The sequence below is a fragment of the Stenotrophomonas geniculata genome, assembly GCF_034508895.1.
Lineage (GTDB): Bacteria > Pseudomonadota > Gammaproteobacteria > Xanthomonadales > Xanthomonadaceae > Stenotrophomonas > Stenotrophomonas geniculata.
The window spans coordinates 2,990,916-3,046,840 of sequence record NZ_CP140571.1 but is presented as its reverse complement, the minus strand read 5'-3'; the positions used below and the strand labels follow the sequence as shown (position 1 = coordinate 3,046,840).

The following is a 55,925-nucleotide window of genomic DNA, read 5'->3' as shown; positions in this document are numbered from 1 at the left end:
AAGAACGTAAAGGCCAGGGCACGGAGGTGTTAGCATCAGAGATGCATGAATCCTGCTCCGAACCTGATCCTGATCGGCCCGATGGGCGCCGGCAAAACCTGCATCGGCCGCCGCCTGGCCGAGCGCTTCACGCTGGACTTCGTCGACGTCGACCAGGCCATCGTCGATGCCGCCGGCGCCAGCATCCCGACCATCTTCGAGCACTCCGGCGAAGCCGGCTTCCGCAACCATGAACGCGAGGCGCTTGCGCGCGTGCTGGAAGGCCGCGGCCAGCTGGTCTCCACCGGTGGCGGCGCGGTGCTGGATCCTGGCAATCGTGCACTGATCGCCCAGCGCGGCTTCGTGGTCTACCTGAGGGTCAGCGTGGCCGCGCAGCTGGAACGCCTGGCCCGCGACAAGGGCCGGCCGCTGCTGCAGCGCCCGGACCGCGAGCAGGTGCTGCACGATCTGGCCGCACACCGCGACCCGCTGTACCGCGAACTGGCCGACCTCACCCTCGATACCGACCCGTATACCGCTGCCGACGCGACCGCCCACCTGGTGGTCAAGCTGGCCACGCAATGGCAGCGCCAGGACCTGACCGCATGACTTCCCCCGCCCTGCTGCAGGTCGCCGTTGGCGGCGACCGCCCTTACACCATCACCATCGGCGCCGGTGCCCAGGCCGACGGCGCTGCGCTGGCCTCGCATGTTCGCGGCCGCCACGTGCTGCTGCTCAGTGACAGCGAAGTGGCCCCACGCTATCTGGACGCCGTGAAGCAGACGCTGTTGGCCGCACGCCCCGACCTGATCGTCGGCGAGCACGTGCTGGCCGCAGGCGAAGCCTCCAAGACCCTGGCCGAGTTCGGCCGTGCGATCGAAGCACTGGCCGCGCTTGGCGCCACCCGCGACGCCTGCGTGTTCGCCCTCGGCGGTGGCGTGGTCGGTGATCTCGCCGGTTTTGCAGCCGCCTGCTGGATGCGCGGCGTGGACTGCGTGCAGCTGCCGACCACCCTGTTGGCGATGGTCGATTCGTCGGTGGGCGGCAAGACCGCGGTCGACATTCCGGCCGGCAAGAACCTGGTCGGCGCCTTCCATCCGCCGCGCGCGGTCATTGCCGATACCCGCGTGCTGGCTACGCTGCCGCCGCGCGAACTGCGTGCCGGCCTGGCCGAAGTGGTGAAGTACGGCGCGCTGGGCGATGCCGTGTTCTTCGAATGGCTGCAGCAGCATGCCGATGCGCTGATCGCCGGTGAAGACAACGTGCTTTCCGAAGCCATCGCGCGCAGCTGCCGGCACAAGGCCGCCATCGTCGAGCGCGATCCGTTTGAGAAGGGCGAGCGTGCCCTGCTCAACCTGGGCCACACCTTCGGCCATGCCATCGAGACCGAACAGGGCTACTCGGCCCCGGGCCGCGATGCGCTGAACCACGGCGAGGCCGTGGCGGTGGGCATGGTGCTGGCGGCGAAGCTGTCCACCCACCTGGGCCTGGCCGAGGATGCCGACCGCGCGCGCCTGCAATCGCTTCTGGAACGCCTTGGCCTGCCGGTGGCGATTCCGGCCGGGCTGGACCCACAGGCCCTGCTGGGCCGCATGCGGCTGGACAAGAAGAACGTGGCCGGCCGCCTGCGCCTGGTGCTGTGGCGCGGCATGGGCCGTGCCGAGGTGGTGCCGGACGTGGATGAGGCGGCGGTGCTGAAGGTGCTGGGCGCGGGCTGACCTTTCCGCGTTCGCCGGGCATGGCCCGGCGCTGACGGATTGTGCTGCGGCATGAAGCGCAGCCGAGCGTGGGCTCGGCTCTACAGGTCCGTGCCGCCCCGGGGCGATACAATCGGCGCCATGCACGTCTACCTGCAACATCCCGACGCCGGTGCGCAGGCACCGCGCTTCCTGCGCCTGAGCCTGCAGCCGGATCTGTTCGGCGGCTGGGAACTGCTGCGCGAAAGCGGCCGCGTCGGTGCCCGCTCGCAGCTGCGGCGCGAGCTGTTCCTGCAGGCCGACGAAGCCCGCCATGCTTTCGAGAAGGCCCGCGATGCCGAACTGCATCGCGGCTTCCAGATCCTTTCGCACGGCGACTGACGCCGCTGCCAACTTTCGTCCAAGGAATGCCCATCGTGACCAGCCCTCTCCGCAATGATCGCCTGCTGCGCGCCCTGCGCCGCGAACCGGTGGACTGCACCCCCGTCTGGCTGATGCGCCAGGCCGGCCGCTACCTGCCGGAGTACCGCGCGACCCGGGCCAAGGCCGGCAGCTTCCTGGCCATGGCCAAGAATCCGGAGATCGCCTGCGAGGTCACCCTGCAGCCGCTGCGCCGCTTCCCCTTGGACGCGGCCATCCTGTTCTCGGACATCCTCACCATTCCCGACGCGATGGGCCTGGAGCTGTACTTCGTCGAAGGCGAAGGCCCGAAGTTCCGCCACCCGGTGCGTGATGAAGCGGCCATCGCCAGGCTGGCCGTGCCGGACATGGAACAGGACCTGAGCTATGTGATGGACGCGGTGCGCCTGATCCGCCGCGAACTGGATGGCCAGGTGCCGTTGATCGGCTTCTCCGGCAGCCCGTGGACGCTGGCCTGCTACATGGTGGAAGGCGGTGGCAGCAAGGACTTTGCGCGCATCAAGGCGATGGCGCTGAACCACCCCCAGGCCCTGCACCGCCTGCTGGAGGTCACCACTGAAGCGGTGATCGCCTACCTCGGCGCGCAGCGTGCGGCTGGTGCGCAGGCGCTGCAGGTGTTCGACACCTGGGGTGGCGTGCTGTCGCCGTCGATGTACCGCGAGTTCTCGCTGCGTTACCTGCAGCGCATTGCCGAGGGCCTGGAGCGTGGCGAAGGCAGCGAGCGCACGCCGCTGATCCTGTTCGGCAAGGGCACCGGCCTGCATCTGGAAGCGCTGTCGCAGACCGGCGCCGATGCGCTGGGCCTGGACTGGACGCTGGACCTGGACGAGGCCATGCGCCGCACCGGTGGCCGCGTTGCCCTGCAGGGCAACCTCGACCCGACCACGCTGTACGCCTCGCCGGATGCGATCGCCGCCGCTGCCGCACGCGTGCTCGACACCTATGCCGCGGGCAACGATGGTTCGCGCGAGGGCCATGTGTTCAATCTTGGCCACGGCATGTCGCCGGACATGGACCCGGCGCACGTGCAGGTACTGGTCGACGCGGTGCACGCGCACAGCCAGCGCTGAACCTTGCGCATGCGGTTGCGGCGCGATGTTGATCGCGCCGTGACCCGCAGTGCGCGATCATGGTCTCCCCAACGCTGCACCGGCCGCGCCCCATGTCCACATCGCCATCGACCTACAACCGCCAGCGCCCCCTGCTGTGGTTGGTTTCGTTGGCGATCTTCATGCAGATGCTGGACTCGACCATCGTCAACACGGCGTTGCCGGCGATGGCCGCCAGCCTGGGCGAAAGCCCGCTGCAGATGCAATCGGTGGTGTTCAGCTATGCGCTGGCGGTGGCTACCTTCATTCCCGCCTCCGGCTGGATCGCTGACCGCTACGGCACCCGCCGCACCTTCCTGGTGGCGATCATCCTGTTCACCCTCGGCTCGCTGGCCTGCGCGCTGGCCCAGCACCTGCACCAGCTGGTCGGTGCGCGCGTGCTGCAGGGCATCGGCGGTGCGATGCTGCTGCCGGTCGGTCGCCTGGCGGTGATGCGTTCGGTGCCGCGCGAGGATTTCCTGCGTGCGATGAGCTTCATCGCCATCCCCGCGCTGGTCGGCCCGTTGATCGGTCCCACGCTGGGTGGCTGGCTGGTCGAGATCGCCTCGTGGCACTGGGTGTTCCTGATCAACCTGCCGATCGGCGTGATCGGTTTCATCGCCGCGATGAAGATCATGCCCGACCACTACGCCAGCCATCGCACCCGCTTCGACCTGCGTGGCTACATCATGCTGGCCTTCGCGATGGTGGTGCTGTCACTGGCGCTGGACGGCATCTCTGGACTCGGCACGCCACATGCGCTGGTGATGCTGATGACCGTGGCCGGCCTGGCTGCGCTGGTGGGCTACTGGCTGCACGCCGCCAACTCCACCGCTCCCTTGTTCTCGCTGGCCCTGTTCCGCGTGCCCAGCTATCGCATCGGTATCCTCGGCAACCTGTTCTCGCGCATCGGCAGCAGCGCCATGCCGATGCTGATCCCGCTGCTGCTGCAGGTCGGCCTGGGCCTGGGCCCGATGAACGCCGGCCTGATGATGGTGCCGGTGGCAGCGGCCGGCATGGTGTCGAAGAAGCTGGCGGTAAAGCTGGTCGAGCGCTACGGCTACCGCCGCGTGCTGATGGTCAACACCGTGCTGGTCGGCCTGGCGATGGCCAGCTTCATCCTGATGACACCGGGCCAACACCTGGCGTGGCGCCTGCTGCAGCTGGCGTTCTTCGGTGCGGTCAATTCGCTGCAGTTCACCGTGATGAACACCGTGACCCTGCGCGACCTGGACCGCGAATTCGCCAGTTCCGGCAACAGCCTGCTGTCGATGGTGATGATGCTCGCCGCTGGTTTCGGTGCCGCCGCTGCGGGCAGCCTGCTGGCCGCGTTCGGCAACCACCTGGACAGCAACAGCGCGACCGCGGCGCTGCATGCGACGTTCCTGTGCGTGGGCGCGATCACGCTGACTTCGACGATGATCTTCTGGCAGCTGCCCGATACCAAGCCGGAGCCACGGCAGGTCGAGCACGTCGCGGAGTGAGGGTGGTTCGGCAGGGCCTGCGGCCCTGCACCTGCAGAGGCTTCAAGCCAAGGCAACAGCAACAGCAAAAGCAGGCATTCCGTGGGATGGCGGGGCGGTGTGGGCTTGCAGGACACGCCGTAAACCCGTCCATGGGGGCTCGATGGCGCCATCCATGGCGCCAACGGTCCTGCAAGCCCACACCGCCCCACCTCTGACAGATTTTCGCGATCGGGTAGATCCACGCCATGCGTGGATGAACGTCCATTGAAATCGAACATTTCGATATCTGTGAGATTTGAGCCGAGCATGGCTCGGCTCCACACAGGGCGCCGGCAGCTCGCGAGAATCTGTCAAAGGCGGGGTGGGTCCGGTTGCGGGGGCGTGAGCCGCATGGATGCGGCGACCGAGCTTACATGGACGTACTTGCAGCGTCCCCCGTAACCGGACCCACCCCGCCATCCCACGGAATACCTGCTTTTGACGTTGACGTTGATCCGCCAGGTGCAGGGCCGCAGACCCTGCCGAACCCCCTACCGCCCCATGACCCTGGCGATCGCTTCCACCAGCAGCTCACCGGTCACCGGCTTGCGCAGGAAACCGCCGATGCCGGCCGCTTCCACCTGCTGCTGCAGGTCCGGATCGGTCCGCGCGGTCACGGCAAGCAGCGGCAGCATGTAGCCCTGGTTGCGCAGGTGCTGGGCCAGCTCGAAGCCGCTCAGGCCCGGCAGGTCAAGATCCAGCAGGCCGACGTCGAAATCACCGGCGCTGATCTCGCGCAGTGCCGCCAGCGCATGCCCCGCATGCACGACCTCGTGCCCGCGCGCACTCAGCAACCCGCGCACCACGTCGGCCACGGTCGCATCGTCCTCCACCAGCAGTACCCGCAATGGCGGCATGTTCGCCGCGTCCTCGCGGTGCGTTTCACCATCTGCTTCGGCATTGGCATCGACCACCATCGGCAACGGCAACGTCACGCCGAAGCAGGTGCCGCGACCGAGTTGGCTCTCCACCTGGATGCGCCCCTGCATCGCATGCGCCAGTTCGCGGCAGATCGCCAGGCCCAGGCCACTGCCACCGTACTGGGCTGCGGTACGTGCACCATCGGCCTGCTCGAAGCGGCGGAACAGGCGTTGCTGCTGCTCCTGGCTGATGCCGGGGCCGGTGTCGCGCACCTCGAAATGCAGCGATCGCAGCTCGGCGTCGCCGCGCGCGTGCAGGGTGATGGTGCCGCGGCTGGTGAACTTGACCGCATTCGAGAGCAGATTCAGCAGAATCTGACGGACCCGCATTGCATCGCCGGTGGCCTGCAGGCCGGGGGGCAGCTGGTTGTCGAGGGTGAAACGCAGGCCCTTCTGCGCCGCCAACGGCCCCATCAGCGCGGCCAGGTCCTGCAGCAGGCTGCACAGTGCGAACGGCTTGTGCTGCAATTCCAGACGACCTGATTCGATCCGCGCAAGGTCCAGCGCATCGTTGACCAGGTGCAGCAGGTGCTCGCCGGCATGGCGGATCGATTGCGTATAGCCGCGCTGCTGCGGATCCAGAGGCGAGGACAGCAGCAGCTCGCTCATGCCCAGCACACCGGTCATCGGCGTGCGGATCTCATGGCCAAGGTTGGCCAGGAAGCGGGTCTTGGCGGCCGATGCCTGTTCGGCCAGCTCCTGCTTGTGCAGCGCCAGCTGATAGGCGTGGCGGCGCTGCAGGCGACGACGGTACAGCCAAGCGAACCAGCTGGTCAGCAGCAGCGCGAACGAGGCCAGCACCAGCAGGCCGGACAAGCTGCGCCACCACGGTGGCTGCACGCGGAATTCCAGGCTCTGCACCCGTGACCAGACATGGTCGGCCGACCGCGCCTGCACTTCCAGCCGATAGCTGCCCGGTGCCAGCCGCGAGAACAGGCGCTCACCGGCCGGTCCCACTTCCACCCAGTCCGGGTCGTAGCCGGCCAACCGGTAACGATAGGTATTGGACACCGAATCGGCGAATGACAGCAGGCGCGCGACGATGCGCAGATCGCGGTCGCCATCGGCGATCTGCAACGGCGTGTCGTGGGTGAGGTCCAGCACCTGCTCGTTGCGGCGCACCTCCACCCGCTCGATCACCAGCGGCGCACGCCGCATCGAGGGCCGCACCTGCTCCGGGTCGAACACCACCACACCGGCCGGCGTACCCGCCACCAGATGGCCGTCTCCCGACATCACCAGCGTGTGCTCACGGAATTCCTGGCTCGGCAGGCCGTCGTGCACGCCATACAGGCGCACGCTCTGGCCATCGGCACCGATGCGCACCAGGCCACGCGCACTGGTTGCCCACGCTACCCCCTGGGCATCGACCACCAGTCCCGAGGCGGAGATCGCCGGGTAGCCCTGCTCGGCACCAATCACGGCCTGCCGCTCCAGCCGGCCCTGGCTCCAGCGGTAGCGCGACAGGCGGCCATCCTCGGACAGCCAGACCTGGCCATCGCTTCCCACGTGCAGAGCATGGATCGCGGTCGCCGGTGCACCCGGCACCGGCTGGAAACGCTCGCTTTCCGGCAGCCACTGCAGCAGGCCACGGCTGCTGGCCAGCCAGATATGGTCCTGAGGCCCGCATTCCACGTCGAGATTGAGCTGGCCCTGCTGCAATCCGCGCTGGCCATTGTCCAGCTGGCGCCGCAGGCGCCCATCCAGATCGCGCTGCTGAAGACCCGCCGACAGCATCAGCCAGAGACTGTCACCATCACAGGTCATCATCGATTCGATGACCCCTTCCATGGTCGCGTCGGCGCCGGCATCCCGGCCCCAGCGGCGCAGATCACGCCGCTTCGGGTCATAGCGCAGCAGTGCGTCGTTGGAACCGATCCAGACCTGGCCGCGGCGATCCTCGCGCACCGAGGTCAGCCAGTGCATGCCGTTGACCCAGGTGCGATGCTGTTCGATGCTGCCGGTCTTCGGATCGAAGCGGTCCAGCGCGCCGTGGCTGCCGACCGTCCAGATGCCGCCGTTGCTGGACGGGCTGGTACCCAGCACGAAAGCGTTGCGCAGCGAGCGGGGGTCGTCCTCCAGCCGCGACAGCACCGAGAACTGCCACCAACGCGGCAGCAGGTGCCAGAGGCCGGCGTTGGTGCTGGCCAGCCAGATACCACCCTCGCGATCCTCGTAGGCGCCGGTCCAGTTCGGGCGCACCGGACCACGCGCCACGGCGCTGTACAGGGGCACGGCCTGGTACTGCCCATCGACCGCCCGGCCAAGGCCGGTGCGGGTGTCCAGCCAGTGCCCGCCCTGCTCGTCGCGCAGCATCATGCCCAGCACCTGTTCGCCTTCGGGCAGCTTCCAGGACGGCGCCTCGAAACGACCGTCGGGGCGACGCACGACGGCACCGGCCATCGTGCTGATCCAGAGGCTGCCATCGGGCTCGGCCGTCAGGCCATTGATCAGCTGGCTGGGAACGATGCCGGCACCGACCCGTTCAAAGTCCGTGCCGGTCCAGCGCGCGACGCCATGCTTGGTGCCGATCCACAGGCTGCCATCGGCCAGGGGTGCCAGGTACGGCACCGATGCGGCCGGCAGGCTGCGTGGGTTGTTCGCTTCGGGCAGGAAGCGCTGCAGCCGGTCCTGGTTGTCCAGGCGGTACAGACCACCTTCGTGGGTGCCGAACCAGACCGAACCATCCGGCGTGGTGGCCAGGCTCCAGACCGTGTTGGTGCCCATCAACGGCTGGCTGCTGCGGTCGTAGAAATGCAGCTGGCGGCGATCGGCCGACATCCGTACAAGACCGGCGTTCTCGGTGCCGATCCAGAGCTGGTTGCGGGCATCGACCAGCACCGTCCAGATGCGGTTGTCGCGCAGGCCGTCTTCCGAACGCCAGATCCGGTAGTTGCGCCCATCGTAGCGGGCCAGGCCGTCGTTGGTGGCGATCCACAGGTAACCGTAACGGTCCTCGGCCATGCGGTTCACGGTATTGGACGGCAAGCCGTCGAACACCGTCACCTGGCGCGGGCTCGGTGGCACCGGCTGCGCCGCAGCGGGCGACAGGCAGCACAGGAGGACCAGCAGCAGCATCGCCGCCCGCAGATACACCACCGATTGCCTCCTCACGCTGCTTCTGATGATTCCCGCACTACGGGCGTCGGCATGGTAAACCGAAAGTCGCGCCGTTCACGCCCGGCACTGGCGCATTCAAAGGGTGGTCTGTCGTTTTGCGCGCGCCTGGGCAATGGCAGTCGCCAGCATGTCACCGGTCACCGGCTTGCGCAGGAAGCCATCGAACCCGGCCGCCAGGACCTGGGTCTCAGCGTAGGCATCGGAGCGTGCGGTGACCGCCACCAGGGGTAGTTCATAGCCCATGGTGCGCAGCTGGCGGGCGATGGCAGTGCCGTCCAGCCCCGGCAGATCGAGATCGAGCAGGCCCACGTCAAAGCCATCGGTGGCGATCTCCGAAAGCGCGCCCAGGCCATGCAGCACGTGCACCACATCGTGCCCACGGCCACGCAGCAGGCCGGCGATGACCTCCGCCACGGTCGCGTCATCCTCCACCAGCAGGATGCGCAGTGGCGGCAGCATCGGCAGCACCGGCGATTCGCCCGGCGCATTGGTGGCCTGCCGGATCCAGGGCAGCGGCAGCCACACACGGAAACGCGCGCCCTTGCCCGGCTGACTGTCCACTTCGATGCGTCCGTTCATGGCCACGGCCAGCTCCTGGCAGATCGCCAGGCCCAGCCCGCTGCCGCCATAGCGCGACGCAGTGCGCGGGCCGTCCGCCTGTTCAAAGCGATGGAACAGGCGGTCCTGCTGCTCGGCGTTGATGCCCGGGCCGGTGTCATGCACTTCGAAGCAGAGGCCGCCGCCATTCTCCTCCAGTCGCACGGCCAGGCCGACGTGCCCACGCTCGGTGAACTTGATTGCGTTGCCCAGAAGATTCAGCAGGATCTGCCGCACGCGCATCTCGTCGCCGCTGACGCTGACCGGCCCCGGCGGATCGCTTCCACGCTGGAACTCCAGGTTGCGCTGCTTCGCCATCGGCTGCATCAGCGCCTGCACCTGGTCGAGCAGGCCGGCCAGATCGAACGGGCGCAGGTCCAGCTCCAGCCGGCCGGCCTCGATGCGGGCCAGATCCAGCGCGTCGTTGACCAGCCGCAGCAGGTGGCTGCCAGCCTGCTGGATCGAGCCTGCATAGCTGCGCTGCACCGCATCCAGCGGGGTGGCCAGCAGCAGTTCGCTCATGCCGAGCACACCGGTCATCGGCGTGCGCACCTCATGGCCCAGCGTGGCCAGGAACCGGCTCTTGGCCTGTGAGGCCTGCTCCGCCAGCTGCTGCTTGTGCACGGTCAACTGCCATTGCTGGCGGCGGCGCAGGCGCGCACGGATCGACCACACCAGGATAAGCAGCAGCAGCGAGCCGATCAGCAGGTAGCCGAAGATCGCCATGCCGCTGCGCCACCAGGGTGGCAGCACCTTCACCTGCAACTGCTGCGAAGGCGTCCACGCGCCACTGGCCGTGGCTGCCTGGACTTCAATGACGTAGCTGCCGGTCGGCAGCCGCGACAACGTGCGCTGGCCGTCACCGCCCTGCTCCACCCAGTTCTGGTCGTAGCCCTGCACCCGGAAGCGGTAACGATTGCCCTGCGGATTGGCATAGGAAAGCAGTCGTGCATCGATCTGCAGATCACGATCATCCGGCCCCAGCAACAGCGTGCCGGTGGTCGGCAGTGGTTGCCAGCCACGGGCATCATCGCGCCGCACGCGGACCTCGGCGATCACCAGCGACGACGGCGGCAACACGGCATCGGCAGCATTCACATCGAACACCACCAGGCCGGTCTGGGCCACCGCAAGCACGCGACCATCGGCATTCACCGCTGGCGGCCGGCTGGTGAACTCGGCATCGGGCAGGCCATCGCGTTCGTTGAACTGCTGCAGGCGGCGCGCCTTCGGGTCCCACCGCAGCAGGCCACGTGGCGTGGTCGCCCACAGGCGGCCATCTTCGGCCAACGCCAGTCCCCCCATGCTCACCGACGGCACGCCCGCACTGCCATCGATGCGCTGGATCAGGCGCAGGCTCATGCCATCCCACTGGTAGCGCTCGAGCGCGCCCTGGCGGGCCAGCCACAGCTGCTGTGGATCCACCCACACCAGATCGTAGATCAGCCCACGCGAAACGCCCGGCACCGCTTCGAAACGCCCGGCCTGTTCACGCCAGATCCCCATGTCGCCCATCACCCAGGCCTTGCCCTGGGCATCAAAGCGGATCTGCTCAACCGGTGAATCGGCCGTCTTGCGGAGATCCTCCAGCGGGAAACTACGCAGCACGCGGCCATCGGCGCTGCGCTGCTGCAGGCCCAGGTTCATCACCGACAGCCAGACCGTGCCATCGGGGGCCTGCCGCATCAGATCGATGCGCTGGCGCAGGTCGGCCCCTCCATCGATATGCCAATCGTGCAGCGCGCGGGTGGCCGGGTCGTACACGCTGATGCGGCCGGCACGCCCCAGCCACAGGCGCCCGTCCGGACGCGGCAGCACCGACCACACCGCCCCGCTGCCGATCTCGCGATCGCTGGCCAACAACTTCAGCACTCCCTGCGCGTCCAGCTGGTACACGCCATGCGCTGAGCCGACGTAGTAATTCCGGCCATCACTGGCTGCACTCAACAGGTACTGGCTGTCCAGCGGCTTGCCGTCAAGCTGGTTCCAGATCGAAAACCGGCGCCAGTCCGGCGGCAGGTAGGCCAGGCCCTGGGTCAGCAGCGCCACCCACAATCCGCCCTCATGGTCCTGCATCAGATCAAGCACACCGCTCTGGGCAGTGAGGAAACCACTGCCACGGTCGCCGTCGAGCCGCCGCAGCATGCTGGCATCTCCGCGCAACAGGCCATCGGAGGTGCCCGCCCAGTAACCCCCCTGGCGATCGGCCAGCACCAGTGCCGAACGCAGGCGTGCACTGTCGGTCCAGCGCGGACGACTGACCCGGTCCTGCGCGTCGATACGGTAGAGGCCGTCGTTCTGGCTGCCGGCCCAGATCGAGCCATCGGGGTCGCGGCTCAGGCGCAACACACTCAGCGCCCCCAGTTCGCGCGGCGCGACAGCCTCGAACCCAGTTCCGTTCCAGCGCGCAATGCCCGCCTCGGTGCCGATCCACAGGCGCCCCTGCGCATCGACCAGGCTGCTGTAGATGGTATTGCTGGGCAACCCGCCAGGACGGGCCGGATCATGCTCGAAGAAGCGCAGGCTGCCGTCTTCACCGAAACGGCAGACGCCATGGCCACTGGTGCCGATCCACAGTGCATCCTCGGCGTAGGCCAACGTCCAGAACTGGCTCATGCAGGGGCCGTTGACCGCATCGAAGGTCTTGAAGTGCTCGCGGTCAGCATCCAGCCGGGCCACGCCCTTGCCATTGATGCCGACCCAGACGCGATCCAGGGGATCGACCAGCAGGGTCTCGATCTCGTTGCCGGGCAGCGATCCCGGCTGCTCCGGATCATGTTCCCAGACCCGCAGGCTGCCGCCGTCATAGCGCACCAGGCCACCATCGGTGGCAGCCCAGATATGGCCCTGGCGGTCCTCGGCCAACGCCAGCACCATGCGCGAGGGCATGCCTTCGGCGGCACCGAAACGGCGCAGGCGCGGTGTTTCCGCCATGTCCAGGGCCGTGGCCGCCGTGGCGAACGCCATCAGCAGCAGCCCCATTCCCGCGATGCCTCGGCACCACCGGCGCCAACCGCTCGTCATCCTGAACCCCCTGTCCTGTCCCGATTGTCACACAGGGCCGGCTTCATGGCTGCAACAGCCTGTTTCCACCGGTGGACCCACCACGAACTGTTGCAGCCATGCACGCAACGTTGGCAGGGGGCTGTGCGTATGATCGCAACGTCCCCCTTTCCGGAGCCCGCCATCGATGCGTCCCTGCCTGGCCCTGCTGCCGATGCTGCTCGCCACCGCCCCCGCCTGGGCGGATGCAGATACCTATCGCCTCGATCCGGTGCATACGCGTGTGCTGTTCACCATCGACCACGCGGGTTACTCGCAGGCGATGGGCACGGTCTCCGGCAGTGAGGGCCGCCTGCAGTTCGATCCCGACAACTGGCGCGAGGCCACACTGGATGTCGAGGTCCCCGTGTCGCGACTGGACCTGGGTGATGCCAAATGGAACCAGGCCACGCTGGCCCGCAGCCTTCTGGATGGCGAGCGTTTCCCGAAGGCACATTTCGTCTCCAGCCGGGTCGAACCGATCGATGCCAGGCGCGCCCACGTGATCGGCACCCTGACCCTGCGCGGGGTCAGCCAGGAGATCACGCTGGACGTGACCCTCAACGCCATCAAGCGCTATCCCCTGCCCCCGTTCCGACGCACCGCCGGTTTTTCCGCCAGCACCACGCTGAGCCGGCGCGCGTTCGGCATCACCGCCTGGCCGGGCGTCATCGGTGATGCAGTACAGCTGAGGATCGAGGCTGAAGCCACACTCGACCGCAGCGACGCCCCGGGAACTCCCGCTCCCGTTCCACACTCCGACCCCAAGACGGCCCCCTAGAGGACCCTTCATGACCGCCAAGAACACCCCCGCCGCCTGGGGGAGTGTCAGCCAGATCCTGCATTGGTTGATCGCATTGCTGATCCTCGCCCTCGGCGTGGTCGGCCTGACCATGGGCGAACTGCCCAAGACCCCCAAGTATTTCTGGGTCTATACCGCGCACAAGTCGATCGGCATCACCGTGCTGGCGCTCGTACTCTTCCGCCTCGGCTGGCGCCTGTATGCCGGTGCCCCCAAGCCGGTGCCGGGCGTGCCCAGCTGGCAGGAACGCATCGCCAGTGCCACCCATGTGCTGCTGTATGTGCTGATGTTTGCCATCCCGCTATCGGGCTGGCTGTACGACTCGGCCAGCGGCCTGCGCCCGTTCCGCTGGTTCGGCCTGGTCGACGTGCCCAAGCTGAGCGGCCCGGACCCGCAGGTCGTTGCGGTGTCCCATGCCATCCACGAATACGGCTTCTGGCTGTTGATCGCGGTGGTGCTGGCCCATGCCGGCGCTGCCTTCTACCACCACCTGTTCCAGCGCGATGCGACCTTGTCCCGCATGTTGCCGCGTGGCTGGCTCACCTCCCCTCAGAAGGACTGACCGATGAACCTGAAACTGACCACTCCGGCCGCCGTGGCCGCCGCCCTGGCCGGCATGCTGGCCACCGCCCCGGTGCTCGCCGCCGACTACGCGCAGGCCCCCGGTGCCGGTTCGATCCTGGTGTTCGCGACCAAGTACGACGGCGAAGTGTTCACCGGCAGCTTCCCGGGCTTTGCCACCAAGCTCAGCTTCGACCCGGCCAACCCGGCCGCCGGTTCGCTGGACGTGGTGATCCCGCTGGCCGGCGCCAAGAGCGGCAACAGCGACCGCGACTCGACCCTGCAGACCGCCGACTTCTTCAACGTCGGCAAGTTCGCCACCGCGCGCTACACCGCCAAGGGCTTCCGAGCGGTGGGCAACGACCAGTTCGCCGCCGACGGCACCCTGGAACTGCGCGGGGTCAGCAAGCCAGTCACGCTGACCTTCACCTGGAAGCCGGGCACCCAGCCGGTGCTGACCGGCAAGGCCACCGTCAAGCGCCTGGACTTCGGCGTCGGCAGCGGTGACTGGGCCGACACCAAGACCATCCCGGACGAAACCGCGATCAGCACGATCGTGAAGTTCGACGCGAAATGAGCGATGGGCCGGGGCACGGCCCCGGCCGCATCCTGTAGAGCCGAGCCATGCTCGGCTGCCGTCCAGGTCGCGCTGCGCGCGTCAGCCGAGCATGGCTCGGCTCTACAATGAGCTTTCAGCAAGCCAAGCCTTAACCGTGGCCGCGTCGAACGGCCAGTCCAGCTCACGGTCACCGCGCTCGTCGCGCAGCACCGGCACCCGCGCGCCGTAGCGCGGCTCCAGCGCCGGCTGGTCATCCAGGAACACCGATTCGAACTCCGGCGCCCTGGCCTTGGCCAGCTCGGCCAGGGCCATGTCGCACAGGTGGCAGTCGTCACGCTGGAACAGAGTCAACACCGGATGGGACCCCTTGGCGGAAATGCTGCGCCGCAGCCATGGAAGTGCGGCATGAACCGCTAGAATAGCGGTCTCTTCCGGTACCCGCAGTACGGCAACCATGGCTGTCAGCACGTTCGACGTTTTCAAGATCGGCATTGGCCCGAGCTCCTCGCACACCGTCGGGCCAATGAAGGCCGCCGAGCGATTCATCCACCGCTGGCTGCTCGATCCGGGCCGCCTGCACGAAGTCGCGCGCATCCGCGCCGATGTCTACGGCTCGCTGGCGCTGACCGGCCGCGGCCACGGCACCGACAAGGCGATCCTGCTGGGCCTGGAAGGGCAGCGGCCAAACCTGATCGACCCGGACATCATTCCGGCCACCCTGGAGCGCATCCGCAGCAGCAAGCGCATCCAGCTGATGGGCCAGCACGAGATCGCCTTCGACGAAAAGCGCGATCTCGGCATGAACAAGCGCCAGAAGCTGCCGTACCACACCAACGGCATGCGTTTCACTGCGTACAACGCCGAGGACGAAGTGATCGCCACCCGCGATTACTACTCCGTCGGCGGTGGCTTCGTGGTCAACCAGGACGACGCGGCCGATGACCGCATCGTGCCCGACGAGACCCCACTGCCCTACCCGTTCAAGAGCGGCGACGAGCTGCTGGCGCAGACCGCGCGCAGCGGCCTGAGCATTGCCCAGCTGATGTTCGAGAACGAGAAGTGCTGGCGCAGCGAGGACGAGATCCGCGCGCAGCTGCGCGAGATCTGGAGTGCGATGCAGTCGTGCGTGACGCGCGGCATCCGTGAGGAAGGCGTGCTGCCGGGTGGCCTGAAGGTGGGCCGCCGTGCACCGGCGCTGTACCGCGAGCTGTCGTCGAAGCCGGAAGCGGCGATGCGCGATCCGCTGACCACGCTGGACTGGGTCAACCTGTACGCACTGGCGGTGAACGAGGAAAACGCGGCTGGAGGCCGCGTGGTGACCGCGCCGACCAACGGTGCCGCGGGTGTGCTGCCGGCGGTATTGCACTACTTCGACCGCTTCTGCCCCGGCGCCAACGAGCAGCGCGTGTTCGACTTCCTGCTGACCTCGGCGGCGATCGGCATCCTGTACAAGGAGAACGCCTCGATCTCCGGCGCCGAAGTGGGTTGCCAGGGCGAAGTGGGCGTGGCCTGCTCGATGGCGGCCGGTGGCCTGGTCGCGGCGCTGGGTGGCAACCCCAGCCAGATCGAGAATGCCGCGGAAATCGGCATGGAACACAACCTCGGCCTGACCTGTGACCCGATCGGCGGCCTGGTGCAGATCCCCTGCATCGAACGCAACGCGATGGGCGCGGTGAAGGCAATCAATGCCTCGCGCATGGCGATGCGTGGCGACGGCAAGCACAAGGTGTCGCTGGACAAGGTGATCAAGACCATGCGCGATACCGGCCGCGACATGCAGGACAAGTACAAGGAAACCAGCCGCGGTGGGCTGGCGGTGAACGTCATCGAGTGCTGAGTTGTAGCGCCGAACGACACCGTCACCGCATTCCGGTTAGGCTCGGGGCTCCCTTGCCCCCGGACTGCCCCATGCGCGTGATCGCTGCCGCCCTGCTTGCCTGCCTGCCGCTGCCTGCCCTGGCTGCGCCGACCTATGGGCCACGCCTGGAAGGCTTCGACTACGGCTATCCGGTGAAGACCTTCGCACTGGAATCGCAGCGGCAGCCGCTGGAAATGGCCTACCTGGACATCGCGCCGAAGAAGGCACCCATCGGTGTGGTGGTGCTGCTGCACGGCAAGAACTTCTGCGCCGCCACCTGGAAGGAATCGATCAAGCCACTGGTTGCCGCCGGCTACCGGGTGATCGCCCCGGACCAGGTCGGCTTCTGCAAATCCAGCAAGCCCGAACGTTACCAGTATTCGTTCGCGCAGCTGGCCGCAAACACCCATGCCCTGCTGCAACAACTGCAACTGGGCGATGTGCCGGTGCACCTGGTCGGCCATTCGATGGGTGGCATGCTGGCGGTGCGCTACGCGCTGATGTTCCCGCAGGACCTGCGCAGCCTGTCGCTGGTCAACCCGATCGGTCTGGAAGACTGGAAGGCGTTGGGCGTGCCGTGGCGCAGCGTGGACGCGTGGTACGCCGGCGAATTGAACATCAGCTATGACAGCATCCGCCGCTACCAGCTGGAGGTGTACTACGACGGCAAATGGAAACCGGCGTATGAACCGTGGGCGCGGATGCAGTCGGGCATGTACGAAGGCCCGGGCAAGCAGGCCGTTGCATGGAGCCAGGCGCTGGCCTCGGACATGGTGTTCAACCAGCCGGTGGTCTACGAACTGAAGAACCTGCAGGTGCCGACCACGTTGTTCATCGGCCAGAAGGACCGCACCGCGATCGGCCGTGACCTGGCACCACCTGCAGTAAAGGCGACGCTGGGCAATTACCCGGTGCTCGGCAAGGCCGCGGCCTCAGCGATTTCCGGCTCGAACCTGGTCGAGTTCGCCGAACTGGGGCATTCGCCGCAGGTACAGGACCCGAAGCAGTTCAACAGCGCACTGTTGAAGGCGTTGAAGTCTCGCTGACCGGCAGGCGTGCCCCTGTAGAGCCGTGCGTGGGCTCGGCTCTACAGAAGCGGTGCGATCAACCCACGATCCGCAACACATCATCCAGCAGCGCGGCGGCGGTGACTTCCGCGCCAGCGCCCGGGCCCTGGATCAACAACGGCTGGCGCTGATAACGGTCACTGTGGATGGCTACGCGGTTGTCGGTGCCCGCGCCCTGCGCCAACGGGTGATCGGCCGGCAGCTCGCGCAGGCCCACCTGCGCACCCGCGCCATCGACACGGCCAACGAAACGCAGCACGTGGCCGTTGTCGCGCGCCTGCTGCCAACGCGCCTGCAACGGCGCATCCAGCTGCTCCAGTGCCGCCAGTGCATCCTCCAGCGGCAACGCTGCCAGCGTTTCAGGCACCAGTGAATCCACCTGCACCTGCGAAGCATCCAGCGCCAGCCCGCTGCTGCGGGCCAGGATCAGCAGCTTGCGCCGCACGTCTTCGCCGGACAGGTCCAGGCGCGGATCGGGCTCGGTATAGCCGGCCGCCAACGCTTCGCGCACCGCCGCCGAGAACGGCGACTGGCCGTCGTAACGATGGAACAGCCACGCCAGCGAACCGGACAGCACACCCTCGATGGCATGGATGTGATCGCCACCGGCCACCAGCGCGCGCAGGCTGCTCAGCAGCGGCAGGCCCGCGCCGACGGTGGCGCTGTCGCCATAGCGCGCACCACTGTCGGCGCAGCTTTCGGCAATCGCCTGCGCGCGTGCGAGCTGCGCACCACGGCCCAGCTTGTTGGCGGTCACCACGTGCACGCCGCGTGCCAGCCACTGCACGTGGCGTGCGGCCACGTCTTCGCTGGCGGTGGCATCGACCACCACGTCGCCACGTTCCAGTCCTTCGGCGCTGGCCCACGGCGGCGAACTCTGGCCATCGCGCGGTGCACGCCGTGCCAGCTCCAGCGGCAACACCAGGTCACGATCGATCTCCAGCGCAGTGCGTGAATTGGCCAGCCACTGCACGCTGGGCAGTTCCAGCCCACGCGCCCGCAATGCCTGGTAACGCTGCACGAAGGCCGAGCCGACCGTGCCAGTGCCCAGCAGCGCCAGGCGTCCCACGCCCAGCGCAGGAATGTCAGCGGCGAGCGCGCTCATGCATCCACCACCTGTTTGCGACGCGCGGCCGCATCAATCACCGCTTCGGCGCGCTGCAGCGCGGCGCCCAGATCTGCCAGCAGGTCACGCTCGGCCTCGATGCCGACCGACAGGCGCAGCAGCCCTTCGCTGATGCCGGCGGCGGCACGCGCTTCGGCAGTCATCGCCGCATGGGTCATGGTGGCCGGATGCGCGATCAGGCTTTCGACGCCGCCCAGCGATTCGGCCAGGGTGAAACAGCGCAGGCCATCGACGAAGGCACGCACTGCGGCATGCGGATCATCGCCTTCGCAGTCGGCCAGTTCGAACGACAACATCGCGCCAAAGCCGCTTTGCTGGCGTGCGGCGATGGCATGCCCGGGGTGATCGGCCAGGCCCGGGTAGTAGACCCTACCGACTGCCGGATGCTGGTCCAGCAGGGCAACGATCGACGCGGTGTTCTCCTGGTGCACGCGCAGGCGCGCATCCAGCGTGCGCAGGCCGCGCAGGGTCAGGAACGCATCGAACGGCGAACCGGTCAGGCCCAGCGCGTTGCCCCACCACACCAGCTGCTCGTGCAGTGCCTGATCGCGCGCGACCACCGCACCACCCACCACATCGCTGTGGCCATTGATGTACTTGGTGGTGGAATGCAGCACCAGATCTGCGCCGAAGGCCAGCGGTTGCTGCAGCGCCGGCGACAGGAAGGTGTTGTCGACCACCACGAGTGCACCGGCCTTGTGCGCGGCATCGATGACGAAGCGCAGGTCGGTGATGCGCAGCAGCGGGTTGGACGGGGTTTCCACCAGCACCAGCTTCGGCTGGGTGGCCAGCGCGTGTGCCAGTGCACGCGGATCGGTCAGGTCGGCGGTGACCAGTTCGAAGTGGCCCTTCTTCGCCAGCGCATTGAACAGGCGCCAGCTGCCACCGTACGCATCGTGCGGCACCACCAGGGTATCTCCCGGCTGCAGCAGTGCATTCAGCACCAGGTTGATCGCCCCCATGCCGGTGGCGGTGATCACGCCGCCGGCACCGCCTTCCAGTTCGGCCAGCGCCTCACCCAGCAGGTCGCGGGTGGGGTTGCCACTGCGCGTGTAGTCGTACTGGCGCTTGTTGCCGAAGCCTTCAAAGCTGAAGTTCGACGACAGCACGATCGGCGGGGTGACCGCGCCATGGGCGGTATCGCGATCGATGCCGGCACGGACGGCGGCGGTGGTGCGACTACAGGACGGCTCGTTGGCGTGCAGGCTCATGCGGACTCTCCAGAGGTGCGGAAGGCAGTGGCGAGGATCGCGTCGATGCGATCGGTTTCTTTGAGGAAGGCGTCGTGGCCGTAGGGCGAGCGCAGCACGCGCAGGCTGCCGCGCGGGCCCAGACCTTCGACCAGGCCGACGAGGTCGGCCAGCGGCACCAGGCGGTCGCCCTCCACGGCCACCACCACGGTCGGCGGCAGGATCGCGGCGGGGTCGACGCGGTGCAGGTCGATCGATTCGGACAGGCGCAGGTAGGCGGTCACCGGTGTGCGCGCGACGTACTGCGCGCCGGCGGCGTCGAGATAGTCTTCGGCGGCCACGCGCACGCGGCCGTTGATCACTTCCGGCGCGGCATCGAAGCGCTCGCCGAATTCTTCCGGGGTGCGGTAGCTGAGCATGGCGAACTGCCGGGCCAGCGCCAGGCCATGATCTTCGCCGCACTGCAGCTGGCCCAGCGCGACGGCGCGGCGCTGCAACGCGCGCCAGGCGGCGGCATACGGGTGCGGGCGATGCGCACCGCTGGCCAGTACCAGCTGGCGCACGCGGGCACGATGACGGATCGCGAACTGCTGGCCGACCAGCGCGCCATACGAATAGCCGACGAAGGCTTTCAGCGCGCGGATGCCGAGATGATCCAGCACCAGCGCCAATGCGTCGGCCTGGTCGGCGGTATCGATCGGCACGTCCAGCGCACCGTCGGCGCCGATGAAATCGAACGCCAATACGCGCAGCTGCTGCGGATCCAGCGTGCGCCCCCTGCCGACCAGCTCTTCGGCCCAGCCCTTCTCGCTGAACTGTGCGTTGGAGGCCACATGGCGATGCGCGGAGATGCCGCCGGCCAGTACCACCACCGGCGCGTTGGCCGGGCCGACCCACTCGTAGCGCAGGCGCACCGGGCTGGGGCCGGCATGACGCATCGACAGCACCGCGGCGAACTCACCGCGCTCGGCATGCACACGGTCTTCGACCGGCACGCTGACGGGGACAAAGGGTTCGGGGCGAACGGCGGTACTGGTGGCGAAGCTCATGGCGGGATCCGGTTGGGGAATCGGCCATCGAGCCTTCGCGGGGCCCGCGTTCGAGATGCACGTGTGGTGCATGGTTCGAACCATCTTTCGGTGGACGCCACGGTCCCCGCAGGATTTGGCACCTACGCGGACGCTTGCGCGCCTGCGGGCTGCCCCGGCTTCAAAGGGCCTGTCCCTCTGCCGGTCTCGATGGTGAGGCCACGATGCCAGCCCTTCCGCGCACTGTCAATCCCTTCATGCGGATAAAGCGATGAATATTTTCGTCCCGGGTATGCGAGGGGCGTCGCGGTTGTCCCGTTCAGGATCCGGTACAGTCCCGGCGGTCCCTGCCGCTGGAACCGCCCGATGCCACGCCTGCCCCTGACCTGGCTGCTGCTGCCCCTGCTGGCGAGTGCGACGGCCAGCGCCGGCGACTGGCGCCAGGGCTGGGGACTGGTGCCTCCTCCCGCTTCTGCCGCCCGCGCAGGCGATGCCGAGGCTGCCGCACCGATGGCCCAGCTGCGCCTGCAACCGGTCGGCACGCAATGGCAGGCCCGTATCGACAACACCCTGGCCGGACCGCTGCAGATCGAGCTGCGCGCTGCACCCGGACACCCGGTCGAAGGGCTGCCGGTGCAATCGCTGATCCAGGGCGACAGCAGCCTGGTGGTCGGCCACCTGCCTGCCCCGCACGACGGCCGCACGCTGGACCTGCGCCTGCAGTCGGTACCGGGCAACCCGGCCGCACAGGCCGAGGATGTGGCCTATCGCCTGCCGTTCGATGCGGCCCGTCCACGCGTGGACCAGGCGCCGCAGGGCCGGTTCAGCCACGACGACGAGGAAAACCGCGATGCGGTCGACTTCGCGCTGCCTGAAGGCACGTTGGTGCTGGCCGCACGCGAGGGCACGGTGATGCAGATCCAGGATGGCTTCCGTGGCAACGGCCAGGACCGCGAACGCGATGGTGGCCGCGCCAACTTCATCCGCGTGCTGCACAGCGACGGCAGCATGGCCCTGTACGGCCACCTGCAGGCCGGCGGCATGCGCGTGCGTCGCGGCCAGGCGGTGGGGGCCGGGCAGCCGATCGGCCTGTCCGGCAACAGTGGCTACAGCAGCGCCCCACACCTGCACTTCGTGGTACAGGTCAACCGCGGCATGGGCCTGCGCTCGGTGCCGGCACGCATCTTCGCCGAGCAGGGCCAGCTGCAGTTCGCCCGCCACGGCGAGGCCGACGGCGGCATCGGGCGCTGACCGGCCCCGGCCGGTATAATCGGGCGCTTATCTCTTTGAAAAGCGCCCCGGGCGGGCGCCACTGCCATGTCCGAAGTCGCCAACGAAGCGTCGCGTCGCCGCACCTTCGCCATCATTTCCCACCCTGACGCCGGCAAGACCACGCTGACCGAAAAGCTGCTGCTGTTCGGAGGCGCGATCCAGATGGCCGGTTCGGTGAAGGGCCGCAAGGCTGCCCGCCACGCCACCTCCGACTGGATGGCGCTGGAAAAGGAGCGCGGCATCTCCGTCACCTCCTCGGTGATGCAGTTCCCGTACGAAGGCAAGATCGTCAACCTGCTCGACACCCCCGGCCACGCCGACTTCGGCGAGGACACCTACCGCGTGCTGACCGCGGTGGACTCGGCGCTGATGGTGATCGACGTGGCCAAGGGCGTGGAAGAGCGCACCATCAAGCTGATGGAAGTGTGCCGCCTGCGCGACACCCCGATCATGACCTTCATCAACAAGCTCGACCGCGAGGGCAAGGACCCGATCGAGCTGCTGGATGAAGTGGAAACCGTGCTCGGCATCCAGTGCGCCCCGGTCACCTGGCCGATCGGCATGGGCCAGCGCCTGAAGGGCGTGGTGCATCTGCTCACCGGCGAAGTGCACCTGTACGAACCGGGCCGCAACTTCACCCGCCAGGACTCGACCATCTTCCCGTCCATCGATGCCCCCGGCCTGGCCGAGAAGATCGGTGCACAGATGCTGGCCGACCTGCGCGACGAACTGGAACTGGTGCAGGGCGCCAGCCACCCGTTCGACCTGGACGCTTATCGCGCCGGCAAGCAGACCCCGGTGTTCTTCGGCTCGGGCGTGAACAACTTCGGCGTGCAGCCGCTGCTGGACTTCTTCGTCGAGCATGCGCCGTCGCCGCAGGCACGTTCCACCACCGGCCGCGAGATTGCCCCGGAAGAGAACAAGCTGACCGGCTTCGTGTTCAAGATCCAGGCCAACATGGATCCTCAGCACCGTGACCGCGTGGCGTTCATGCGCGTCTGCTCGGGCCGTTTCAGCGCCGGCATGAAGACCTTCCACGTGCGCACCGGCAAGGAAATGAAGCTGGCCAACGCCCTGACCTTCATGGCCAGCGATCGTGAAATCGCCGCCGAAGCGTGGCCGGGCGATGTGATCGGCATCCACAACCACGGCACCATTTCCATCGGCGATACCTTCACCGAAGGCGAAGCGGTCACCTTCACCGGTATTCCGAACTTCGCCCCGGAGCTGTTCCGTCGCGCACGCCTGCGTGATCCGCTCAAGCTCAAGCAGCTGCAGAAGGGCCTGGCCCAGCTGTCCGAGGAAGGTGCGACCCAGTTCTTCCGCCCGCTGACCAGCAACGACCTGATCCTGGGTGCGGTCGGTGTGCTGCAGTTCGACGTGGCCGCGTACCGCCTGAAGGACGAGTACGGCGTGGAAGCCACCTTCGAGCCGGTCAGCGTGACCACTGCGCGTTGGGTCCACTGCAGCAACGAAAAGAAGCTGGAAGAGTTCCGCGAGAAGAACGCACTGAACCTGGCACTGGATGCGGCCGGCCACCTGGTCTACCTGGCACCGACCCGGGTCAACCTTCAGCTGGCGCAGGAACGCTCGCCGGACGTGCGCTTCTCGGCCACCCGCGAAGCGGCGCATACGGTTTCGGTGGGCTGATGCCACGCGGTCGGATCCCTTTCCGCAGGAAAGGGCTCTGACTCCTGCAGTGCCGGGCGTTCATCCACGCATGGCGTGGATCTACCATGGACCCGGCGCAGGCCGGCAATTCATCGACCATACGGTGACGGGCGTGCAGACGCCGCCCATCGCGGCGATGATAGGGGGGTGCGGGTCCCCCTCCCCGCGAACGATGCCTACGCCATGTCCACGACTTCCGTTGCTTCGATCCGCGAAGAAATCGCCAGCGCCCTGACCCACGGCCTCGGTGCCGTGCTCGCTCTGGGCGCCGGTGCGGTACTGATCACCCTGGCCGCCATCTACAGCGATGGCTGGCAGCTGGCCGGCGCGATCGTATTCGGCATTGCGCTTCTGCTGCTGTACACCGCCTCCACGCTGTACCACGCCATCCAGCACCCGGTCGCCAAGGGCCGCCTGAAGGTGTTCGACCACTGCGCAATCTACGTATTGATCGCCGGCACCTATACCCCGTTCACCCTGATCGGCCTGCGTGGCCCGTGGGGCTGGGGCCTGTTCGCCGCGATCTGGACCCTGGCCCTGGCCGGGGTGGTGTTCAAGCTGTTCTACACCGGCCGCTTCAAGGCGCTTTCCACCGGCATCTACATCGCCATGGGCTGGCTGGTGATCGTGGCGATCAAGCCGATGCTGGCCTCGATCGACGGCTGGACGCTGGGCTGGCTGCTGGCCGGCGGCCTGTCGTACACGCTGGGCACCTATTTCTATCACCGCGAATCGATCCCCTATTCGCACGCGATCTGGCACCTGTTCGTGATCGGCGGCAGCGTCTGCCACTTCGTCGCGGTGACCATGCAGGTGCTGTAACGGCGCGGGTTGTGCACACCACGCACATGGACGCTTCGCGCCCCGTCCACGATGAAGGGGCAACCATGGCAGCGTGAATGCTGCCGCCTCCCCTGCCGCAACGCGCGCTTCCCGCTGGCGCCTCCGCAGACCTGGCCCGCGCGGCCGGCGCTGGCTCACGGTCCTGGTCTTCCTGCTGGCAGTGATCCTGGTGGTGATCGCGCTGTGGGACTGGAACTGGTTCAAGGGTCCGGTCGAGCGCGCGGTGCAGGCACGCACCGGTCGTGCACTGCACATCGGCCACCTGGATGTCGACCTCGGCCGAACCAGCACCATCCGTGCCGATGCGATCACCTTCGCCAATGCCGCTTGGGCGAAGCAGCCGAACATGGCCACGGCCGACCGCATCGAGATCGACGTGCGGGTATGGCCCCTGCTGCGCGGCAGCGTGCAGCTGCCGGAAGTGCGCCTGACCCGACCGGACGTGCTGCTGGAAACCGACCCGCGCAAGGGCGAGCCGGGCAACTGGGATTTCCTGGGTGACAGCAGAGGCGGGACAAGCCCGCAACTCAAGCGCCTGCGCATCGACGACGGCCGGCTGCAGTTCCTCGACGCACTGGGCCGCACCGACATCCGCGTGGGCGTGCGCAGCGGCCAACCGAAACAGGCCGATGCCTCGCCGCCGCTGCTGGTGCGGGGCAAGGGCCGCTGGCAGGGCAACCCGTTCACCCTGCAGGGCGGTACCGAATCACCGCTGGAACTGACCGACAGCGACCACCCGTTCCGCATCCACCTCGACGGCCGCGCCGGTGCCACCCACGCAGTGGCCCGCGGCACGCTCACCAACCCCTTCCAGCTGCGCGTGTTCGACCTGCAGTTCGCGCTCAGTGGCCAGGATCTGGCCGATCTCTACCCGCTGCTCGGCATCGCCATCCCGCCCTCACCGCCCTATGCGTTGGACGGACGCCTGAAGCGCGACCACAACGTCTGGCGTTACGACGGCTTCACCGGCAAGGTCGGCGACAGCGACCTGGGGGGCAACCTGCAGTTCGAGGTGGGACGCGACCGTCCACGACTGACCGCGACGCTGGAATCCAGGCGCCTGGACTTCGATGACCTGGCCGGCTTCGTCGGCGCGCCACCGAAGACCGGCGGCGGCGAAACCGCCAACGCAGAACAGAAGGCCGAGGCCGCACGCGTTGCTGCCCGTGCACGCGTGCTGCCCGACACGCCCTACAACCTCGGCAAGCTGCGCGCGATGGATGCCGACGTGCGCTGGAAGGCCCACCGCATCAACGCCCCTTCGTTGCCGCTGGACGACATGGATGCGCACCTGCTGCTGGATGACGGCGTGCTACGGCTGGACCCGCTGAACTTCGGCGTGGCCGGCGGCGATATCCGCAGCACGATCCGCATGGATGCACGTCAGCCGCAGATCCGCACCGCGCTGAAGGCCAGCGTGCGCGGCGTGCAGCTGGGCCAGCTGCTCCCGGACGCGAAGCTGGCCGAGCAGGCCAAGGGCGGCATCGGCGGCGAAGTGGACCTGAGCGGCCGTGGCAACTCGATCGCCGCGATGCTGGGCAGCAGCGATGGCAAGGTCGGCCTGGCGATGGGCCGCGGCCATGTCGGTAACCTGGTAATGGAACTGGCGGGGCTGGACATTACCGAATCGCTGAAATTCCTGGTGACCGGCGACAAGCAGATCCCCCTGCGCTGCGCCTTCGCCGACTTCGGCGTGCGCGACGGCCTGATGACCAGCCAGGCACTGGCGGTGGATACCACCGACACGATCCTCATCGGCGAAGGCACGGTCAGCCTGCGCGACGAGAGCCTGGACCTGCTGTTGAAGCCACGCCCGAAGGACAAGAGCATCCTGGTGCTGCGCTCTCCGCTGCGCATCAGTGGCACGTTCAAGGACCCGTCGTTCCGCCCGGACTTCAAGGCGCTGGGTATTCGTGGCGCCGTGGCCCTGGCGCTGGGCAGCATCGCGCCGCCGGCGGCGTTGCTGGCGACGATCGAACTGGGGCCGGGGAAGGATGCCGACTGCGGTGGGCAGTATGCGAAGTAGGTTTACAGCGTTGTTCGCGGCGCCTGCATTGATCGCGGCTTGAGGGGGACGGGTGACGCAGGCAGGACACGCCGCAAGTACGTCCCTGTAGGCTCGATGGCGCCATCCATGGCGCCAACGGTCCTGCCTGCGTCACCCGTCCCCCTTCCGACAGTTTCCTGCGCGCGCGGAACGAGAGCGGAAATTCAAAGTCAAAAGAAAAAAGCAAAGTCAAAAGCTGTTGCCAACCAAGGTTGGCAGCTACCAAGGGCGAGGCACCGCGCATGTACGCACCGCGCTCGCAGAAATGTGTCCAGAGGCGGAGGGACCGTTGGCGCCATGGATGGCGCCATCGAGCCCCCATGGATGGGTTGTGGTGGTCAAGTATTTTTGGACACTCCCAAAGGGAGTTCAGGCCACCTGCTCTTCACAAAGCGCAGGTGGCACAAGGCCGTTGGCACTGTGCGGCCGGCGGTGGTTGTACCAGTCCACGAATTGCTCGATGTCTGCTGCAGCCTCCTGTCGAGTGGGGTATTTTGAGTAAAGCCATTCCCCTTTGAGGGTGGCGAAAACCCGTTCCACCACCGCGTTGTCCCAGCAGTTGCCCTTCCTGCTCATGCTTTGGGTGATGCCGTTGTCACGCAGAATTTCGGCCATGGCATGGCTGGTGTACTGCCGACCTTGATCCGAGTGGAAAAGTAGTCGCCCGTTGGGACGACGCTGTTTCAGAGCCCCACGCAGGGCTCTGACGGCCAGCCAGGCATCCCCTTCGTGAGAGTGGGCCCAGCCCACGATCCGTCGGGCAAACAGATCCACCACGATGGCCAGATAGAGCCAGCCTTGCTGGGTCGGGATGTAGGTGATATCCCCTGCCCAGACTTGGTCGGGTGCCTCCGGGTTGAATTGGCGTTCCAACACGTTGGGCGCGGTCAGTGCCTGCGGCCCCAGACTGTGGTACTTGTGCCGCCGGTGCTGCCGCGCCCTGACGCCGGCCCGGCGCATCAGCGTCCGGGCGCGGTAGCGACCCACTGGCAGGCCGCGATTGGTCAGCTCCCTGGCCATCTTGCGAGAGCCACAGCTCCCCCGGTGGGACTGATGAATGCGACGAACCAGATCAACCTGGGCCAGCAGTTCCCGGTCAATCCGGGGCTCCCGGTGCAGCCAGGCGTAGTAGCTGCTACGGGGATAGTCCATCAACTGACACACCAACCGGATCGGAGCGACCTTCCCCAATTCCTGGATCACCTGTTCCGGTGATCGCTGTCCCGAATGAAGAAGGCGATGGATTTTTTTAGTAGGTCGCGCTCCTCCTTGAGCCTGCGATTCTGGGCCTCCAGCTCGGCGATTCTGACCTGGGCATCTACGGGCGGTGCCTCGGCCTGCGGGTCATGTTTTCGACGCCATTGCTCGATCCAGCGCCTCAGCGCCGTCGGGCCGACATCCATCAGCTGGCAGACGTCCCTGACTGTCTGCCCCTCCACAACCACAAGGCGAACCGCCTCGTCCCTCATGCCCTGAGTGATCTGCTTTGCCATGGGTCTACCTCGATGCTTGAAATTGATCCTATCGAGTGTCCAAGTTGATTAGACCACCACAGGTTTACGGCGTGCCCTGTCCTGCCCAGCCGCACCCTCCGCCTCCCAACGTATCAGGAAGGCGCTGCTGTGGCTTTGGCTGTGGCTCTGGCTTCGAAAAGCGGGCCGGCGGGCCGCAGGCCCGCCAGCGACACCCTCACCCGGCGACGATGTACTGCTGCAGCTGATCCAGCTCGCGCCGCTGCGCATCAATCACCGATTTCACCAGGTCACCGATGGAGATCACCCCCAGCACCTGCGCGCCCTCCACCACCGGCAGGTGGCGGATGCGGTAGTCGGTCACCAGCTGCAGGCAGTGCTCTACCTGTTCGCCCGGCGAGACCGTCACCACCTTCGCCGTCATGATCTCGGCCACCGCCGTATCCCGCGACGAACGATCACGCAGCACGATCTTGCGCGCGTAATCGCGCTCCGAAAGGATCCCGACCAGCTGCGGCCCGTCCATCACCAGCACCGCGCCAATGCCCTTTTCCGCCATCAACCGGATCGCATCGATCACCGCCGCATCCGGCGCGACCGCATGTACTTCAGGAGACTTGCCGTCCAACAGTTGCCGTACCGTGGTCATCTGCCTGCCCTCCGAGGGTGGGTTGCAGGGCCGAGTCTGCCACGGTGGATGCTAGCCACGCGTCAACCAGGTACAACGGGCGCTGCTTGGATTCCTCGTACAGCCGTCCCAGGTACTCACCGATCAGGCCCAGGGCGATCAACTGCACCCCGCCCAGGAACAGGATCACCGCCATCATCGTCGGCCAACCCGCCACCCGGTCACCGTACAGGGCCGCCTTGGCGATCACCCATACACCGAATACGAAAGCAACCGCCGCCGTGGCCAGGCCCATGTAGGTCGCCGCCCGCAGGGGAACGGTCGAGAACCCGGTGATACCTTCCAGCGCGAAGTTCCACAGCCGCCAAAGGCTGAACTTGCTGGAGCCGGCCACGCGCGCGTGGCGATGGTAGGGCACGGCAATCCGCTTGAATCCGACCCAGCTGAAAAGACCCTTCATGAAGCGATGGCGTTCACGCATCTCGCGCAGCGCGCTCAGCGCGCGCGGCGACAGCAGGCGGAAGTCACCGGTATCGGCAGGGATCGGCGTGCGTGAGAGGCGACCGATCACCCGGTAGAACGCCGCCGCCGTGGCGCGCTTGATCCAGGCCTCGCCATCGCGGGCCATGCGCGTGCCATAGATGTTGTCATGCCCTTCGCGCCAGCGCGCAACGAACTGCGGCACCAGTTCCGGCGGGTCCTGGCCATCGGCGTCCAGGATCATCGCTGCGCCTTCGCGCACCAGATCCAGGCCGGCAGTCAGCGCGGCCTCCTTGCCGAAATTGCGCGATAGCTTCAACGCCGATACGCGCGCGTCGCCCTGCGCCAATCCTGCGATCACCTGCCAGGTCCCGTCGTGGCTGCCGTCGTCCACATACAGGATGTGACCATCGACGTCGGGCATACCATCGAGCACCGCGCACAGCCGTGGATGCAGCAGCGGCAGTGCCAGGGCCTCGTTGTAGGCGGCGATGACAAAAGTGAGCCGTTCGCGGTTCATGTCCGGATTGTACGTTGCCGGCGCGCACACGACCCGCCGCCTGCCGATCGCAGCGCGCCCGCCTCAGTCCTCCGACAGATAGGACGCGCCGCCCAGCTGTCGTGCCTGGCGCTGGATCCATGCCGCGCGCCGCTGCACGTACGGCCCTGGCTTGGCCGCGTTGTAGCGTCGCGGTGCCGGCAACACCGCCGCCAGCCGCGCACTCTCGGCCGGACTCAACCGGGCCGCGTCCTTGCCCCAGAACGTCTGTGCCGCTGCCTGCGCGCCATATACGCCATCGCCGAACTCGGCGATGTTGGCGTACATCTCCAGGATGCGTTCCTTCGGCCACAGTGCTTCGATCAGCACCGTGTACCAGACTTCCAGGCCCTTGCGCACCCAGCTGCGGCCCTGCCAGAGGAACAGGTTCTTGGCGACCTGCTGGCTGATCGTGCTGGCCCCGCGCAGGCGCCCGCCCTTGGCGTTGTGGTCGCGGGCCTTCTCGATGGCCTGCAGGTCGAAGCCGTTGTGGTCGGGAAAGCGCTGGTCCTCTGCGGCCACCAGCGAGATCGGCAGGCTCGCTGCCATCTGGTCCAGGTCGCGCCACTGGTAGTGCAGGCGATAGGACCAGTCGGCCTCGCCCAAGGCCTCGCCATAGCGCCACAGCATGACCGTGGATACCGGCGGGTCGATGAACCGCAGCACCAGTACCTGCAGGCAGCTGAAAGCGGCCAGCAGCAGCGGCAGCCAGAGCAGCCGTTTCCAGCGCCAGCGCCTGCGGCGCGGGACTTCCGCGATGGCCTCCACCTTGTGCTGCTCTCCCCCTGCCCCCATTACTGGTGCATCCTTCTTCTATCTGGTTGTCGGCGCATTATCCGGCAACCGCCCTCGTTTACGCGCGATGTGAGCCGATGACCGCCAACCCCGATTCCCTGATCCGCTTCCTGCTTCCCGACGCTGGCGTCCGTGGCGTCCACGTGCGCCTGCAGGCCACCTGGCAGGAGATCCTGTCCCACGCCGAGTACCCGGATACCGCCGCCGAACTGCTCGGCGAGGCCTGCGTGGCCTCGGCGCTGTTCACCGGCCACACCAAGATCGATGGCCGCCTCTCGATCCAGCTGCGCAGCAGCACCGCCCTGCGCACCCTGTTCGCCGAGTGCACCGCCGCCGGTACCCTGCGCGGCATCGCCCAGCTCAGCGAGGGCGCCGATGCGCCGCGCGACCTGTCCCGCCTGGGTGATGACGCCCTCCTCGCGATCACCATCGAGAACCCGGGCCTGGACCCGCGCGAGCCGCAGCGCTACCAGAGCCTGGTCGCGCTGACCGCACCGGAGCTGGACGAGGCCTTCGAGGATTACTTCCGCCAGTCCGAGCAGCTGCCGACCCGCCTGCTGCTGGCCGCCGACCGCAATGGCGCCGCCGGCCTGCTGCTGCAGAAGCTGCCGGGCGACGAGGGTGACGAGGACGGCTGGGCGCGTGCCAGCGCCCTGTTCGAGACCCTGGGCAAGGCCGAGCTGCTGGCGACCCCGGCCGAGCAGCTGCTGCACCGCCTGTTCCACGAAGAGAAGCCGGAACTGATGGGCGACAAGCCGCTGTCCTTCGCCTGCTCCTGTTCCCGCGAGCGGGTCGCATCGATGCTGCAGTCGCTGGGCGAGGACGAGGCCCGTGCCGCGGCCGTGGACACCGGCGCCGTCGAGGTCCGTTGCGAATTCTGCGGGCGGGAGTATCACTTTCCTTTGACGGAGTTCGGCATACTGTTCCACGGCGCCGAGGGGACTGTACCGGCGCCTGAACGGCTTCAGTAAACGGCTTGTCTTGCATCTGGGGGGATCAAGGCTTGTTAAGAATTCATAAACACCCTAGGATCAAGTTCCCGTCTCTGCGGGAACTTCCGTTGTCCGTCCCTGTCTGAACTGGTCCGATGCGTACCTTCCTGCGTCTACCGCTGGCCCTGCTGATCGCCCTTGGCGCGATCACGGGCGTGCACGCGCAGAGCAAGGACACCCGGACCGTGCTGCCGGTGTGGAACAAGGGCAGCGGCAAGGTCGAGGCCCTGCTGTACCTGGAGCCCACGGGTGAACAGGCCGCCGGCGCCCGCTGGCACTTCGGCCGCAACTCGCTGGATGCGGCCTTCGGCCTGTCCTCCGGCGATTCACTGGGCCTGCTCTGCAACAGCAGCAGCGGGACCAGCATGAGCGGCCTGGCCAGTCACTGCATGCTGGCCAGCCTGGGTGACGACGACGACCTCAACAGCCGCCGCTTCACCGGCACCGCCGCGCTGAACCGCGGCAACAGCCGCCTCGGCATCACCGCGGGTACCGGCCGTGAAACGCTGCCGGCGTGGCTGTCCGGCCCGAACAAGACACCCTCGCTGCGCGCCGAGCAGAACGACCTGACCGTATTCGCGCAGAAGAACATCGGCCGCGAGGGTTTTGTCTCGATTGCCGGTACCTACGCCAAGGCCCGCCTGGTACCGCTGGCCGACGCCGCGCCGTCCATCGTCGACCGCTGGGACAGCAAGAGCCTGAGCATCGGCGCCGGCTACGGCAACTTCACCGGCAGCATCATCGGCCGCGTGATCGACGTACCGGGCAAGCCCGGCAAGTGGGAAGGCCTGGGCATCGGCCTGACCTGGCGTACCCCGTGGTCCGGCCAGCTTACCGTTGGCGCCGAGAACGTGATCAGCCGCGGCAAGAATCCGTTCTCCCCACGCAATGAAAGCAACGACGACGGCACCGTGCCGTACGTGCGTTACGAACAGGATCTCTGACCCCACCACGCGGGTCTTCCTGCAGTGACTCCTCCCGGGCGCCGAAAGGCGCCCGTTGCATATGCGCGATCGTGATACACGTCAAGCGCTTTTCGACGAATTGGATACCGCGCAATTCATGTCGACATACTGCGATACACATCAATGGAAACTTTTTTCATCACTTTGTGCTAACAAACGAGACATTGTGATCGCAGATGCAATTCAACTCGTTGATTTTAGTCATTAATTTTCATCTTTACCAAAAACACAGACTTGATTAACGCAGCTTTAATTCTTGGCGAACGCCCGCTACTATCGGCTCAGCCCTCGCGATTTGGGAGCGCTTTTCGCTCCCCCGCCGGGCATTAACCCAGCCAAGATTTCTTGGAGAGAGAGAGCCAATGAATTTCCAGTCCAACAAGCTGCGCGATGCCGTTCTGGTCGCGCTCGTTGCCGGTGTGGCGTCCACTGCCACCGCCCAGGCTCAGGAAGCGACCAACCTTGACCGCATCTCGGTCACCGGTTCGCGCATCAAGAGCACCGACATCGAAACCTCGCAGCCGGTCCTGAGCCTGACCCGCGCCGATATCGAAAAGCAGGGCGTGACCTCGGTCGCCGACATCCTGCAGCGCGTTGCCGCCAACGGTGCCGCCCTGAACCGTACCTACAACAACGGCGGTGACGGTTCGGCCGGCGTCAGCCTGCGTAACCTCGGCTCCGAGCGCACCCTGGTGCTGGTCAACGGCCGCCGCTGGACCACCGGCCTGGATGGCAGCGTCGACCTGAACACCATCCCGACCGCGATGATCGAGCGCATCGACATCCTGAAGGACGGTGCATCGACCATCTACGGTTCGGACGCGATCGCCGGCGTGGTGAACATCATCACCAAGCAGAGCTTCGATGGCGCGGAAGCCAACTTCTACAAGGGCCAGTACAGCGCTGGTGACGGCGAACGCGAAGCCGCCGACTTCACCCTCGGCACCACCACGGATCGCGCGTCGCTGGTGCTGGGCGTGTCCTACGTCAACGAAAAGGCCGTGATGGCCGGCGATCGCAAGATCTCCGCCGGTGGCCCGCCGTTCTTCAGCGGTCAGAGCAGCACCGGCATTCCGGGTTCGTATCTGCGCAATGACGAGCGATACGTCATCCTCAACGGCGTGGAAACGCCGTTCGATCCCAATGTTCATGGCTACAACACCGCGCCGGACAACTACCTGCTGACCCCCAACGAACGCACCTCGCTGTTCGCGGTGGGTTCTTACAACGTTACTGACAACATCACCTTCCGCACCGAGGCGATGTACAACGAACGCAAGTCCGAACAGCTGCTGGCTGCCATGCCGGTTACCGGTCAGCGCCTCAGCGCTGGCAGCATGTACAATCCGTATGGCGTTGACCTGACTGGCGTCGCGCGCCGCTTCAACGAAACCGGTGGACGTTCGTTCAACCAGAACGTCAAGAACTGGCACTTCTACGGTGGTTTCGAGGGCTTCTTCGAATTCGCCGATCGCAACTTCGACTGGGACGTCGGCTACCGCTACGACAAGACCGACCAGAACGATCTGACCTACGGCCTGTTCAACAAGCAGCGTCTGGCCGAGGCATATGGTCCCTCGGCGATCCGCGATGGCAAGGCCGTCTGCCTCAACTCCGCTGGTGCAATCATTGCGGGCTGCGCCCCGATCAACCCGCTGGGTGGGATGGGCTCGATCTCGCAGGAGGCACTGGATTACACCTCGTTCACCGCGCATGACTCTGCCAGTCTGGTATCGAAGGGCTACTACGCCAACATCTCCGGCGAGATCGTGCAGCTGCCGGCTGGTGCTTTGGGCTTCGCAGCTGGTTACGAGTACCGTAAGGAATCCGGTCAGTTCGATCCGGACGCCTTCATTGCTTCTGGCCTGAGCACCGGCAACGGAGCGGCGCCCACCAAGGGTGGCTATGACCTGGACGAGTTCTTCCTGGAACTGTCGATCCCGGTGCTGGCCGACCTGCCGGGCGCCAAGCTGCTCGACTTCAGCGCGGCGACCCGCTACTCGAAGTACAGCAACTTCGGCAACACCACCAACAACAAGTTCGGTTTCCGCTGGAAGCCGATCGACGACCTGATGGTGCGTGGTAACTATTCGGAAGGCTTCCGCGCCCCGAGCATCAACAACCTGTATCGCGGCGACGCTGACTCGTTCGAGACCTACATCGATCCGTGTTCCTCAACGTCTGGTCGCCGTACCGGCGCTGTCGCTGCACAATGTGCGGCAGAAGGCGTGCCGATCGGCTTCGTTCAGCCGGGCGCTGGTAGTGGTGCGAAGCAGACTCCTGAGCCGTTCACCTGGCAGGCCAACCCGAACCTGAAGCCGGAAACCTCGACCAGCAAGACGCTGGGCCTGGTGTGGAGCCCGAGCTTCGTGCAGGGTCTGAACGTGACCCTGGACTGGTGGCAGATCAAGATCGAGGACGCCATCACCCGTCCGGCCATCCAGGACATCATGGATCGTTGCTATGGCGGCACCGCACAGGAGCAGGCAGCCAACTGCGGCCTGATCACGCGTGACCCGAACTACGGCAGCACCAACCAGCGTTACACCATTACCAACGTCAACATGCCGCTGCAGAACCTGGCGTCGTACAAGGTGGAAGGTTGGGATCTGGGCATCCTGTACAAGTTGCCGGAAACTTCGATCGGCCAGTTCACCATCAGCCTGGATGGCACCTACCTGTCCAAGTGGGATACCAAGTCGACTCAGGATGCTCCGATCGAGGGCCGCCAGGGACGCTATCTCGACCAGGATCCGTACTGGCGCATCCGTTCCAATCTGTATGTCGACTGGTCCTATGGGGACTTCGGGGTCAACTACGGCATTCGTTACAAGTCCGGCATGACCGAACCGTGCCCGTTTGATCCAGACGAGGAACCGGAAACCTTCGCATACTGCTCCGATGGCGCGAAGGGCACAAACCACATTGGTGCCACCACCTACCACGACATCCAGTTCCGCTACAACACGCCGTGGAAGGGCACCATCATGGTCGGCCTGAACAACGCGTGGGACAAGAGTCCGCCGGTTTCGTACTACACCTCGTACAACATGTTCGACCCGCAGTACGACCTGCCGGGCCGCTACATGTACATGCAGTACAAGCAGAAGTTCTGATCGATCCACTGATCAGCTGATGCAGCAACGGCCCCGCAAGGGGCCGTTGTTTTTTGTGTGTTCCAGGTTGCGGCAGCACCAACGGAAAAGGCCGCGGCATTGCCGCGGCCTTTCTGTACTCAACGCAGCAACAACGCTCAACCGTTCGGAATCAGCGTCTCGATGAGATGCTCGACATAGGCTTCGAAATCCTCGCGCGCCTGCTTGGGCTGCTGCAGCTGCAGGGATAGCTGCAGGAAGCCGACATAGGCGGCGTAGGCCAGGCGTGCGCGATGGCGTGCATCGGTCGAGCTGAGCCCTGCCTGGCGGAACGAGGCGATCAGATAGTCGAGGCGGCGCTGCGACACGCGGTCGATCACCGGCCGCACCATCGGATGGTCCAATGCCTTCAGCAGCTCGCTGTAGATGATGTGCGGCTGCACTTCATGCGCCACCATCTGGAACAGCTGGCGCAGGCGCACGCGCGGGTCCGGTACGTCTTCCAGGCTGCCGAACACCTGTTCCTGTTCGAACAGTTCCCAGCGTTCCAGCGCGGCCTGCAACAAGGCGTCACGCGAGGGGAAATGCCAATAGAAACTGCCCTTGGTCACGCCGAGTCGCCGCGCCAGCGGTTCCACCGCAACGGCGCCTACGCCTTGTTCAGCAATCAGGTCGAGGGCCGCCTGGGCCCAGTCTTCGGCACTCAGGCGGCTGTTGCGGCCGGCGCGCGGTTCGCCGGCAGAAGCGTCAGGTTGATTCATGGGCTGATTTAACCATACGCCGGGGTTCGTTGCAGTACGCCGTTGCGGGCGAAACCGTCAAAGGCCTCTCCTGCAGGCCTGTCGCACTGCACCATACGATGCAGTATTGACTTCCCTCACAGGCGATCCATACTAGCAAGTATGGTTACGTCCCCTACTCCCGCTGCGTTCCATGACCTGCGCCTGGAGGCGGCCCATGGCGCCCGCCTCGCCGCCACTGCCAGCGACCACGGTCGCCGTGGCCGGGTGCTGTTCGCGCACGGCTTCGGCCAGACCCGTCATGCCTGGAATGCCACCGCGCGTGCCCTGTCTGCAGCCGGCCTGCAGACCCTGGCTTATGACGCACGCGGCCACGGCGATTCGGACTGGAATGCCGCCGACCTGCCCTACCACGGCGAACAGTTCGCCGATGACCTGATCGTGCTGGCCGGCGAGCAGCCGCGCCCGCCGGTGCTGGTCGCAGCCTCGATGGGCGGCCTGTTCGGCCTGCTGGCCGAATCGCGCTGGCCGGGCCTGTTCTCGGCGATGGTGCTGGTCGACATCACCCCGCGTTGGGATACCGCCGGTGTTGAACGCATCCTGGCCTTCATGACCGCCCATCCCGACGGCTTCGCCTCGCTCACCCAGGCCGCCGACGTGATCTCGGCCTACATGCCGCACCGCCCGCGCAAATCCGAGCAGTCGCTGCGCGCCCTGCTGCGCGAGGACGGCCATGGCCGCTGGCGCTGGCACTGGGATCCGCGACTGGTGGCCGAACTGGCCCGCGACAGCGAGCAGCACCAGGATGCACTGGCCGAGGCCGCGCGGCAGGTGAAGTGCCCGCTGCTGCTGGTCAGCGGCGGCCGCAGCGACCTGGTCACGCCGCAGACCGTGGCCGAATTCCTGGCGTTGGCGCCGCACGCGCGCCATGTACAGCTGCCGCAGGCCACGCACATGGTCGCCGGCGATGACAACGACGCCTTTACCGCTACTGTGTTGGACTATCTGGACGTGTTGCCCGCAGCAGACGCTGCGGCTTCGTCCGCCACAAACGAGCACGTCACCGGAGCACGCTCATGAGCATCGTTCTTCCCTTCCTCGCCCTGCTGCTGGCAGGCGCGTTCGTCGCCTACCACCGCATGCGGCTGGTTACCTGGACGCTGATCAGCGTGGCCCTGCTGGCCGCCTGCTGGTTCATTCCCTACGTCAACCAGACCGCCACGATCGTCGCGGCCGCCGTGCTTGCCGTCATCGCCGTGCCGCTGCTGCTGCCGTTCATCCGCAAGCCGCTGCTGACCGGCCCGATGATGAAGGTGTTCCGCAAGGTGCTGCCGCCGCTGTCGCAGACCGAGCGCATCGCGCTGGAAACCGGCTCGGTCGGCTTCGAGGGCGAACTGTTCACCGGTGATCCGGACTGGAACATCCTGCTCAACTATCCCAAGCCGCAGCTGACCGCCGAAGAACAGGCCTTCCTCGATGGCCCGGTGGAAGAGCTGTGCACCATGGTCAACGACTGGGAAATCACCCACGTCCATGCCGATCTGCCGCCGGAGCTGTGGGCCTTCATCAAGAAGAACAAGTTCTTCGGCATGATCATCCCGAAGGAATACGGCGGCCTGGGCTTCTCCGCACTGGCCCACCACAAGGTGATCCAGAAGCTGGCCTCGGTGTCTTCGGTGGTCAGCTCCACCGTCGGCGTGCCGAACTCGCTGGGCCCGGGTGAACTGCTGGTGCATTACGGCACCCAGGAACAGAAGGACCAGTACCTGCCGCGCCTGGCCGATGGTCGCGAGGTGCCCTGCTTCGGCCTGACCGGTCCGTTCGCCGGTTCCGACGCCACCTCCATTCCGGACTACGGCATCGTCTGCAAGGGCGAGTGGAACGGCGAGCAGGTGCTCGGCGTCAAGCTGACCTTCGACAAGCGCTACATCACCCTGGCGCCGGTCGCATCGCTGATCGGCCTGGCCTTCCGCATGTACGACCCGGATGGCCTGATCGGCGATACCCGCGACATCGGCATCACCCTGGGCCTGCTGCCGCGCGACACCGCTGGTGTTGAAATCGGCCGTCGCCACTTCCCGCTGAACTCGACCTTCCAGAACGGTCCGATCCGCGGCAAGGACGTGTTCATTCCGTTGACCCAGCTGATCGGTGGCGCAGCCATGGCCGGCAAGGGCTGGAACATGCTCAACGAGTGCCTGGCCGTGGGCCGCTCGATCACGCTGCCGTCCACCGCCAGTGGCGGTGCCAAGGCCGGTGCCGCCGTCACCGGCGCCTACGCACGCATCCGCAAGCAGTTCGGCCTGTCGGTCGGCCGCTTCGAGGGCGTGGAAGAAGCGCTGGCCCGCATCGGCGGCAAGGCCTACAAGATCAGCGCGCTGTCGCAGGCCACCGCCGCGGCGGTCGACCGTGGTGACGTGCCGTCGGTGCCGTCGGCGATCGCCAAGTACCACTGCACCAACATGAGCCGCGAGGTGATCTCGGACATGATGGACGTGATCGGCGGCAAGGGCATCATCCTGGGGCCGCGCAACTTCGCCGGCCGCAGCTGGCAGGCCGCGCCGATCGCGATCACCGTGGAAGGCGCCAACATCATGACCCGCAGCCTGCTGATCTTCGGCCAGGGTGCGATCCTCTGCCACCCGTGGGTGCTGAAGGAAATGAAGGCCGCGCAGGATCCGGACACCCGTGCCGGCCTGCAGGAGTTCGACCGCAGCCTGTTCGGCCACATCCGCTTCGGTATCTCCAATGCCGTGCGTTCGTTCTGGTTCGGCCTGACCGGCGCGCGCTTCGGCGCCGCCCCGGGCGACGCCTATACCCGCCGCTACTTCCGCAAGCTGGACCGTTACTCGGCCAACCTGGCGCTGATGGCCGACATCTCGATGATGACCCTCGGCGGCAAGCTGAAGTTCAAGGAATCGCTGTCAGGCCGCCTGGGCGATGTGCTGAGCCACGTCTACATGACCAGCGCCATGCTCAAGCGCTACCACGACGAAGGCGCACCGCAGGCCGACCAGCCGCTGCTGGCCTGGGCCTTCCATGACAGCGTGCACAAGATCGAGGAATCGCTGTCGGCCGCGCTGCGCAACTTCCCGATCCGTCCGATCGGCTGGCTGATGTGGGCGCTGATCTTCCCGCTGGGCCGTCGTGCCGAGGCTCCGGGCGACCGTCTGAGCCGCCGCGTCGCCGCCCTGCTGATGGCGCCGAACGAAGCGCGTGATCGTCTGGCCAGCGGCGTGTTCCTGACCCCGTGCGAGAACAACCCGGGTGGCCGCATCAACAGCTACCTGAGCAAGGCGATCATGGCCGAGCCGGTGGAGCGCAAGTTCCTCAAGGCGCTGAAGAGCAAGGGCATCGAAGCGCTGGACTTCAAGGCCCAGCTGGACGAAGCCGTGGCCGAGGGCGTGATCACCCAGGACGAGCGCAGCCTGCTGGAAGAGCTGCGCACGCTGACCCTGGACACCATCACCGTGGACGATTTCGACACCCACGAGCTGCGCGCGGCCAGCTACTACGACCGCCAGCACAAGGATCCGCATTCGCAGGCGGCCTGATCGCCCACGACACGCGTTGCCTTCGACGGCGGGCCTCGGCCCGCCGTCGTTCTATCCGCCGACCGGAAACCGCTCATGTCCACGCCCCTGCTTTCGCTCTACCGCCGCCTGCAGCGCTGGCCCGCCGGCAACTGGCTGTTCTCGCGCGCGGTCTGCTTCAAGGCGCCCTACTTCGCCAGCATCGCACCGCGCATCACCCGCCTGGAACACGGCCGCTGCGAAGGCACGCTGGCCGATCGCCGCAAGGTGCGCAACCACATCGGCACGGTGCATGCGATCGCGATGTGCAACCTGGCCGAGCTGACCGCCGGGCTGATGGTGGACGCCAGCCTGCCGGCAGACATGCGCTGGATCCCCAAGGGCATGGACGTGAAATACCAGGCCAAGGCCTTGGGCACGTTGAAGGCCGTGGCGACGCCAGTGTTGTCCATCGTCAGTGCTGCGGACGGCTACGACCTGCCGGTGAAGGTCAGCGTGACCGATGCGGCAGGGACCGAGGTGTTCCATGCGACCATCGCGATGTGGGTATCGCCACGCCCTCCGCGCACAGGCTGATCAACCATGACGACCACTGAACTGCTGGTGCGCCTGGCAGGCATTCACAGCCTGGGGTTTGCCGCCTTCCATCTGGCGTTCTGGCGGCTGTTCGGCTGGAAACGCGAGCTCGCCCAGCTCGGCATGGCCAATCGCGCGATCATGCAGATCCTGAATCTGCGCGTGATCTATGTGTTCCTGGGAATGGGGCTGATCGCGCTGATCTTTGCCCCGGACCTGGTCGACACTCGTCTGGGGGTGGTCCTGCTGGGCTTCATGGCGGTGTTCTGGGTGGGCCGCACGCTTGAACAATTCGTCTTCCTGCGTATCAACGACTGGCGCGTACACCTGCTGACAGGCCTGTTCGTGCTGGGTGCGGCGCTGCATGCCGTGCCAATGTGGCTGGGCTTCATGCGCGCCATCAGCCGCTGAGCGATGGCGCTTGCCAGCACGCGCCCACTTCAGAGCACTCGCAACACCAGTGCCAGGATCGCCGGTACGGCCTGGATCATGAATATGCGCGGGCTTACGCTCCATGCGCCATAGGCCCCCGCCACTACCACGCAGCCCAACGAGAACGTCACCAGCACCGGCTGCGCCATCACCAGCCCCACCACGATGCCCGCCGCCAGGAAGCCGTTGTACAGGCCCTGGTTGGCCGCCAGCACGCGCGTGGTCTCCGCCTTCTCCGGCGTGTTGTGGAACGTCTTCAAGCCCAGCGGACGGGTCCACAGGAACATCTCCAGCACCAGGAAGTACAGGTGCAGCACCGCGACCAGCACGGTCAGCAGCAGCGCGATCAGCGACATGGTTTCTCTCCTCGAAATGACTGGACGGGATCAGCGGTCGCGCGGCAGCTTTTTTTCTTCGCGCAGTACACCAAACGCGGCGGCGGTCATGCACGCGGCAACCACCACGCCACCGATGAACACCACATGTGAACCAAACAGCGACAAGCCCTTGTGCACCCACGCAAAGCTCAGGTCCGCGCCGCGGTACACCACCGTATCGATGGCCGCGCCGGCCTTGTAACGCCACTGCCGGTCCACGCGGGTATAGATGGTTTCACGTGCCGGCTTGGCCAATGCGAACTCGCTGGCGCGGGTCATCACCTGCACCACGGCCACCATCAACGGCATGGGTGAAGCGGCAAGCACCGAGAAGCCGATCAGGATCGCAAAGCCAGGGATCAACAGGGCCGGCGCGATGCCGTGGCGCGACAGCAGCCAGCGGGTCAGGCCCAGCTGCATCAGCAGCGCCAGTGCGTTCACCGCCAGATCGATACGCGAGAAGAAGGCGGTGGCGGCGCCTGCATCATTGAATGAGGCACGCACGATAGTGGCCTGCTGGTTGTACAGCAGGGTGCCAATGCCCACACCGAACAGCACCATGATCGCCAGCCAACGCAGCAGGGGTTCGCGAACGATCAGCTTGAGGCCGTCGAGCACACTACCGCCCATCGGTTTTTCTCCCGACACCAGCCGCTGCTCACGCTCGCGCAGCACCGCCCAGTGCCGCAAGCGCCAGATGCAGAACAGGCAGACCATCAGGAATCCGGTGGATACCAGCATCAGGTTGGCAATACCCACCCGCTGCACCAGCACACTGGTGATGAACGGCCCGAGGAAGGCACCGATGGTGCCGGCCGCGCCGATGTATCCGTAGAAGGCACGCGCCTGCGCGTTTGAAAAGACGTCGGCCATGAAGCTCCAGAACACCGCCACCGCGAACAGGTTGAAGACGCTGATCCAGAAGAAGAAGGCCATGCCGCGCCCCGGCACGTTGCTATCGAACAACGCATAGAAAACCAGCAGAGTGACGATGAAGAACCCATACACCGCCGGCAGGAACACCCGCCGCGGGAAGCGGCTGACCAGCCAGCCGTACACCGGCTGCAGTACCAGCATGATCACGAACACGCAGGAGAACAGGAACTGCAGGACGAAGTCCTTCAGCGCGATGCCATGGCTGGCAAACCAGGCGATCAGCATCGGCGGAAACACGGTCTCCAGGTCAGCCGAGGCAGCCATCGCCTCACGCACCGGGCGCAGCACGTAGTAGCCACTGAGCAGGCAGAAGAAGTACAGGAACGACCACCACAGCGCCGGCGACTCACGCAGTGCCACCGTCAGCCCACGCAGCGGCCCCTTGCCCTTCACCGCGCTCACGCGGCGTCCCTCGCCAGAAGACGGCGGTTGGACAGCGGCATGGCAGGCTCCGGGGGCGGTGAAGCGCGTACGTTAGCCAATGCACTGCAACATCGCCAGCAGCCACCACGCAGAAGGCTGCAACGCAGTGTCACGGCCCCACCCATACGACACGTTCCGATACATGCATTCTGGGCGTCAAAATTCCAACTTTTTCAACGAGATGCGCATTCATCTTCGCTTTGTTTGTGCACAAGGGAAAAGCGGCGCTAGAATCGCAATCAGCAGTCGCGCACGGGTCTCCACGATGAAAAAGAACAGCCTGCGTCGTCCGATCCGTTCGGCGGCCACCGGTTTGCTGGGCATGTTGATGCCCGTTGCCTTGTCCACCACCGCGCAGACCCCGCCGCCATTGCCGCCGATGCCGGCCAACATCGAATCCGCCGCCACCGCCGTCGCCCACACGCAGCCCGCCGCCTACCGCACCGGCCTGGTGCCGCAGGTGCAGCTGCCGGCGGCCGGCTTCAACGTGGCCAATATCGAATCGATGGCGCAGCAGCTTACCTATGGCGAGCGCGTGCCGGGCATGGCGGTGGCCATCGTGCAGGGCGGGCGCATCCTCAGCGCGCGCGGCTATGGCGTTACCGACGTCAACAACCCGCTGCCGGTCGATGCCCACACCGTGTTCCGCCTGGCCTCGCTGTCCAAGGCCTTCGCCGGCACCATGGCCGGCCTGCTGGTCAACGACGGCACGCTGCGCTGGGACAGCAAGGTCACCGACTATGTGCCGGGCTTCCGCCTGAACTCGCCGGAAGCGACCGATCGCCTGACCGTGGCCGACGTGCTCAGCCATCGCGTCGGCCTGCCCTACAACGCCTACGACCGCGACATCGAAGGCAACGCCGAGTACTACTCGCTGACCCAGAAGCTGGCCAACACCAGCCTGAAGTGCCTGCCGGGCGACTGCTACGCCTACCAGAACGTGGCCTTCAGCCTGATCGGCGACGTCGTCTATGCCGCCTCCGGCAGCTTCTACGAGCAGTCGGTCGAGCGCCGCATCTTCAAGCCGCTGGGCATGAACGATGCCAGCCTCGGCCTGGCCGGCATCCAGGCCAGCTCGCGCTGGGCGCGTCCGCATGTGCGCAGCCGCAACGGCTGGGTCTCGCTGACGCCGAAGCCGACCTACTACCGGGTCGCCCCGGCGGCCGGCGTCAATGCCAGCGCCAGCGACATGGCGCAGTGGCTGCTCGCCCACACCGGCCACCGCCCGGACGTGCTGCCGGCACCGCTGCTGGCCACCCTGCATTCGAGCCTGATCAGCACCCCCGGCGAGATGCGTTCGGGCTGGCGCCGCGAGCGCCTGCACTCGGCCGGCTACGCCCTGGGCTGGCGCACCTTCGACTACGCCGGCCACGACGTGGTGTTCCATGCCGGTGCCGTGCAGGGCTATCGCGGCCTGGTCGCGCTGGTGCCGGAACGCGATCTGGGCATCGCCATCATGTGGAATGGCGAAAGCAGCCTGCCCAGCGGCCTGCTGCCGACCGTGCTCGATTCCGCGCTCGGCCTGCCTGCGCAGCGCTGGCTGGATGTGGACACCGACTTCGGCAGCGACAACCTGATGGCCGAGGGCGCAAGCCCGGCGCAGCAGGACAAGCGCAAGGGCAAGGGTGCCTCGAGCAACCGCGCGGTGGCGTCCCCGCGCTGATCAGGCGGGCTCGACCGTAAACATGAAGGGCGGCCTGAGGGCTGCCCTTTTTTGTTGTTGTGTAGCGCCGAGCCGTGCTCGGCTGAGCGGAATTCTGGCGCGAGGCAGCCGAGCATGGGCTCGGCTCTACAGCTCCGCAGCGCTAATGCGCGAAGTAGTGCATGCCGCCATCCACCGGAATCACCGCACCGGTAATGTAGCCGGCCAGCGGCGAAGCCAGGAAGGCCACCAGCGGCGCCACTTCGTCCGGCTCGCCGAAGCGCCCGATCGGAATGTTGCGTGCAATGAACTCGCGCCGGCTTTCCTCGGTGGGATGCAGGCGATCAAGAATCTGCGGGCTGTTGATGCGCCCCGGTGCAATCGCATTCACCGTAATCCCCTGCCCGGCCACCTCCGACGACAACCCCTTGCTCCACAGATGCAGCGCCGCCTTAGCCGCGGTGGCGGCATTCACCGAACGTGGCTCCATCGAACCGCTGAAATTGATCACCCGCCCCCATGCCTGCGCCTGCATGCCGGGCAACAGCGCCTGGGTCAGCCGTCGTGCGGCGGAGAAGTTCAGGGCGATCGCTTCCTCCCAGACCTCGTCATCGGCATCCACCGTGGTCGGCCGGGAGCCCCCTGCGGCATTGACCAGGATGTCCACGCGCTGCAATGCCTCCCGGGATGCCTCCGCGATGGACCGGACGTCGTCGGCGACGGTGACATCGCCGACCACGATGACCGGCGCCGCGCCGCCTTCGGCTTCGATCCGCGCCGCCAGCGCCTGCAGGGGCGCGCGCTGCCGCGACGTGATGGCGACGCGCACGCCCTGGGCCGCCAGATGCCTGGCGACGGCGGCACCGATGCCACTGCCCGCCCCCGTGACCAATGCGGTACGGCCTGCAAGATTCAAGTCCATGGTGTTCTCCTTTCCACGTGGCCGGCCAATCCAGCCCTTGCACGACATGCTGTTTGATCACCCCTGATTGATAAACTCCGCGCAGGTTTCAGCATTCAACACCCGGAGTGTCAGATGAACCTGCTGGAGAGCATGCAGGTCTACGTGCTGATCGTGGACAAGGGCAGTCTCAGTGCAGCGGCGGCGGCGATGGATATCTCCGCGACGATGGCCGGCAAGCACCTGCGTGCATTGGAAGCACGGTTGGGCATGCAGTTGTTGAGCCGTACCACCCGGCGCCAGCATATGACGCCCTTCGGCGAGGACTACTACATCCGCTGCCGGGAGATCCTGCGCCTGGTGGAAGAAACCGACGCGCAGGCGCAGCACCAGCAACTGGCACCGGCGGGTACGCTGCGCATCAGTGCGCCGGTGATCTTCGGCACGCATGCGCTGGTACCGGCACTGGCCGAGTACATGGCGCGCCATCCGGAGGTCCGGGTCGAAGCCACGCTGACCGACCGCGTGGTCGATCTCGCCGAGGAGGGTTTCGAAGCGGCGCTGCGCATCGGCACGCTGGCCGACAGCAGCATGCTGGTGGCGCGTGCGCTGGCACCGTATCACTTGATGATGTGCGCATCGCCCGGATACCTCGCCCGGCACGGTACGCCCTCCGACCTGCAGGCGCTTGCCCGGCACCAATGCCTGTCCTTCGAACCCAGCGCACTGGCGCAGTGGCTGCAGGTCGATGCTGGCGGGCTTGAGCGTGTGCCCGACGGCCGGCTGCAGATCAACAACGGCGAAGCACTGCGCACGGCGGCGCTGCATGGGCTGGGCATCGTGCTGCAGTCGGCACTGCTGCTGGCTGCCGACGTCGACGCCGGACGCCTGGTGCAGCTGTTCCCGGAGCATGGCCAGACCGGTCGGCCGATGCACGTGGTCTACGCCCACGATCGCTACCACTCGACCCGCCTGCGCAGCTTCCTGGACTTCCTGGTGGAGCGCTTTCCACCTGCGCCGCACCGCTAGCGTCGACCGTCAGAAAAGCCGTCGGGCATGGCCCGACGCTACAAACCGCTCCATAAAAAAACCCCCTCCCCGCTGGGCAGCCAGGGAAGGGGGTTTCAGGATGCGGCTATCGGGAAGTACTTAGATCAGCGGCGCCGGGGTTGCCGGCAGAGCGACCGGAGCGGCCTTCTTCTTGCGGGCGGCCGGCTTGCGCTTGGCAACCTTCTTCGCTGCCTTCTTCGGGGCAGCCTTCTTGGTGGCCTTCTTCGCGGTCTTCTTTACTGCCTTCTTGGCGGCCTTCTTGGCAGTCGCCTTCTTCGCGACCTTCTTGGCCGGCTTGCGGGCCGTTGCCTTCTTGGCAGTCTTCTTGGTGGCCTTCTTGGCTACCTTCTTGACGGCCTTCTTGGCGGTCTTCTTGACGGCCTTCTTGGCAGTGGACTTCTTGGCTACCTTCTTCGCCGCCTTCTTCACTGCCTTCTTCGCAGTGGCCTTCTTGGCGACCTTCTTCGCAGCCTTCTTCACTGCCTTCTTGGCGGTCGCCTTCTTCGCGACCTTCTTCACTGCCTTCTTGGCAGCAGCCTTCTTCGCGACCTTCTTCACCGCTTTCTTGGCGGCGGGCTTCTTCTTCGCAGCTTTCTTGGTTGCCATGGGATGGCTCCTCGTCAGTGATAGGGAGTTGAAACGCCCAGTTGGATCAAACCCGCGGATACTGCGTGCGGGGACCGCCGGCGCGTCAGGCGCGCCGTTACGGATGCGGCAATGTCCGCCTCGATCGGCGGAGCGGACATCGGAACGGGAGTTGCCTTGCATTTCTCCGGGGGAAGCGGGGCCATGTCCACCGTCATCAGGGTCGCGGTGGTCTTGAAGGGGCTGCTTCGCATCGGACGATTGATTCTGCGCACTCGGTTGGGCAGGCAAGGTCTGCTGAGGCGAAACCTAATCACGGTTTTTTTTACTGTCAACAACCCCCGCGAAAAATTTTCACATCCGCGCCAGCCCGGACGCCGCCCGCGCCACCGCCGTGCGCGCCCTGCAACGACCATTGAAGCGGCGCGCACGCGCGTCGCATGCGACGACATCGATGCGCTCTCTGAACAAAAAACACTTGAAATAAGCACTCTGCGCAGATAGGCACATGTTCTGGACAACAGCGCACGTGCATCGCCGATGGTCACCGGCACCGTCGCCAACGCCAGCACAACGGGGCCGCAACGGGGGGCGAAAAGTTTTCACATCTGATCGCTTCGGCGCAGGGCGGAAACGCGGATTTGCGCAAAACTGCGCACGCCGATCGGCACCGTTCGTCTGTCGGCTGATGCCACGCCGAGGGTGCAGAGCGAACCCGCCGTCATGAGTCCGACGCACTCGCCAAAACAAAAACGGCCACCCGAAGGTGGCCGTTCCAGAACCCGGAAGTGACGACTCAGTGGTCGTCGTTTTCCAGGGCTTCGGCATACGCGTCCGGATCCAGCAGTTCGTTGAGCTCTTCGGCGTTGGTCAGTTCGACCACGAACATCCAGCCTTCGCCGTAGGCATCTTCATTGATGGTTTCCGGCTTGTCGGACAGCGCCGAGTTGACCTCGACGACCTTGCCGCTGATCGGGCTGTAGACGTCCGAGGCGGCCTTCACCGACTCGACAACGGCGATCTGCTCGCCAGCCTTGGCGTCGGCACCGACTTCCGGCAGTTCGACGTAGACCAGGTCACCCAGCAGGCCTTGGGCGTGGTCGGAAATACCGACGGTGACACGGCCATTGCCTTCGACACGGGCCCACTCATGGGACTTGAGGAACTTGAGGTCGCCGGGGATCTCGCTCATGGGACTGCTCCAGAGATATGCAGGGGTGGAAAAAACGGGGCTAGTGTAACCAACCGGCCGCCACTGCTGTCAGTGACGATCGGCAGTTTCGGATCAGGCGTCGGCGAGCACGCCGGGCTGGGCCTGGCCTTCGCGCACGAACGGGAACTTGACCACGCGTACCGGTACCTGCCGGCCGCGGATGTCGACGGTGACCTCGCCGAGTTCACCGGCCGGTACGCGGGCGAAGGCGATGCCCTTGGCCAGGGTCGGCGAGAAGGTGCCGGACAGGATCTCGCCCTGGCCGCCCGCGGTGGTCACCGCCTGGCCGTGGCGCAGCACGCCCTTCTCGTCCATCACCAGGCCGATCATCTGGCGTGCAGTGCCCGCGGCCTTCTGCGCTTCCAGCACGTCGCGGCCGATGAAGTCGCGGCCTTCGTCCAGCGACACGGTCCAGGCCAGCGCCGCTTCGTACGGGCTGATCTCTTCGTCCATGTCCTGGCCGTACAGGTTCATGCCGGCTTCCAGGCGCAGCGTGTCGCGTGCGCCGAGGCCGGCCGGCTTCACGCCCGCCGCCAGCAGGCGGTTCCAGAACGCGACCACGGCGTCCTGCCGCAGCAGGATCTCGAAACCGTCTTCGCCGGTGTAACCGGTACGGGCGACGAACAGTTCGACGCCGTCATCGGACTGCACCTGCAGGGCGGCGAAACGGCCCAGCTTGGTCAGCGCCTGACGGTCCGCATCACGCGCCAGGCCGATCACGATGTCGCGCGCCTGCGGTCCCTGCACGGCCAGGATGGCCAGGTCCGGGCGCTGCTCGACGGTGACGCCGAACGGCGCAGCCTGCTCGCGCAGCCAGGCCAGGTCCTTCTCGCGGGTGGAGGCATTGACCACCATGCGGAAGAAATCGTCGCCCAGGTAGTAGACGATCAGGTCGTCGATGACGCCGCCGCGCGGGTTCAGCATGCACGAGTACAGCGCCTTGCCGGTCACCTTCAGCTTGTCGACCGAGTTGGCCAGCAGGCGGCGCAGGAACGGCTTGACCTGCTCACCGCGCAGGTCGACCACCGTCATGTGGCTGACGTCGAACACACCGGACTCGAGACGCACCTGGTGGTGCTCGTCCAGCTGCGAGCCGTAGTGGATGGGCATGTCCCAACCCCCGAAATCGACCATCTTGGCGCCAAGGGCGCGGTGGGTATCGTTGAGCAGCGTCTTCTGGGTCATGACCGGGTCCGGCAGCAGAGGAAACAAGAATCCCCATTATCCCAGATCGGTCGCCCGCAGGCGTGCCGCAGCGCAGCGCCGGAGCTGTAGAGCCGAGCCCATGCCCGGCTGCTCTTCGTGTGGGAGCCGAGCGTGGGCTCGGCTCTACAGGGGGCGGCCTGCGTCCTCGACCACCAGCACCGTGCCCTGCACGCTGCGCACCCGCACCCACGTACCCGCAGGCAGCTCCGGACCGCTCACCTGCCAGGACGCATCGTCAATGCTGACCCGTCCCTGGCCACCGACGATGCCCTGCTGCAGTACCACCTCCCGGCCGACGAGCTGCTCGGCGCGGCGGTTGAGCAACGGCGCATCGCTGGGCCGTGCCCGCGGCCGCCCCCAGCGCCGGTAGCACTGGATCGAGACCACACTCAGCAGGACGAAAGCGATCACCTGCCACAACAGCGGAATGTCACTGAACACCGCAACCAGTACGAACACCGCCGCCGCGCCAATGCCGATCCACAGCATGAACGCACCCGGCGCCAGCGCTTCGGCCGCGAACAGCAGCAGCGCCAACGCGCCCCAACCGACGACTTCCCAGCGCATGTCAGCCTCCGAGCGGCGGCGGCCGCTTGCCGGCGGCCTTGTTGTCCTGGCTGGCCAGCGCCTGCTTCGCCAGTTCGGCCACGCCCGCGATCGAACCGATCACACCACTGGCCTCCATCGGCATCAGCACCAGCTTCTGGTTCGGCGAACCGGCCAGTTCCTTGAACGCTTCCACGTACTTCTGCGCAACAAAGTAGTTGATCGCCTGCACGTCACCCTCGGCAATCGCCGCCGACACCACCTTGGTCGCCATCGCTTCGGCCTCGGCCAGGCGCTCGCGTGCCTCGGCATCACGGAACGCAGCTTCGCGGCGGCCTTCGGCCTCCAGCACGGTGGCCTGCTTTTCGCCATCGGCGCGCAGGATCTCCGACTGGCGTGAACCCTCTGCCTCAAGGATCTGCGCGCGCTTTTCGCGCTCGGCCTTCATCTGCCGCGCCATCGCGTCCAGCAGATCCCGCGGCGGCTGGATGTCGCGGATCTCGATGCGGTTGACCTTCACGCCCCAGGGATTGGTGGCATGGTCGACCACGCTCAGCAGCTGGGCATTGATCACCTCGCGCTGGCTGAGCGATTCGTCCAGGTCCATCGAACCGATCACGGTACGGATGTTGGTCTGCACCAGGGCGATCATCGCCACTTCCAGGTTGGCCACCTCATAGGCGGCCTTGGCAGCATCCAGTACCTGGAAGAACACCACGCCGTCCACGCGCACGGCGGCGTTGTCCTTGGTGATCACTTCCTGGCTGGGCACATCCAGCACCTGCTCCATCATGTTCACCTTGCGCCCCACCCCGTACACGATCGGGATCAGGAAATGCAGGCCGGGGGTCATGGTGTGCGTGTAGCGCCCGAAGCGCTCGACGGTCCACTCGTAGCCCTGGGGCACCATCCGTACGGCCTTGAACAGGATCACCACGGCCACGAAGGCCAGTACCACGGTAAAGAACATGGTCGGGAACATCTTGCTTTCCTTATCGATGACGTCCAGGCCCCAGCATAGCGCGTGAAGGCCGCATTCACAGCGGAGCTACCAGGGCACGCGCCCGCGCAGGATGTCGGCGAACATCACCCAGTCGCCCATGAACGAGTACAGCGGGTGCTGGAAGGTGGCCGGGCGGTTCTTCTCGAAAAAGAAATGGCCGACCCAGGCGAAGCTGTAACCGCAGAACAGTGCGGCCAGCACAAGGATGGGTTGGCCGCGCAGGATCGCCGCCGCAACCAGCAGCAGCACCCCGCAGCTACCGACGAAGTGCAGCCGGCGCGACACCGGATGGCGGTGCTCGCTGAGGTAGAACGGATAGAACTCGCGGAAGCTGGCGAAGCGGGACATGCGCATGCTCCGGGGCCATGGTCAGGCCCATCATGCGCCTTTCGGGGGGCGCTGCGCTGCCTTGCAGCACCGAACCATGCTCGGCTTGCGCGTGCCAGCGCGGTCGGAAAGAAGAGCAGCCGAGCGTGGGCTCGGCTCTACAGAACCGCCTTGCCCGGACTTACACCGATGAGGTGCGCGGCCCGAACATGATCACCGCCATGCCGGCCAGGCACAGCGCGGCGCCGAACAGGTCCCAGCGGCTGGGACGGATGCCATCGACCAGCCACAGCCAGAACAGCGCGGTGCCGATGTAGACGCCACCGTAGGCGGCATAGACCCGACCACTGGCGGTCGGATGCAGGGTCAACAGCCAGGCGAACAGGGCCAGGCTGGTGGCCGCCGGCAGCAGCAGCCAGATGCTGCCGCCCTTCCGCAGCCACAGCCACGGCAGGTAGCAGCCGACGATCTCGGCCAGCGCGGTCAGCAGAAACAGGCCGAGTGTCTTCACGCCTTCTCCGCCGCCTTGGCGTGCTGCCAGAGGGCTTCCTGCGCCTCCAGGTCCATCGCAGCCAGCGCCTCACCCTGCGCATCGGCCTGCGCTTCCATCGCACGGAAGCGACGTTCGAACTTGTGGTTGGCCCCGCGCAGCGCCGCACCCAGATCGATATCGGCGTGGCGCGCCAGGTTGGCGCAGACGAACAGCAGGTCGCCCAGTTCTTCCTGCAGGCGCGCCTTGTTGCCGGCGATATCGCCGCGCTCGAACTCCTCGCGCAGCTCCTGCAGTTCCTCGGCCGCCTTGTCCAGCACCGGCAACGGGCCCGGCCAGTCGAAGCCGACCTTGGCCGCGCGCGACTGCAGCTTCACTGCCCGCTGCCATTCCGGCAGGCCGCGCGAGATGCCGGCCAGCGCGGAGGTGTCCTGCTCGCCCTTGGCGGCGCGCTCGGCCCGTTTGATCGCCTCCCAGTTACGCATTACCCCGTCGGCATCATCGACACTGACCTCGGCGAACACGTGCGGGTGGCGGCGCTGCATCTTGTCGCTGATCGCGCGGGCCACGTCTGCGAAGGCGAAGCTGCCCTGCTCTTCGGCCATGCGCGCATGGAACACCACCTGCAGCAACAGGTCGCCCAGCTCGTCGCACAGGTCGTCGAGGTCGCCGCGGTCGATCGCATCGGCCACCTCGTAGGCTTCCTCGATGGTGTACGGCGCGATGGTCGCGAAGTTCTGCTCCAGGTCCCACGGGCAGCCGCCCTGCGGATCGCGCAGACGCGCCATGATCGCCAGCAGGCGCTCCAGTTCGTTGCTTGCGGCGCTGCCGGTGGTGGGGGTGTCGTGCGCGCTCATGCGGCCTCCAGGGTCAATCGGACAACCAGTCACGCCATGGCAGGCTGGTATCACCAAGGGCAATGAAATCGCCGTTCAACAGGGTCTCGCGGCGGTTGTAGCGGAACGGCTTGCCGGTCGCGGCCGACAGTACCGCACCCCCGGCGGCGTGCAGCACGCACTGGCCGGCAGCGGTATCCCATTCGGAGGTCGGACCCAGCCGCGGATAGACATCCAGGCCACCTTCGGCGATCCGGCAGAATTTCAGCGACGAGCCCTGCGCGATGGTCTCGATGCGGCCCATCCTCGCCAGCAGCGCCTCGGTCTCCGGTGAGCGGTGCGAACGGCTGGCGGCAACCCGCAACGGTGCGGTGGCCGGTGTACGGGTGCGCAGCACGGTGTCGTGCAGGCCCTGCCGGCGATAGGCCAACTCGCCGCGCATGGCATGCCAGACGATGCCGGTGACCGGGGCCAGCACCACGCCGAAAGCCGGTGCGCCCTGGTAGATCAACGCGATGTTGACGCTGAACTCGCCGTTGCGCTTGACGAACTCGCGGGTGCCGTCGAGCGGGTCGACCAGCCAGTAGGCCCCCCAGTGGCGGCGCTGCTCCCAGCCCACCTGCGCCGATTCCTCGGACAGGATCGGCAGGTCCGGGGTCAGCTGCTGCAGGCCCTGTTCAATGACCTGGTTGGCCGCCAGGTCGGCACTGGTGACCGGGCTGTTGTCGTCCTTGATCTGCACCTCGAAGCCATCGGCATAGACCTGCATGATGGCCTGTCCGGCTTCCTGGGCGATGGCGATGGCGGTCTCGCGCAGGTCCGTGGTCAGTTTGATCATCGCAATCCCTGCAGCCACTGGCGGGCGATGAACAGCGCCGCCAGCGAGCGTCCCTCGGAGAAGTCCTCACGCAGCATCAGCTGGTCCAGCTCGGCCAGCTTCCACGGGACAACTTCCAGTTCTTCCGGCTCGTCGCCGGCCAGCTTTTCCGGGTACAGGTCGCGCGCCACCACCAGCCACGACTGGTGGCTCATATAGGTCGGGGCAAGGGTCATTGCGCGCAGCACGTCGACCCGGCGCGCACCGTAACCGGCCTCTTCCTTCAGTTCGCGGTCCGCAGCCTGCTCGGGAGTCTCGCCGGCATCGATCCGGCCCTTGACCAGGCCCAGTTCGTAGCGGTGCATGCCTGCGGCGTATTCACGTACCAGCAGCACGGTCTCGTCGTCGAGCATCGGCACCACCACCACCGCACCATGGCCACGGCTGACCAGGCGCTCGAAGCGGCGGCGTTCGCCGTTGGAGAACTCCAGGTCCAGGTGCTGGCGCTGGAAGGGACCGTTCTCCTCATCGGTGATCCGATGGATGATCGGCAAGCGACGGCCGGCACGGTCATCGTTCATGCGGAATCTCCGCGGCGGCCGGCGCCTGCGCCGGGGCCGATAGAATGTGCAGGCAGCAACATGTTCATGAGCCCGAAATGCTAGCAGACCCAACCCCCTCCCCGCTGGCCCACCATTGGCGGCAGCGCGACCTGCAGGTGCTGTGGCACCCCTGCACGCAGATGCGCGAGCATCCGGACACCCTGCCGCTGGTGCCGATCGCCCGTGGCGAAGGTGCCTGGCTGATCGACCACGATGGCAACCGCTATCTGGATGCGGTCAGCAGCTGGTGGACCAACCTGTTCGGCCATGCCGAACCGCGCATCGGTGGCGCCATCGCCGCCCAGGCGACGCAGCTGGAACAGGTGATGCTGGCCGGCTTCGGCCATGAGCCGGCCATTACCCTGGCCGAACGCCTGCTGGCGCTGGCGCCACGCCAGCCCGGCCGCGAGCCGTTGGCCAAGGTGTTCTACGCCGACAACGGCTCGGCCGGCGTGGAAGTGGCCCTGAAGATGGCCTTCCAGTATTTCCAGAACCGTGGGGAATCGCGGCGTACGCGTTTCATCGCACTGGAGAACGGCTACCACGGCGAGACCCTGGGCGCGCTGGCGCTGGGTGACATCCCGCTGTATCGCCGCGTCTATGCGCCGCTGCTGGCCGAAGCGCTGTTCGCGCCGTCGCCCGATGCCTACCTGGCCGAACCCGGCCAGAGCGCGGCCGACCGCGCGCGGCAGGCTGCCGACGGCCTGGCCACCCTGTTCGACCAGCATCCGGGCGAGATCTGCGCGGTGATCCTGGAACCGCGCCTGCAGTGTGCCGGCGGCATGCGCATGCACGATCCGGTGTACCTGCAGCGCGTGCGCGAACTGTGTGATGCGCATGGCGCGTTCATGATCGCCGACGAGATCGCCACCGGCTTCGGCCGCACCGGCACCCTGTTCGCCTGCGAACAGGCCGGGGTGATGCCGGACCTGATGTGCCTGTCCAAGGGCCTGACCGGCGGCTTCCTGCCGCTGGCCGCGGTGCTGGCCACGCAGGCGCTGTACGACGCCTTCCTTGACGACTCGCGCGAGCGCGCGTTCCTGCACTCGCACAGCTACACCGGCAACCCGCTGGCCTGCGCGGCCGCGCTGGCGACGCTGGACATCTTCCGCGACGACGATGTGATCGCCCGCAACCGCAGCATCGCTTCCGTGATGGGTACGCTGGCGGCACCGTTCAACGACCATCCGCACGTGGCCGACGTGCGCCAGGCCGGCATGGTGGTGGCCTTCGAGCTGTCGCGCGACGGTAACAAGCGCACGCCGTTCGACCCGGCCATGCGGCTGGGCCTGCACGCCTACAAGGCCGCCTTGAAGCGCGGCGTGGTGCTGCGCCCGCTGGGCGACGTGCTGTACTGGATGCCACCCTACTGCGTGGACGACGAACAACTGGAGCTGCTGGCACATACCACACTGGCAGCGATTGACGAGGCGATTGCATGCGCGTGACCCGCTGCCCCATCGACCTGGCGCTGCACAGCGGCCAGACCGTGACCCTGCCGGAAGAGACGGCCAACCACCTGGTGCGGGTGATGCGCCTGCGCGAAGGCGATACCTGCGTCCTGTTCAACGGCGATGGCCACGACTACAGCGCGACGCTGACGGTGGCCGGCAAACGCGAGGTGCAGGTACGCATCGACGCCGTGCAGGCCATCAAGAATGAATCGCCACTGGCGATCACCCTGCTGCAGGGCATCGCGCGCGGCGAGAAGATGGACCTGATCCTGCAGAAGGCCACCGAACTGGGCGTGGCGGCGATCATTCCGGTCAACGCCGAGCGCACTGAGGTGAAGCTTGATGCAGCTCGAGCGGAGAAGCGCGTGGCGCACTGGAACAACGTGGTGACCTCGGCCTGCGGCCAGTCCGGGCGCGCGCGCATTCCGCAGGTGGGCTCGCCACTGTCGCTGGCGCAGGCCGCGGCGGCACTACCAGTGGATACGCTGCGGTTGACGCTGGACCCGCAGGGCGCACATCGCCTGTCGACGCTGGCGGCCGCTCCGGCAGGCGGCATCGTGATCGCGATCGGCCCGGAAGGTGGCTGGTCGCCGCGCGACCGGGATCAGCTGGCGGCTGCAGGCTTCCAGGGCCTGCAGCTGGGCCCGCGCATCCTGCGCACGGAAACCGCGGGGCTGGCCGCGATCGCGGCACTGCAGGCGCGGTTGGGCGATCTGGGATAAGGCTGATTCGTTGTGGTGCCGACCGCTGGCCGGCATCCACGGGATCATGAGGTTGCCGGCCAGCGGCCGGCACTACCGCGACCAGCGCGTTCAGGGCAGCAGCCGAGCTCAGGCTCGGCTCTACAGTGCCCGCGCCAGATTGCAGTTTCCTTGTAGA

Annotated in this window: 51 protein-coding genes and 1 riboswitch; of the genes, 26 read left to right on the top strand and 25 right to left on the bottom strand. The window is 66.5% G+C overall.

The annotated features are described in order from the left end of the window. Positions 1 to 45 precede the first annotated feature (45 nt). From RI032_RS13940 to mdtD, 5 genes are all read left to right on the top strand, one after another. Positions 46 to 588, top strand: coding sequence for a shikimate kinase (locus tag RI032_RS13940; RefSeq protein ID WP_057502749.1), 543 nt, complete (start codon positions 46 to 48; stop codon positions 586 to 588). Next, positions 585 to 1,697 (top strand): 3-dehydroquinate synthase, encoded by a 1,113-nt coding sequence (gene aroB, locus RI032_RS13935; protein ID WP_197579300.1) that lies wholly within the window; start codon positions 585 to 587, stop codon positions 1,695 to 1,697. The genes RI032_RS13940 and aroB overlap by 4 nt, the downstream gene beginning before the upstream one ends. Before the next feature lie 120 nt (positions 1,698 to 1,817). Further along, a complete protein-coding gene (locus tag RI032_RS13930; protein ID WP_019336384.1) occupies positions 1,818 to 2,057 on the top strand; it encodes a WGR domain-containing protein in 240 nt (79 codons plus the stop codon). Between the two features lie 26 nt (positions 2,058 to 2,083). Further along, positions 2,084 to 3,166: a uroporphyrinogen decarboxylase gene (gene hemE / locus RI032_RS13925; protein ID WP_322547166.1), complete on the top strand. Its 1,083-nt coding sequence runs from the start codon at positions 2,084 to 2,086 to the stop codon at positions 3,164 to 3,166. A 92-nt stretch (positions 3,167 to 3,258) separates the two neighbouring features. Continuing rightward, positions 3,259 to 4,668 carry a multidrug transporter subunit MdtD gene (mdtD, locus tag RI032_RS13920; RefSeq protein WP_010482759.1) on the top strand — a complete coding sequence of 470 codons (1,410 nt, stop codon included), beginning with the start codon at positions 3,259 to 3,261 and terminating at the stop codon, positions 4,666 to 4,668. Between the two features lie 512 nt (positions 4,669 to 5,180). Here the strand turns inward: mdtD and RI032_RS13915 are convergent. Next, the gene (locus tag RI032_RS13915; protein WP_322547165.1) at positions 5,181 to 8,708 is read right to left on the bottom strand and encodes a hybrid sensor histidine kinase/response regulator; all 3,528 of its coding nucleotides are present in this window, start codon (positions 8,706 to 8,708) and stop codon (positions 5,181 to 5,183) included. A 96-nt stretch (positions 8,709 to 8,804) separates the two neighbouring features. Continuing rightward, the gene (locus RI032_RS13910) at positions 8,805 to 12,350 is read right to left on the bottom strand and encodes a hybrid sensor histidine kinase/response regulator (protein ID WP_322547164.1); all 3,546 of its coding nucleotides are present in this window, start codon (positions 12,348 to 12,350) and stop codon (positions 8,805 to 8,807) included. Between the two features lie 166 nt (positions 12,351 to 12,516). Between RI032_RS13910 and RI032_RS13905 the strand changes: the two genes are divergently transcribed. From RI032_RS13905 to RI032_RS13895, 3 genes are read left to right on the top strand one after another with little or no spacing between them, the layout of a single operon-like run. Beyond that, entirely contained in the window at positions 12,517 to 13,149 is a 633-nt protein-coding gene (locus RI032_RS13905) for a YceI family protein (RefSeq protein ID WP_010482756.1), read from the top strand. 10 nt (positions 13,150 to 13,159) lie between these two features. Beyond that, on the top strand, positions 13,160 to 13,732 hold the full coding sequence (locus RI032_RS13900; protein ID WP_010482755.1) for a cytochrome b: 573 nt from the start codon (positions 13,160 to 13,162) through the stop codon (positions 13,730 to 13,732). Positions 13,733 to 13,735: 3 nt separating this feature from the next. Beyond that, on the top strand, positions 13,736 to 14,308 hold the full coding sequence (locus tag RI032_RS13895) for a YceI family protein (protein ID WP_019336389.1): 573 nt from the start codon (positions 13,736 to 13,738) through the stop codon (positions 14,306 to 14,308). Positions 14,309 to 14,410: 102 nt separating this feature from the next. On the opposite strand, the gene RI032_RS13890 is transcribed toward RI032_RS13895, so the two are convergent. Further along, positions 14,411 to 14,644 (bottom strand): glutaredoxin family protein, encoded by a 234-nt coding sequence (locus tag RI032_RS13890; protein WP_019338792.1) that lies wholly within the window; start codon positions 14,642 to 14,644, stop codon positions 14,411 to 14,413. A gap of 100 nt (positions 14,645 to 14,744) precedes the next feature. On the opposite strand from RI032_RS13890, the gene RI032_RS13885 reads away from it, so the two are divergent. Then, positions 14,745 to 16,127: an L-serine ammonia-lyase gene (locus tag RI032_RS13885; RefSeq protein WP_019338791.1), complete on the top strand. Its 1,383-nt coding sequence runs from the start codon at positions 14,745 to 14,747 to the stop codon at positions 16,125 to 16,127. 71 nt (positions 16,128 to 16,198) lie between these two features. Beyond that, on the top strand, positions 16,199 to 17,194 hold the full coding sequence (locus RI032_RS13880; RefSeq protein WP_159360466.1) for an alpha/beta fold hydrolase: 996 nt from the start codon (positions 16,199 to 16,201) through the stop codon (positions 17,192 to 17,194). 58 nt (positions 17,195 to 17,252) lie between these two features. On the opposite strand, the gene RI032_RS13875 is transcribed toward RI032_RS13880, so the two are convergent. From RI032_RS13875 to metX, 3 genes are read right to left on the bottom strand one after another with little or no spacing between them, the layout of a single operon-like run. Then, entirely contained in the window at positions 17,253 to 18,320 is a 1,068-nt protein-coding gene (locus RI032_RS13875; RefSeq protein WP_164194280.1) for a homoserine dehydrogenase family protein, read from the bottom strand. Continuing rightward, positions 18,317 to 19,552 (bottom strand): O-succinylhomoserine (thiol)-lyase, encoded by a 1,236-nt coding sequence (locus RI032_RS13870; RefSeq protein WP_322547163.1) that lies wholly within the window; start codon positions 19,550 to 19,552, stop codon positions 18,317 to 18,319. The genes RI032_RS13875 and RI032_RS13870 overlap by 4 nt, the downstream gene beginning before the upstream one ends. Then, complete coding sequence (metX, locus tag RI032_RS13865) at positions 19,549 to 20,580, bottom strand: homoserine O-succinyltransferase MetX (protein ID WP_100446416.1); 1,032 nt, start codon at positions 20,578 to 20,580, stop codon at positions 19,549 to 19,551. The genes RI032_RS13870 and metX overlap by 4 nt, the downstream gene beginning before the upstream one ends. A gap of 77 nt (positions 20,581 to 20,657) precedes the next feature. Next, positions 20,658 to 20,776, bottom strand: a riboswitch (SAM riboswitch). Positions 20,777 to 20,925: 149 nt separating this feature from the next. Here metX and RI032_RS13860 point away from each other — a divergent pair. The 4 genes from RI032_RS13860 (at position 20,926) to RI032_RS13845 (ending at position 26,371) form a co-directional block, all read left to right on the top strand. Further along, positions 20,926 to 21,810 (top strand): M23 family metallopeptidase, encoded by an 885-nt coding sequence (locus RI032_RS13860; protein ID WP_019338788.1) that lies wholly within the window; start codon positions 20,926 to 20,928, stop codon positions 21,808 to 21,810. A gap of 66 nt (positions 21,811 to 21,876) precedes the next feature. Continuing rightward, the gene (locus RI032_RS13855; protein ID WP_014038155.1) at positions 21,877 to 23,481 is read left to right on the top strand and encodes a peptide chain release factor 3; all 1,605 of its coding nucleotides are present in this window, start codon (positions 21,877 to 21,879) and stop codon (positions 23,479 to 23,481) included. A gap of 204 nt (positions 23,482 to 23,685) precedes the next feature. Further along, on the top strand, positions 23,686 to 24,324 hold the full coding sequence (trhA, locus tag RI032_RS13850) for a PAQR family membrane homeostasis protein TrhA (protein WP_010482744.1): 639 nt from the start codon (positions 23,686 to 23,688) through the stop codon (positions 24,322 to 24,324). Between the two features lie 73 nt (positions 24,325 to 24,397). Next, positions 24,398 to 26,371 (top strand): AsmA family protein, encoded by a 1,974-nt coding sequence (locus RI032_RS13845; RefSeq protein WP_322547162.1) that lies wholly within the window; start codon positions 24,398 to 24,400, stop codon positions 26,369 to 26,371. Between the two features lie 390 nt (positions 26,372 to 26,761). On the opposite strand, the gene RI032_RS13840 is transcribed toward RI032_RS13845, so the two are convergent. From RI032_RS13840 to mtgA, 5 genes are all read right to left on the bottom strand, one after another. After that, the gene (locus RI032_RS13840) at positions 26,762 to 27,595 is read right to left on the bottom strand and encodes an IS3 family transposase (protein ID WP_043397638.1); all 834 of its coding nucleotides are present in this window, start codon (positions 27,593 to 27,595) and stop codon (positions 26,762 to 26,764) included. Further along, positions 27,592 to 27,885: a transposase gene (locus RI032_RS20660; RefSeq protein ID WP_019338990.1), complete on the bottom strand. Its 294-nt coding sequence runs from the start codon at positions 27,883 to 27,885 to the stop codon at positions 27,592 to 27,594. The genes RI032_RS13840 and RI032_RS20660 overlap by 4 nt, the downstream gene beginning before the upstream one ends. A 196-nt stretch (positions 27,886 to 28,081) precedes the next feature. Further along, the gene (locus tag RI032_RS13835) at positions 28,082 to 28,513 is read right to left on the bottom strand and encodes a CBS domain-containing protein (protein WP_109814570.1); all 432 of its coding nucleotides are present in this window, start codon (positions 28,511 to 28,513) and stop codon (positions 28,082 to 28,084) included. Continuing rightward, positions 28,473 to 29,492, bottom strand: coding sequence for a glycosyltransferase family 2 protein (locus tag RI032_RS13830; RefSeq protein ID WP_010482740.1), 1,020 nt, complete (start codon positions 29,490 to 29,492; stop codon positions 28,473 to 28,475). The genes RI032_RS13835 and RI032_RS13830 overlap by 41 nt, the downstream gene beginning before the upstream one ends. Positions 29,493 to 29,555: 63 nt before the next feature. Then, positions 29,556 to 30,305, bottom strand: coding sequence for a monofunctional biosynthetic peptidoglycan transglycosylase (gene mtgA / locus RI032_RS13825; RefSeq protein ID WP_043399149.1), 750 nt, complete (start codon positions 30,303 to 30,305; stop codon positions 29,556 to 29,558). A gap of 77 nt (positions 30,306 to 30,382) precedes the next feature. Between mtgA and hslO the strand changes: the two genes are divergently transcribed. From hslO to RI032_RS13810, 3 genes are all read left to right on the top strand, one after another. Continuing rightward, positions 30,383 to 31,276 carry an Hsp33 family molecular chaperone HslO gene (gene hslO, locus RI032_RS13820; protein WP_010482737.1) on the top strand — a complete coding sequence of 298 codons (894 nt, stop codon included), beginning with the start codon at positions 30,383 to 30,385 and terminating at the stop codon, positions 31,274 to 31,276. Between the two features lie 116 nt (positions 31,277 to 31,392). After that, on the top strand, positions 31,393 to 32,241 hold the full coding sequence (locus RI032_RS13815) for an XOO1806 family protein (protein WP_010482736.1): 849 nt from the start codon (positions 31,393 to 31,395) through the stop codon (positions 32,239 to 32,241). 383 nt (positions 32,242 to 32,624) lie between these two features. Continuing rightward, complete coding sequence (locus tag RI032_RS13810) at positions 32,625 to 35,378, top strand: TonB-dependent receptor plug domain-containing protein (protein ID WP_049410633.1); 2,754 nt, start codon at positions 32,625 to 32,627, stop codon at positions 35,376 to 35,378. Positions 35,379 to 35,515: 137 nt separating this feature from the next. Here RI032_RS13810 and RI032_RS13805 read toward each other — a convergent pair whose 3' ends face one another. Continuing rightward, the gene (locus tag RI032_RS13805) at positions 35,516 to 36,118 is read right to left on the bottom strand and encodes a TetR/AcrR family transcriptional regulator (RefSeq protein ID WP_006464233.1); all 603 of its coding nucleotides are present in this window, start codon (positions 36,116 to 36,118) and stop codon (positions 35,516 to 35,518) included. A gap of 141 nt (positions 36,119 to 36,259) precedes the next feature. Between RI032_RS13805 and RI032_RS13800 the strand changes: the two genes are divergently transcribed. The 4 genes from RI032_RS13800 (at position 36,260) to RI032_RS13785 (ending at position 40,617) form a co-directional block, all read left to right on the top strand. Next, entirely contained in the window at positions 36,260 to 37,177 is a 918-nt protein-coding gene (locus RI032_RS13800) for an alpha/beta fold hydrolase (protein ID WP_043399152.1), read from the top strand. Further along, entirely contained in the window at positions 37,174 to 39,651 is a 2,478-nt protein-coding gene (locus tag RI032_RS13795) for an acyl-CoA dehydrogenase (RefSeq protein WP_043399155.1), read from the top strand. Before RI032_RS13800 ends, RI032_RS13795 begins: the two co-directional genes overlap by 4 nt. Before the next feature lie 75 nt (positions 39,652 to 39,726). After that, positions 39,727 to 40,206, top strand: a complete 480-nt coding sequence (locus RI032_RS13790; protein WP_057503480.1) for a hotdog fold domain-containing protein — start codon at positions 39,727 to 39,729, stop codon at positions 40,204 to 40,206. A 27-nt stretch (positions 40,207 to 40,233) separates the two neighbouring features. Then, positions 40,234 to 40,617: a hypothetical protein gene (locus RI032_RS13785; protein ID WP_231298639.1), complete on the top strand. Its 384-nt coding sequence runs from the start codon at positions 40,234 to 40,236 to the stop codon at positions 40,615 to 40,617. 29 nt (positions 40,618 to 40,646) lie between these two features. Here RI032_RS13785 and RI032_RS13780 read toward each other — a convergent pair whose 3' ends face one another. Beyond that, the gene (locus RI032_RS13780) at positions 40,647 to 40,994 is read right to left on the bottom strand and encodes a DUF1304 domain-containing protein (protein ID WP_322547161.1); all 348 of its coding nucleotides are present in this window, start codon (positions 40,992 to 40,994) and stop codon (positions 40,647 to 40,649) included. Between the two features lie 30 nt (positions 40,995 to 41,024). Continuing rightward, positions 41,025 to 42,353, bottom strand: a complete 1,329-nt coding sequence (locus tag RI032_RS13775; RefSeq protein ID WP_053443390.1) for an NTP/NDP exchange transporter — start codon at positions 42,351 to 42,353, stop codon at positions 41,025 to 41,027. A gap of 286 nt (positions 42,354 to 42,639) precedes the next feature. Here RI032_RS13775 and RI032_RS13770 point away from each other — a divergent pair, with 286 nt between their 5' ends. After that, positions 42,640 to 44,037, top strand: coding sequence for a serine hydrolase domain-containing protein (locus tag RI032_RS13770; RefSeq protein WP_057503476.1), 1,398 nt, complete (start codon positions 42,640 to 42,642; stop codon positions 44,035 to 44,037). A gap of 142 nt (positions 44,038 to 44,179) precedes the next feature. Here RI032_RS13770 and RI032_RS13765 read toward each other — a convergent pair whose 3' ends face one another. Further along, positions 44,180 to 44,938: an SDR family oxidoreductase gene (locus tag RI032_RS13765; RefSeq protein ID WP_241877648.1), complete on the bottom strand. Its 759-nt coding sequence runs from the start codon at positions 44,936 to 44,938 to the stop codon at positions 44,180 to 44,182. A gap of 114 nt (positions 44,939 to 45,052) precedes the next feature. On the opposite strand from RI032_RS13765, the gene RI032_RS13760 reads away from it, so the two are divergent. Then, positions 45,053 to 45,946 (top strand): LysR family transcriptional regulator, encoded by an 894-nt coding sequence (locus RI032_RS13760; RefSeq protein WP_322547160.1) that lies wholly within the window; start codon positions 45,053 to 45,055, stop codon positions 45,944 to 45,946. A gap of 120 nt (positions 45,947 to 46,066) precedes the next feature. On the opposite strand, the gene RI032_RS13755 is transcribed toward RI032_RS13760, so the two are convergent. Next, positions 46,067 to 46,573 carry a histone gene (locus tag RI032_RS13755; protein ID WP_134959012.1) on the bottom strand — a complete coding sequence of 169 codons (507 nt, stop codon included), beginning with the start codon at positions 46,571 to 46,573 and terminating at the stop codon, positions 46,067 to 46,069. A 111-nt stretch (positions 46,574 to 46,684) separates the two neighbouring features. On the opposite strand from RI032_RS13755, the gene RI032_RS13750 reads away from it, so the two are divergent. Beyond that, complete coding sequence (locus tag RI032_RS13750; RefSeq protein WP_322547159.1) at positions 46,685 to 47,056, top strand: hypothetical protein; 372 nt, start codon at positions 46,685 to 46,687, stop codon at positions 47,054 to 47,056. 292 nt (positions 47,057 to 47,348) lie between these two features. On the opposite strand, the gene gcvH is transcribed toward RI032_RS13750, so the two are convergent. The 9 genes from gcvH to nudE form a co-directional block, all read right to left on the bottom strand. Then, positions 47,349 to 47,744 carry a glycine cleavage system protein GcvH gene (gene gcvH / locus RI032_RS13745; RefSeq protein ID WP_010482723.1) on the bottom strand — a complete coding sequence of 132 codons (396 nt, stop codon included), beginning with the start codon at positions 47,742 to 47,744 and terminating at the stop codon, positions 47,349 to 47,351. A gap of 93 nt (positions 47,745 to 47,837) precedes the next feature. Then, complete coding sequence (gcvT, locus tag RI032_RS13740; RefSeq protein ID WP_322547158.1) at positions 47,838 to 48,950, bottom strand: glycine cleavage system aminomethyltransferase GcvT; 1,113 nt, start codon at positions 48,948 to 48,950, stop codon at positions 47,838 to 47,840. Between the two features lie 144 nt (positions 48,951 to 49,094). Continuing rightward, positions 49,095 to 49,538, bottom strand: a complete 444-nt coding sequence (locus RI032_RS13735) for an NfeD family protein (RefSeq protein ID WP_010482721.1) — start codon at positions 49,536 to 49,538, stop codon at positions 49,095 to 49,097. 1 nt (position 49,539) lies between these two features. Then, positions 49,540 to 50,499: an SPFH domain-containing protein gene (locus RI032_RS13730; protein ID WP_322547157.1), complete on the bottom strand. Its 960-nt coding sequence runs from the start codon at positions 50,497 to 50,499 to the stop codon at positions 49,540 to 49,542. Positions 50,500 to 50,565: 66 nt separating this feature from the next. After that, on the bottom strand, positions 50,566 to 50,868 hold the full coding sequence (locus RI032_RS13725; protein WP_010482717.1) for an Mpo1-like protein: 303 nt from the start codon (positions 50,866 to 50,868) through the stop codon (positions 50,566 to 50,568). A 160-nt stretch (positions 50,869 to 51,028) separates the two neighbouring features. Beyond that, positions 51,029 to 51,358, bottom strand: coding sequence for a YnfA family protein (locus RI032_RS13720; RefSeq protein ID WP_197657218.1), 330 nt, complete (start codon positions 51,356 to 51,358; stop codon positions 51,029 to 51,031). Next, on the bottom strand, positions 51,355 to 52,194 hold the full coding sequence (gene mazG, locus RI032_RS13715) for a nucleoside triphosphate pyrophosphohydrolase (protein WP_322547156.1): 840 nt from the start codon (positions 52,192 to 52,194) through the stop codon (positions 51,355 to 51,357). The genes RI032_RS13720 and mazG overlap by 4 nt, the downstream gene beginning before the upstream one ends. A gap of 13 nt (positions 52,195 to 52,207) precedes the next feature. Then, a complete protein-coding gene (cysQ, locus tag RI032_RS13710; protein ID WP_010482714.1) occupies positions 52,208 to 53,011 on the bottom strand; it encodes a 3'(2'),5'-bisphosphate nucleotidase CysQ in 804 nt (267 codons plus the stop codon). Next, positions 53,008 to 53,571 (bottom strand): ADP compounds hydrolase NudE, encoded by a 564-nt coding sequence (gene nudE / locus RI032_RS13705; RefSeq protein ID WP_010482713.1) that lies wholly within the window; start codon positions 53,569 to 53,571, stop codon positions 53,008 to 53,010. Before nudE ends, cysQ begins: the two co-directional genes overlap by 4 nt. Positions 53,572 to 53,648: 77 nt before the next feature. Between nudE and bioA the strand changes: the two genes are divergently transcribed. Both bioA and RI032_RS13695 read left to right on the top strand, forming a co-directional pair. Beyond that, on the top strand, positions 53,649 to 55,040 hold the full coding sequence (gene bioA, locus RI032_RS13700) for an adenosylmethionine--8-amino-7-oxononanoate transaminase (protein WP_049481818.1): 1,392 nt from the start codon (positions 53,649 to 53,651) through the stop codon (positions 55,038 to 55,040). Beyond that, on the top strand, positions 55,031 to 55,768 hold the full coding sequence (locus RI032_RS13695; RefSeq protein ID WP_043399181.1) for a 16S rRNA (uracil(1498)-N(3))-methyltransferase: 738 nt from the start codon (positions 55,031 to 55,033) through the stop codon (positions 55,766 to 55,768). The genes bioA and RI032_RS13695 overlap by 10 nt, the downstream gene beginning before the upstream one ends. Positions 55,769 to 55,925 lie beyond the last annotated feature (157 nt).

What these genes read in the sequence shown, in the direction of transcription:
- RI032_RS13940 (WP_057502749.1), top strand. Translation starts at nt 46, where the DNA reads ATGAATCCTGCTCCGAACCTGATCCTGATCGGCCCGATGGGCGCCGGC.
- aroB (WP_197579300.1), top strand. Translation starts at nt 585, where the DNA reads ATGACTTCCCCCGCCCTGCTGCAGGTCGCCGTTGGCGGCGACCGCCCT.
- RI032_RS13930 (WP_019336384.1), top strand. Translation starts at nt 1,818, where the DNA reads ATGCACGTCTACCTGCAACATCCCGACGCCGGTGCGCAGGCACCGCGC.
- hemE (WP_322547166.1), top strand. Translation starts at nt 2,084, where the DNA reads ATGCCCATCGTGACCAGCCCTCTCCGCAATGATCGCCTGCTGCGCGCC.
- mdtD (WP_010482759.1), top strand. Translation starts at nt 3,259, where the DNA reads ATGTCCACATCGCCATCGACCTACAACCGCCAGCGCCCCCTGCTGTGG.
- RI032_RS13910 (WP_322547164.1), bottom strand. Translation starts at nt 12,350, where the DNA reads ATGACGAGCGGTTGGCGCCGGTGGTGCCGAGGCATCGCGGGAATGGGG.
- RI032_RS13905 (WP_010482756.1), top strand. Translation starts at nt 12,517, where the DNA reads ATGCGTCCCTGCCTGGCCCTGCTGCCGATGCTGCTCGCCACCGCCCCC.
- RI032_RS13900 (WP_010482755.1), top strand. Translation starts at nt 13,160, where the DNA reads ATGACCGCCAAGAACACCCCCGCCGCCTGGGGGAGTGTCAGCCAGATC.
- RI032_RS13895 (WP_019336389.1), top strand. Translation starts at nt 13,736, where the DNA reads ATGAACCTGAAACTGACCACTCCGGCCGCCGTGGCCGCCGCCCTGGCC.
- RI032_RS13885 (WP_019338791.1), top strand. Translation starts at nt 14,745, where the DNA reads ATGGCTGTCAGCACGTTCGACGTTTTCAAGATCGGCATTGGCCCGAGC.
- RI032_RS13880 (WP_159360466.1), top strand. Translation starts at nt 16,199, where the DNA reads ATGCGCGTGATCGCTGCCGCCCTGCTTGCCTGCCTGCCGCTGCCTGCC.
- RI032_RS13875 (WP_164194280.1), bottom strand. Translation starts at nt 18,320, where the DNA reads ATGAGCGCGCTCGCCGCTGACATTCCTGCGCTGGGCGTGGGACGCCTG.
- RI032_RS13870 (WP_322547163.1), bottom strand. Translation starts at nt 19,552, where the DNA reads ATGAGCCTGCACGCCAACGAGCCGTCCTGTAGTCGCACCACCGCCGCC.
- metX (WP_100446416.1), bottom strand. Translation starts at nt 20,580, where the DNA reads ATGAGCTTCGCCACCAGTACCGCCGTTCGCCCCGAACCCTTTGTCCCC.
- RI032_RS13860 (WP_019338788.1), top strand. Translation starts at nt 20,926, where the DNA reads ATGCCACGCCTGCCCCTGACCTGGCTGCTGCTGCCCCTGCTGGCGAGT.
- RI032_RS13855 (WP_014038155.1), top strand. Translation starts at nt 21,877, where the DNA reads ATGTCCGAAGTCGCCAACGAAGCGTCGCGTCGCCGCACCTTCGCCATC.
- trhA (WP_010482744.1), top strand. Translation starts at nt 23,686, where the DNA reads ATGTCCACGACTTCCGTTGCTTCGATCCGCGAAGAAATCGCCAGCGCC.
- RI032_RS20660 (WP_019338990.1), bottom strand. Translation starts at nt 27,885, where the DNA reads ATGGCAAAGCAGATCACTCAGGGCATGAGGGACGAGGCGGTTCGCCTT.
- RI032_RS13835 (WP_109814570.1), bottom strand. Translation starts at nt 28,513, where the DNA reads ATGACCACGGTACGGCAACTGTTGGACGGCAAGTCTCCTGAAGTACAT.
- RI032_RS13830 (WP_010482740.1), bottom strand. Translation starts at nt 29,492, where the DNA reads ATGAACCGCGAACGGCTCACTTTTGTCATCGCCGCCTACAACGAGGCC.
- mtgA (WP_043399149.1), bottom strand. Translation starts at nt 30,305, where the DNA reads ATGGGGGCAGGGGGAGAGCAGCACAAGGTGGAGGCCATCGCGGAAGTC.
- hslO (WP_010482737.1), top strand. Translation starts at nt 30,383, where the DNA reads ATGACCGCCAACCCCGATTCCCTGATCCGCTTCCTGCTTCCCGACGCT.
- RI032_RS13815 (WP_010482736.1), top strand. Translation starts at nt 31,393, where the DNA reads ATGCGTACCTTCCTGCGTCTACCGCTGGCCCTGCTGATCGCCCTTGGC.
- RI032_RS13810 (WP_049410633.1), top strand. Translation starts at nt 32,625, where the DNA reads ATGAATTTCCAGTCCAACAAGCTGCGCGATGCCGTTCTGGTCGCGCTC.
- RI032_RS13805 (WP_006464233.1), bottom strand. Translation starts at nt 36,118, where the DNA reads ATGAATCAACCTGACGCTTCTGCCGGCGAACCGCGCGCCGGCCGCAAC.
- RI032_RS13800 (WP_043399152.1), top strand. Translation starts at nt 36,260, where the DNA reads ATGGTTACGTCCCCTACTCCCGCTGCGTTCCATGACCTGCGCCTGGAG.
- RI032_RS13795 (WP_043399155.1), top strand. Translation starts at nt 37,174, where the DNA reads ATGAGCATCGTTCTTCCCTTCCTCGCCCTGCTGCTGGCAGGCGCGTTC.
- RI032_RS13790 (WP_057503480.1), top strand. Translation starts at nt 39,727, where the DNA reads ATGTCCACGCCCCTGCTTTCGCTCTACCGCCGCCTGCAGCGCTGGCCC.
- RI032_RS13780 (WP_322547161.1), bottom strand. Translation starts at nt 40,994, where the DNA reads ATGTCGCTGATCGCGCTGCTGCTGACCGTGCTGGTCGCGGTGCTGCAC.
- RI032_RS13770 (WP_057503476.1), top strand. Translation starts at nt 42,640, where the DNA reads ATGAAAAAGAACAGCCTGCGTCGTCCGATCCGTTCGGCGGCCACCGGT.
- RI032_RS13765 (WP_241877648.1), bottom strand. Translation starts at nt 44,938, where the DNA reads ATGGACTTGAATCTTGCAGGCCGTACCGCATTGGTCACGGGGGCGGGC.
- RI032_RS13760 (WP_322547160.1), top strand. Translation starts at nt 45,053, where the DNA reads ATGAACCTGCTGGAGAGCATGCAGGTCTACGTGCTGATCGTGGACAAG.
- RI032_RS13755 (WP_134959012.1), bottom strand. Translation starts at nt 46,573, where the DNA reads ATGGCAACCAAGAAAGCTGCGAAGAAGAAGCCCGCCGCCAAGAAAGCG.
- RI032_RS13750 (WP_322547159.1), top strand. Translation starts at nt 46,685, where the DNA reads ATGTCCGCCTCGATCGGCGGAGCGGACATCGGAACGGGAGTTGCCTTG.
- gcvH (WP_010482723.1), bottom strand. Translation starts at nt 47,744, where the DNA reads ATGAGCGAGATCCCCGGCGACCTCAAGTTCCTCAAGTCCCATGAGTGG.
- gcvT (WP_322547158.1), bottom strand. Translation starts at nt 48,950, where the DNA reads ATGACCCAGAAGACGCTGCTCAACGATACCCACCGCGCCCTTGGCGCC.
- RI032_RS13735 (WP_010482721.1), bottom strand. Translation starts at nt 49,538, where the DNA reads ATGCGCTGGGAAGTCGTCGGTTGGGGCGCGTTGGCGCTGCTGCTGTTC.
- RI032_RS13730 (WP_322547157.1), bottom strand. Translation starts at nt 50,499, where the DNA reads ATGTTCCCGACCATGTTCTTTACCGTGGTACTGGCCTTCGTGGCCGTG.
- RI032_RS13725 (WP_010482717.1), bottom strand. Translation starts at nt 50,868, where the DNA reads ATGTCCCGCTTCGCCAGCTTCCGCGAGTTCTATCCGTTCTACCTCAGC.
- mazG (WP_322547156.1), bottom strand. Translation starts at nt 52,194, where the DNA reads ATGAGCGCGCACGACACCCCCACCACCGGCAGCGCCGCAAGCAACGAA.
- cysQ (WP_010482714.1), bottom strand. Translation starts at nt 53,011, where the DNA reads ATGATCAAACTGACCACGGACCTGCGCGAGACCGCCATCGCCATCGCC.
- nudE (WP_010482713.1), bottom strand. Translation starts at nt 53,571, where the DNA reads ATGAACGATGACCGTGCCGGCCGTCGCTTGCCGATCATCCATCGGATC.
- bioA (WP_049481818.1), top strand. Translation starts at nt 53,649, where the DNA reads ATGCTAGCAGACCCAACCCCCTCCCCGCTGGCCCACCATTGGCGGCAG.
- RI032_RS13695 (WP_043399181.1), top strand. Translation starts at nt 55,031, where the DNA reads ATGCGCGTGACCCGCTGCCCCATCGACCTGGCGCTGCACAGCGGCCAG.